Source organism: Rhodospirillales bacterium, assembly GCA_020638175.1.
Lineage (GTDB): Bacteria > Pseudomonadota > Alphaproteobacteria > Micavibrionales > Micavibrionaceae > JACKJA01.
This window is the reverse complement of record JACKJA010000002.1, coordinates 634,388-692,058: the sequence shown is the minus strand read 5'-3', so window position 1 is coordinate 692,058 and position 57,671 is coordinate 634,388. Positions and strand designations below refer to the sequence as shown.

The window sequence follows — 57,671 nt, the reverse complement described above, 5'->3', positions numbered from 1 at the left end:
CCAGCGGGAATCCCAGGTCCGGTTAATACCTACACGCAATCCAATCGGGTTAACTTTTTGTCCCATCTCTTTACTTGCTCCTTATTCTTCGCGTTCGCGGACCACAACGGTCAGGCGGCTAAACTGTTTTTCAATCCGGGACGCACGGCCACGGGCACGGGCACGGAACCGGCGCATCATGACAGATTTCCCGACATGAGCTTCCGCCACATACAGACGGTCAACATCCAGATTGTGGTTGTTCTCTGCGTTGGCTACGGCCGCCTCCAGAACCTTTTTCACGTCCTGCGCTACACGGCGCGGGCAGAAATCCAGATCAATCAAAGCGCGCTCAGCCGCCTTGCCCCGGATGGTCTGCGCCACCAGGTTCAGTTTTTGCGGGCTGGTGCGAATATATTTCGCCATTGCCTTTGCTTCGTTGTCGGCCTGTCTTCTTTCGTTTGCAGACTGTCCCATTTTCAGTTCCTCGTTTTTTCGTTATTCGCCGTTCGTTTTTAGGATCCGAACAAGCGATCTACTTACTTCTTCTTGTCAGCGCCATGGCCACGGTAATTCCGTGTCGGCGCAAATTCACCCAGCTTATGACCGATCATCTGGTCGCTGACCAGAACCGGAATAAACTTTTTACCGTTATGAACGCCAAACGTAATCCCAACCATATTCGGCAAGATTGTCGACCGGCGTGACCAGGTTTGGATAACGCCTTTGATTTTCCCCGTACGATGATCTTCCACCTTCTTCAGAAGGCTTCTTTCAACAAACGGTCCTTTCCATACTGAACGTGCCATGGCTCATCCACTCCTTAAATTTATTTCTTACGACGGCGGACAATGTATTTATCCGTCGCTTTGTTTTTACGCGTTTTGTAACCTTTGGTCGGCTTACCCCAAGGCGTAACCGGGTTACGACCACCGGATGTCCGTCCTTCACCACCACCATGCGGGTGGTCGACCGGGTTCATAACAACCCCACGGACGCTCGGACGACGGCCTTTCCAGCGATTACGGCCGGCTTTCCCGTCATTGGTGTTCATGTGATCCGGGTTGGATACAGCGCCAACCGTTGCCATGCATTCCTGACGAACGATCCGCAGTTCCCCGGATGTCAGCTTGATCTGGGCATAGCCTTGATCCCGGCCGACGATCTGGGCATAAGCCCCGGCAGCACGGCACATCTGACCGCCTTTACCCGGCTTCATTTCCACATTGTGGATGATCGTCCCAACCGGCATGCTTTTCAGCGGCATGGCATTCCCCGGCTTCACGTCGGTTTTTTCACCGGCGATAACCTTGTCACCAACTTGCAGACGCTGCGGCGCCAGAATGTAAGCCTTTTCACCATCTTCATAGGCGATCAGGGCAATAAAAGCCGTCCGGTTCGGGTCGTATTCGATCCGTTCAACCGTTGCCGCCATGTCCCATTTTTGACGCTTCCAGTCGATCAAACGGTAGCGACGCTTGTGCCCGCCCCCGATATGACGCGACGTCACGCGGCCATGGTTGTTCCGACCGCCGGTTTTTTTCAAACCTTCGGTCAATGTTTTTTCCGGCGCGCCTTTCCAAAGATCGCTACGATCAATCGTAACCAGCTGGCGCTGGCCCGGTGTTGTCGGATTGTGTTTTTTCAAAGCCATTTTATTACGTCCTTCTTTTTTTCCGTTATCGGCGGATCACCATAAATTAAAGTCCTGCACCGACATCAATCGTCTGGCCGTCTTCCAACGTAACGATTGCCTTTTTCACATCGCCGCGACGCCCCATAATACCCTTGAAGCGCTTTGTTTTACCTTTCAGGACAGAGGTATTTACACCTTTGACCTTTACACCGAACAGGGTTTCCACAGCCGTTTTTACCTGCGGCTTGGTAGCCGACAGCGGTACGTTAAACGTGACCTGACCATGTGCGGAGCCCATTGTCGATTTTTCGGTTACAACAGGGTTACGGATGATATCGTACATCCATTCCTGTGCATCTGTTTTCTTTGCTTTTGCCATTTTATCTACCTTTTCAATTCTTCAAGAGCGTTTCTGACCCAGCCCATCCTGTATTCTGCCTCTTTTGGGTCACAATCGGATTTCAATGCTGCCTCATAAAGCCAGTTTGAATTTCTCTCAACAGTTTCAGCAAATGCCGCCCGGCGTTGTTCGTCCGTCAATGAAAGACGTTCAGCTTTCGGAATTCCGGGCCCCATCGCCATCATATTAACCTTTCAGACGTTCCGTCAGATCACCAACCGCATCCTTGGTCAGGATCAGCGTGTCACGACGGATAATGTCATATACGTTTGCGCCGACACTCGGCAGAACGTCGATCCGCGGCAGGTTAGCCATCCCGCGGGCAAAGTTCACGTCGATTTCCTTGCCGCCGATAATCAGGGCGGAATCAATCCCGAATCCCTTCATAGCATCGGCCATCGGCTTGGTTTTGTGCGTTTTTGCCGTCGCTTCATCCAGAATAATCAGCTTGCCGTCTTTTGCCTTGCTGGACAGCGCCATTTTCAGCGCCAGCGCCCGGATTTTCTTTGGCAATGCCGTTGCATGGCTGCGTACGACCGGCCCGAATACGGTTGCCCCGCCGCGGTCTTGCGACCGTTTCAGGTCACCGGCCCGTGCCCGGCCTGTACCCTTTTGCTTCCAGGGTTTTTTCCCGGTGCCGGATACTTCGCTGCGTTGCTTTGTTTTGTGGCAACCGCTGCGCGCTTTGGCCCGCTGATAATTCACCATGCGGTGAATGATGTCATTTTTAACATCAACACCAAAGACCGCATCATCCAGCGTAATTTCGCCGGCTGCCTTGTTTTCCAAATTCTTGACCGCGATTTTCATCGTTTCGATCCTTCTCGTTCGCTTTTAAATTATTCTTTGTTTTCTTCTGCAGCCGCATCCGCCGGAGCTTCTGCATTTGCTTCCTCTGCCGGTGCCTCTGCTACCGCTTCTTCAGCCGGCGCTTCCGCTTTGGCATCCTGCTTCAGACCTGCCGGCATCGGCACGCCTTCCGGCAACGGGCGCTTAACCGCATCCGTAATCAGCAACCAGCCGTCCCTCGCGCCGGGGACCGCGCCCCGTACCAGTACCAGATTGTCTTGCTCATCAATCGCCACAACTTCGAGGTTTTGCACGGTAACGCGCTCAGCCCCCATGTGACCGGCCATTTTCTTGCCTTTAAACACTTTGCCCGGCTCCTGACACTGACCGGTCGAACCGTGTGCCCGGTGAGAAATAGACACACCGTGAGAGGCACGCATCCCGCCGAAATTGTGACGCTTCATCGCCCCGGCAAAGCCTTTACCTTTCGAGATACCGGCAACATCAACGTACTGACCGGTGATGAAGTGGTTTGCACCGATCTCTGCGCCAACCTCAACCAGATTTTCCGGTGTTACGCGGAATTCAGCGAGCTTTTTCTTCGGCTCGACTTTGGCTTTGGCAAAGTGGCCGCGCTGGGCTTTCGATACGTTTTTGATTTTCGCCGTTGTCACAGCGCCCAGTTGAACAGCCGTATAGCCGTCTTTATCCTGGGTGCGGTTGGCCACAACCTGGCAACCGTCAATTTTCAAAACCGTAACGGACAGCTGACGACCATCTTCGGTGAAGATACGCGTCATACCCGCTTTTTGTGCAATAACTCCGGTTCTCATTTTTCTTTCCTCTTTATTTTGGCCATCATGTCCTGCGCTACGCGTAAACAGAGGATGACATTTTCAAATTAGGCGGCAGCCGCCTGATCCATCAGTTTAATTTCAACATCCACACCCGCCGGCAAGTCCAGCTTCATCAGCGCATCAATCGTTTGCGGTGTCGGCTCGACAATATCCAGCAAGCGCTTGTGTGTACGCATTTCGAAGTGTTCCTGCGACTTTTTATCGACGTGCGGCGAACGGCAAACCGTAAAACGCTCCAGACGGGTCGGCAGCGGCACCGGGCCACGCAGAGCCGCGCCTGTACGCTTGGCTGTGTTACCGATCTCCGATACCGCTTGATCCAAAATGCGGTGATCGAAGGCTTTCAGTCGAATGCGAATGCTTTGTGTATCCATTGTTCTTACCTTTTCTTTCGCTTATCGCTTACTCAATAATTTTAGCGACGACGCCGGCGCCGACGGTACGGCCGCCTTCGCGGATAGCGAAGCGCAGACCTTCATCCATCGCGATCGGGCAAATCAGCTCGACCGTCATCTTGCAGTTATCGCCCGGCATCACCATCTCGGTGCCTTCCGGCAACTTCACTTCGCCCGTCACGTCCGTCGTACGGAAGTAAAACTGAGGACGGTAGTTCGTGAAGAACGGCGTGTGACGGCCCCCTTCATCTTTCGACAGAATGTAAGCTTCCGCTTCGAACTTCGTGTGCGGCGTAATGCTGCCCGGCTTACACAAAACCTGACCACGCTCTACATCCTCACGCTTCGTGCCACGCAGCAAAATACCAACGTTGTCACCGGCTTCACCCTGATCCAGAAGCTTGCGGAACATCTCAACACCCGTGCAGATCGTTTTCTGCGTGTCTTTGATACCGACAATCTCGATCTCTTCACCAACCTTAACAACGCCTTGCTCAATACGGCCCGTGACAACCGTACCACGACCAGAAATCGAGAACACATCCTCGATCGGCATCAGGAACGGACGGTCCTTCGGACGCTCCGGCTGCGGGATGAAGCTGTCAACAGCTTCCATCAACGCGCGGATCGAGTTCTCGCCAATCTCAGGATCGCGGCCCTCAAGAGCGGCCAGAGCCGAACCCTTAACCACAGGAATGTCATCGCCCGGAAACTCATAAGAAGACAAAAGTTCACGCACTTCCATCTCAACCAGCTCCAGAAGCTCTTCATCGTCAACCTGGTCAACTTTGTTCAGGTACACAACCAGAGCCGGAACACCAACCTGACGCGCCAGCAAAATGTGCTCCCGTGTCTGAGGCATCGGACCGTCAGCAGCATTCACAACCAAAATCGCGCCATCCATCTGCGCCGCACCCGTGATCATGTTCTTCACGTAGTCGGCGTGTCCCGGGCAGTCAACGTGTGCATAGTGACGGTTCGGGGTCTCATATTCAACGTGCGCCGTCGAAATCGTAATCCCGCGCTCGCGCTCTTCCGGCGCACCATCAATCTGGTCGTACGCCTTGAACTCGCCAAAATACTTCGTGATCGCCGCCGTCAGCGTCGTCTTACCATGGTCAACGTGACCAATCGTTCCAATGTTGCAATGCGGCTTATTCCGCTCAAACTTTTCCTTCGACATTTTGCTTCTTCCTTCTTTTCAAAAACTTTTAACTGATCCGGCCTTATGCCATGCTCGCTTTAACTTCTTCGGCCACATTCGCCGGAACCGGCGCATAGTGGTCGAACTGCATCGTGTACTGGGCGCGGCCCTGCGACATCGAACGCAGCGTGTTGATGTAACCAAACATAGAAGACAGCGGCACCATGGCCAGAATGACCTTCGCGTTACCGCGGTCGCTCATCCCGGATACCTGACCCCGACGGGAGTTCAGGTCACCGATAATGTCACCCATGTATTCTTCAGGCGTAACCACTTCAACCTTCATCATCGGCTCAAGCAGTTGCGGACCGGCTTTTTGCATCCCTTCTTTGAAGGCTGCTTTCGCCGCGATTTCAAAGGCCATAACGGAGGAGTCAACATCGTGGTACGCACCGTCAACCAGAGATACTTTGAAGTCGATCACAGGGAAGCCCGCGATAATCCCGGTTTCCTTGGCCATTTCCAGACCTTTTTGAACGCCCGGAATGTATTCCTTCGGCACGTTACCGCCAACAACCTTGCTTTCAAAGGTAAAGCCTTCACCTGCCTCAGCCGGCTCAAATACCAGATCGATTTTAGCGAACTGACCGGAACCACCCGTTTGTTTTTTGTGGGTGTAGCTGATTTCAGCCGTCTTCGTGAGGGTTTCACGGTAAGCCACCTGCGGCGCACCGATGTTAGCCTCTACCTTGAATTCGCGTCTCATGCGGTCAACCAGAATGTCGAGGTGAAGCTCGCCCATCCCTTTGATGATGGTCTGGCCACTTTCGTGATCGACAGACACGCGGAAAGACGGGTCTTCTGCCGCCAGACGCTGCAACGCCTGAGACATTTTTTCCTGGTCAGCCTTGGTTTTCGGCTCAACAGCAATCTCGATAACCGGCTCAGGAAATTCCATGCGCTCCAGAACGATCGGGGATTCTTTAATGCACAGCGTATCCCCGGTCGTGGTGTCTTTCAGACCCACCAACGCAACGATATCACCAGCATGCGCTTCTTTGATTTCTTCCCGGTTGTTCGAGTGCATCAAAAGCATCCGGCCAATCCGTTCCCGCTTGTTTTTCACGGTATTCTCTACGTAAGAACCTGATTCCAGCATCCCGGAGTAAATCCGAACGAATGTCAGAGAACCCACGAACGGGTCGTTCATGATCTTGAACGCCAGCGCCGAGAACGGCGCTTTGTCATCAGGATCACGGGAGTCAGTTTCTTCGGAATCGACTTTGTGACCCTTAACCGCGCCGATATCCAGCGGAGACGGCAAGAAGTCAACAACAGCATCCAGCATCGGTTGCACGCCTTTGTTTTTAAAGGCAGAGCCACAAAGAACAGGAACAAACGTGTTTGTAATCGTACCTTTACGGATACATTTTTTCAGGGTCGCTTCATCCGGCTCATCACCTTCAAGGTAAGATTCCATGGCCGCATCATCTTGCTCGACAGCCAGCTCAATCAGCTTTTCGCGCCATTCAGCAGCTTTGCCCGCCAAATCAGCAGGAATGTCACTTTCCTGGTACGTTGCACCAAGCTGCTCACCATCCCATGTGATTGCTTTCATTTTAATAAGGTCGATAACGCCGGCAAAATCGCTCTCAGAACCAATCGGGAGCTGGATCACGCACGGCGTCGCGCCCAAACGATCAACAATCATATCGACCGTGTTGTAGAAATCTGCGCCGATTTTGTCCATTTTGTTAACAAAACACATACGCGGCACGTGGTATTTATCAGCCTGACGCCAGACTGTTTCTGTTTGCGGTTCAACGCCAGCGTTCGCATCGAATACAGCAACGGCGCCATCAAGAACACGCAAGGAACGCTCAACTTCAATCGTGAAGTCCACGTGCCCCGGCGTGTCGATAATGTTCAAACGGAAACGGCCACCCGGGTCCATGCTGTTCGCCGGACCATTCCAGAACGTCGTCGTGGCAGCAGACGTAATCGTGATCCCACGTTCTTGTTCCTGCTCCATCCAGTCCATCGTTGCGGCACCATCGTGCACTTCACCAATTTTGTGGGACTTCCCGGAATAGTAAAGAATACGCTCGGTCGTCGTGGTCTTGCCCGCATCAATGTGGGCCATGATCCCGAAGTTCCGGTAGTGATCGATAGGATATTCGCGTGCCATAATAGTCGTTTTCCGTTGTTCAGTGTTTTATATTCAGTTCTACCAGCGATAATGAGCGAAGGCTTTGTTAGCCTCGGCCATTTTGTGCGTGTCATCGCGCTTTTTCACAGCCGTACCGCGATCATTCGCCGCATCCAGCAATTCACCGGCTACGCGTTCAATCATGGTGTGTTCGCTGCGCTTGCGGGCCGCATCAATGATCCAGCGCATCGCCAAAGCCAACGCACGGTCCGGGCGAACCTCAACCGGCACCTGATACGTTGCCCCACCAACACGGCGAGAACGCACTTCCAGCTGCGGCTTAACTTTTTTCAGAGCACGACGAAAAACCATCAGACCTTTAGAGCCAGTATCACCAGAGGCTTCATCATCGAAGTTTTCGTTGGCGGCTTTTTTGTCCAGAATCTCCAGCGCGCCGTATACGATGCGCTCGGCGACGGATTTTTTACCATCGACCATGACGTTATTCATGAATTTCGACAGCACAAGATCCCCGAATTTCGGATCGGGAAGAATTTCACGTTTTTCTGCTCTATGACGACGAGACATATTTTATTTCTCCTTACTTAGGCCGTTTGGCGCCGTAACGGGAACGGGCCTGTTTTCTGTCTTTAACGCCTTGCGTATCCAGCGTACCGCGGATGATCGTGTAACGAACCCCCGGCAAGTCTTTCACCCGGCCGCCACGTACCAGAACAACAGAGTGTTCCTGCAAGTTGTGGCCTTCACCAGGGATGTAGCAAATCACTTCGTAACCGGTGGTCAGGCGAACCTTGGCCACTTTCCGCAGAGCGGAGTTCGGTTTTTTTGGCGTCGTTGTGTACACGCGGGTACAAACGCCACGAACCTGCGGCTTATGCTGCAGGGCACGTTTTTTATTCGGCTTCATCGCCTTTTTACCGCCCATTGAGCGGGGCTTACGGATCAACTGTTGTATTGTTGGCATACCAATTCTCGCCTTTTCTGCTTCATCAAAAATTTCCGGATGGAATAGCTCGCTATACAGCTTTCTTCACTGCTTGAAACCCCTTCCTGCATCGCTATGGTGCGATCTGCTTTGCGGGTCTCTTCAAACAAAAAGCGCTTGTACATCGCGTCTTTTTCTCATTTCGCCTTATAAAGAAAGACGAAAACTGAGCCGCGTCTAAGCCGCTTTTTCTTTGAGAAAAACGGCTTACAGCCAGCCCATCCAATTCAAAATTCTGGCGGAATATACAGTTATCCCCATGGTCCGTCAAGCTTTTGTTTAGAGTTTTTTTACTTTTAGCCTAACGCGGGCGCGGCCCTTTATTTCCGAAAGATTCCAAGGCCTGATCCGTTTCTTTAAAACCCCGGATAATAACGTCGGCCCCGGCATCATAAAACCGGCGTGCCTGTTGTTCGCTTTCCTTCCCCACACCAAAACGCGGATCCATGTAAGCGATCACAAAAATCTCGGCCCGTTTTCCGGCCTCCATACCCGGCGGCGTGTCTTCAAACACCAACGTATCCGCTGGTTCCGCCCCGTTCGTTTCCATGGCGTATTCAAATACCGCCGGATCAGGTTTTTTGCGACCGCCAACCAAATCCGGTCCATAGACCCGATCATTGAAATGATCACGCAGACCGGCTTTATCAAGCCCCCTTTTGGAACGGCCAGACGGATTACTGGAGCCAACGCACAATGTGAACCCCTTGTGCCTCAGCGTTTCAAAACTGGTATCCACATCGGATACTACCAGCAAACTTTTAGACGCATCATAGAGCGCCTGTTTCCAGTCTTCGTGGCGCTTTGCCATGTCTTGCAGCTCACGATCATTCGCGATTATCCCGTGCTCGTTGGCGATAGCGGCGAATTTCTCCACCGCGCCCAGACCTGCATATGCCTTAAAAATATGGCGCGCCTGAAGCTGAGGAATATATTCACCTTCTTTTTGCCAACGGGAACGGGCGATAGACTCCGTTATTAAAGACACTTCATATTCTGAATCGAAAATCGTGCCGTCCAGATCAAATATGGCCAGTTTTTTATTATGCATGGCGCCATTAATCACAGACGCCCACCTTATGACAAGAAAAAACTAGACAAAATCCATGACAAGTTTCAGCAACACCAGGGGCAGAACAACCCATGTCATCAGCAAATTCACCTTGAACAGCCCGTCTTTCAGGAACATAAACGTCAGAACATTAATGACCCCGTAGCCCATCAGGGACAGGGAGAAAATCACCAGCACACGCTCGCCCTGTTCATTGTCCCCCAGAAACGGTACGACCAGAAACTTCAGAAGAAACAGCCCTATGCCTATCCCCAGGACAAGGACACTATTGCGCATGATGCGCCCGATTTTCTTTTCTTTTTTGCGTTCGTATTTATCGAGATCGTTCATGATAAAAGCCTGTAAAATATTGTCGCACAGTTTATTCTAGATTGTCAGGTCATAAAAAAACAGCCCCTGATGACAAGGGCTGTTTTTGATTCTCTCAGGAATGAGTTTAACCGTTAGCAGCTTCCTTGCTTTCGCTTTCGCCTTCCACTTCGGCTTCAGCCGGAGCAGCCATGTCCGCACCAGCGTCCGGCATCATACCTTCGCCGGTTTCGGCGTGGGCCAGTGCTTCGGCTTCCTGCTGGGCGGCAATCGCCAACTTGTCACGGTCTGCGGCAATCTTCTTGATCTGATTGACGTAGGCACCGGTACCCGCCGGGATCAGGCGACCAACAATCACGTTCTCCTTCAAGCCAAACAGCTTGTCGACCTTGCCCTGTACGGACGCTTCGGTCAGAACGCGGGTTGTTTCCTGGAACGAGGCCGCAGAAATAAAGGAACGTGTTTGCAGGGAGGCTTTCGTAATCCCCTGCAGAACCGGCTTGCCTTCGGCAGGCTGTTTGCCGTCTTCGATATATTTCTGGTTCGCCAGCTCAAATTCGCTCCGGTCAACTTGTTCGCCGACCAGGAACGTCGTGTCGCCCGGCGCCATAACCTCAACTTTTTGCAGCATTTGACGCACAATGACTTCAATATGCTTGTCGTTGATTTTTACACCTTGCAGGCGGTAAACGTCTTGAATCTCGTTGATAAGGTAGTCGGCCAGAGCCTCAACACCCATCACATCAAGAATGTCGTGAGGCACCATCGCACCATCAAGAAGTGAGTCACCTTTACGAACGTAGTCCCCTTCTGCAACTGCCAAATGGCGACCTTTCGGGATCAAATATTCAGCGGCTTCCTGTGTGGCATCCGTTGGACGAACAACTAGACGGCGTTTGGCTTTGTAGTCTTTACCAAATTCAACCTGACCTTCGATTTCAGAGATGATGGCTGCGTCTTTCGGACGACGGGCTTCAAACAACTCGGCAACACGCGGCAGACCACCGGTAATGTCACGCGTTTTCGACGTTTCGCGTGGAATACGCGCCACAATATCACCCGCTTTGACTTCCTGACCGTTTTCAACGGAGAGAACTGCATCCACCGATAAATAGTAATTGGCAGGCAGGCCGTTTGGCAGAGTAATCACTTCACCTTTTTTGTCCAACAGGGCAATACGAGGTTTCAGATCACCACCTTTTGGCAGAGAACGCCAGTCAATGACCACTTTCGAAGAAATACCGGTTGCTTCATCCATTTTCTCGGAGATCGAAACACCTTCGATCATATCAAAATAATGGGCAACACCGTCTTTTTCGGTGATAATTGGCATAGTGAACGGATCCCATTCAGCCAACTTATCGCCAGGTTTGACCTTGATATTGTCGTCGACCAAAAGCCGCGCCCCGTAAGGCAGGCGATGAACGATCTTATCAATATCCTTGGCATCCTTGATAACGACCTCGGTATTCCGGCCCATGATAATCGCCACGCCGTCGGAGTTTTTCACGACGTTTTTATGGCGGATTTCAATTTTACCGGCCAGCGGCGCTTCAAAGGAGGATTTCTCCGCCCCGCGCTGCGCCGCGCCCCCGATGTGGAATGTCCGCATGGTCAGCTGCGTACCCGGCTCCCCGATCGACTGGGCCGCCATAACACCGACAGCTTCGCCCATGTTAACCTTGGTTCCGCGCGCCAGATCACGGCCATAGCATTTCGCACACAGCCCGGCCGTCGCTTCACATGTCAGCACCGAACGTACTTTGATTTCATCAATCCCGGCCGTTTCGATGGCTTCGGCGATTACTTCGTCGATCAACTCGCCCGACGGAACGATCATTTCGCCCGTCAGCGGGTGAACGATGTCCAGAGCTGCCGTCCGGCCCAATGACCGCTCGGCCAGGGAGACAACAACATCGGCGCCATTCATAACCGCATCGACCTTCACGCCGCCTTCGGTGCCGCAATCGTCCGTGGTAATCACGGCATCTTGAGCAACATCAACCAAGCGGCGTGTCAGGTAACCAGAGTTCGCCGTTTTCAACGCCGTATCCGCCAAACCTTTACGAGCTCCGTGGGTCGAGTTGAAGTATTCAAGAACCGACAGGCCTTCTTTAAAGTTGGAGATAATCGGTGTCTCGATAATTTCACCTGATGGTTTTGCCATCAGACCACGCATACCAGCCAACTGACGGATCTGGGCTGCGGAACCCCGCGCTCCAGAGTGAGCCATCATGTAAACTGCATTCGGCATGCCGGTGGAGAGATTGGAAATTCCTTTCATCATCGCATCAGCAACTTCATCGGTACAGCGTGACCAAATATCAACGACCTTGTTGTATTTTTCACCCTTGGTGATAAGTCCATCCATATATTGCTGTTCGTATTCCTTGACCTTGGTTTCGGCATCCGCCACCAATTTGACCTTGGCTTCAGGAATAATCATGTCATCCTTACCAAAGGAAATGCCAGAGATACAAGCATAACGGAATCCGAGTTTCATCATACGGTCACAGAAAATTACGGTCTCTTTCTGACCGCAGTGGCGGTAAACCACGTCAATCAGATTCGAGATTTCTTTTTTCGTCAGAGTCGTATTCAAAACACTCACTGGAACGTTTTTATTTCTTGGCAACAAGTCCGCCAACATCATACGACCCGGTGTTGATTCAATCAGACGCGTTACTGGTTCACCTTGTTCATCAACCGTGTCGTAACGACATTTGATTTTCGAATGAAGCGACACGACTTTGGCTTGCAAAGCGTGATGAATTTCACCCATATCACGGAAGATCATGCCTTCGCCGATTTGCTTATCCATCGCAATCGACAAATAATACAGACCCAAAACAATATCCTGAGACGGCACGATAATCGGTTTACCCGATGCCGGTGACAGAATGTTGTTGGTCGACATCATCAGAACACGGCTTTCCAACTGCGCTTCGACAGACAATGGTACGTGAACAGCCATCTGGTCACCATCAAAGTCAGCGTTAAACGCGGTACAGACCAATGGGTGCAGCTGAATAGCTTTGCCTTCGATCAGGGTTGGCTCGAACGCCTGAATCCCCAAACGGTGCAATGTCGGCGCACGGTTCAAAAGAACAGGGTGTTCGCGAATCACTTCTTCGAGAATATCCCAAACTTCGGGGCGTTCGCGTTCGACCATTTTCTTGGCGGCCTTCACCGTTGTCGCCAATCCGTAAAGTTCCAATTTGTGATAAATAAACGGTTTAAACAACTCAAGCGCCATTTTCTTCGGCAGACCGCACTGATGCAATTTCAGTTCAGGCCCCACCACGATGACAGACCGACCGGAGTAATCCACGCGTTTTCCGAGCAAGTTCTGACGGAAACGACCTTGCTTCCCTTTGAGCATATCGGACAAGGATTTCAGAGGGCGTTTGTTTGCACCGGTAATCACGCGACCACGACGGCCGTTATCAAACAGAGCATCCACGGCTTCTTGCAACATACGTTTTTCGTTGCGGACAATAATATCCGGCGCGCGCAGTTCCATCAGGCGTTTCAAACGGTTATTCCGATTAATCACGCGGCGATACAGATCGTTCAAATCCGATGTTGCAAAGCGTCCGCCATCCAAAGGTACCAACGGGCGCAATTCAGGAGGAAGAACAGGCACAACGTCCAGAATCATCCATTCAGGGCGTGTTCCAGAAGAAATAAACGCTTCGATCAATTTTAAACGTTTGACCAGTTTTTTACGTTTGGTTTCGGAAGAACAATCACGGAGTTCTTCTTCGGCCTTCTCTTTTCCGGCTTCAAGGTTGATTGCAGAAAGAATTTCCTTGATGGCCTCCGCACCGATGCCAGCACGGAAGTTTTCTTCGCCATATTCCTCCTGCGCGTCCATGTAGTCTTCTTCGGACAACATTTGCAATGGTTTCAGAGCCGTCAAACCAGGATCAATCACAATATAGTTTTCAAAGTATAAAACGCGTTCAAGATCTTTCAATGTAATGTCGATCATCAAGCCAATGCGGGATGGCAATGATTTCAAAAACCAGATATGCGCAACAGGAGAAGCCAGTTGAATATGCCCCATGCGTTCACGGCGCACTTTGGTCAATGTGACTTCAACGCCACATTTTTCACAGACAATCCCTTTGTATTTCATACGTTTGTATTTACCGCACAAGCATTCGTAATCTTTTACAGGTCCAAAAATACGGGCACAGAACAAACCATCACGTTCAGGTTTGAATGTCCGGTAGTTAATGGTTTCCGGTTTTTTGACTTCACCAAAAGACCAAGACAGAATTTGTTCTGGCGATGCCACGGAAATGCGGATCGAGTCAAAATTCTGGAGGCCGGTTGGCTGTCCAAAGAGGTTCATCAGTTCGTTCATTTTATATTGCTCCGTATAACGGGTTTGAATTCTGGTTTCTCTAGCAGCCTATGGGTCGCGATCCGCAACCCATAGTCATTGATTTATTACTCTTCGTCGGTCTGGTTCATTTCAACATTCAGACACAAAGCTTTTAATTCTTTGGTCAAAACGTTGAATGATTCCGGTACGCCGATTTCGAAATTGTCTTCGCCGCGAACAATCGCTTCGTAAACTTTCGAACGGCCAGCCACATCATCCGACTTAATGGTTAAGAGTTCTTGCAGAGTATAAGCTGCACCGTAAGCCTGAAGTGCCCAGACCTCCATCTCTCCGAAACGCTGACCACCGAACTGGGCTTTACCACCCAGAGGTTGCTGCGTAACCAAAGAGTATGGACCAATCGAACGGGCGTGAATCTTGTCATCAACCAAGTGGTGCAATTTCAAGACATACATGTACCCGACCGTTACCGGACGATGGAATGGTTCACCTGTACGACCGTCAATCAGAGTCACCTGACCAGAGGAGTTCAGACCTGCTTTTTCCAGCAATTCCGTAATATCCGCTTCCTCAGCACCGTCAAAGACCGGCGTAGCCATCGGAACACCGCCACGCAGGTTGCCGGCCATTTCGACCATCTGAACGTCATCCAGCTTGGACACACGTTCATCAAAGTCGCGATCGCCGTAAACGTCGCGCAGTTTGTCTTTCAATTTCTTGACTTCAGCCGCCGCCGGCGCTTTCGGATCGTTAAACCCGTCAAGCATTTCACCAATCTGTTGCCCCAGTTCACGGGATGCCCAGCCAAGGTGGGTTTCAAGAATCTGGCCCACGTTCATCCGTGACGGCACCCCAAGCGGGTTCAGCACGATATCAACGGGGGTTCCGTCCTCAAGGTAGGGCATGTCTTCCTGCTTCATAATGCGGGAAACAACCCCTTTGTTACCGTGACGACCGGCCATTTTATCACCGGGCTGCATTTTACGCTTCACAGCCACGAAGACTTTGACCATCTTCATCACGCCCGGCGGCAGTTCATCACCGCGTTGCAGCTTTTCAACCTTGGATTCAAAGCGGTGTTTCAGGTTTTCAACCGCTTCATCGAAGGTTTCGGACATCGCTTCGATCTCCGCCATGCGGGTTTCGTTACCCACGGAAATCTGACGCCACAAACCACGTTTGATCGCATCCAGATCGGCTTTTTTGATTTTTTCGCCTTTCTTGATCTTGATGTCTTTCGCGCCGGACTCAAAGGTCTGACCTTGCAGCATGTCTTTCAAACGAGAATAGAATCCGTCTTCAAGAATTTTACGTTCATCATCACGGTCTTTTGCCAATTGATCGATTTCTTCACGTTCAATCGACAGTGCACGAGAATCTTTATCGATACCACGACGATTAAAGACGCGAACCTCAACAACTGTTCCTTGCGTTCCCGGAGGAAGACGCAAAGAGCTGTCTTTGACATCTGCAGCTTTTTCACCAAAAATTGCGCGCAGCAATTTTTCTTCCGGTGTCATCGGGCTTTCGCCTTTTGGTGTGACTTTACCAATCAGAATATCACCAGGACCAACTTCGGCACCGATGTGAACGATACCGCTTTCATCAAGGTGCTTCAAAGCTTCTTCACCGACGTTCGGAATATCACGTGTGATTTCCTCAGGTCCCAATTTGGTATCACGCGCCATCACTTCGAATTCTTCGAGGTGGATGGATGTAAATACGTCATCGGCCACAATCCGTTCGGACAGCAAAATCGAATCTTCGAAGTTATAACCGTTCCAAGGCATGAACGCGACCAGCACGTTTTTACCAAGAGCCAATTCTCCAAATTCCGTTGATGGGCCATCAGCAATGATGTCTCCCGCCTTCAACATATCGCCCACTTTCACCAGAGGTTTCTGGTTGATGCAAGTCGATTGGTTAGAGCGTTGGAATTTCATCATTTTATAGATGTCAACAACAGGTTCATCAGAACGCAATTCTTCCGTTGCACGAATAACAATACGGTTTGCATCCACTTCAACAACGACACCTGACCGACGCGCCGTAACAGCAGCACCAGAGTCACGCGCCACCGGCAATTCCATACCAGTTCCAACCAATGGTGCATCAGAACGCAACAAAGGAACGGCTTGACGTTGCATGTTCGATCCCATCAGGGCGCGGTTCGCATCATCATTCTCAAGGAATGGAATCAACGCCGCAGCAACAGATACAATCTGTTTCGGCGACACGTCGATATATTCGATAAGTTCTGGTATCGACATCAAGTTTTCACCAGCTTTACGGCAAGATACCAAGTCGTTTGTGAATTCACCAACGTCACTCAGCTCAGCATTCGCCTGTGCAATCGTGTATTTAGCTTCTTCCATAGCGGACATGTAAATGACTTCGTCAGTTACCTTACCATCAACAACCTTGCGGTACGGCCCTTCAATGAAGCCATACTGGTTGACGCGGGCAAAGGTCGCCAGCGAGTTAATCAGACCAATATTCGGACCCTCAGGTGTTTCAATCGGGCAAATCCGTCCGTAGTGGGTCGGGTGCACGTCACGCACTTCAAAGCCCGCACGTTCACGGGTCAAACCGCCAGGACCGAGTGCCGACAAACGACGTTTGTGGGTAATTTCGGACAATGGGTTGGTTTGATCCATAAACTGGGACAATTGTGATGATCCAAAGAACTCACGTACCGCCGCTTGAGCCGGTTTGGAGTTAATCAAATCATGGGGCATGTAATTGTCGATGTCGACAGAAGACATCCGTTCACGAATCGCACGTTCCATCCGCATCAGACCCAAACGAACCTGATTTTCCATCAATTCACCAACCGAACGCACACGACGGTTGCCAAGGTTGTCGATATCGTCAATTTCACCAACGCCGTCCTTCAGACCATGCAGGTATTTCAGGATTGCCAGCATGTCTTCCTTGCGCAGGACACGCAAATCATCCGGCGTATCCAGATCCAGACGCGCGTTCATTTTCACACGCCCGACATCGGACAGGTCATAACGCTCGGCATCGAAGAACAGGGAGTAGAACAAAGCCTGCGCCGATTCAACCGTGGGCGGCTCGCCCGGACGCATAACGCGGTAAATATCGATCAGTGCCTCTTCGCGCGTATCGCATTTATCAACTTCCATCGTATTGCGGATATACGGACCGACATTGGTGTGGTCGATTGCCAGAACCAGAAGTTCGGAAACTTTTTTGTCAGCCAAAGCCGCCAGATCATCTTCGGTCAGCTCATGACCGGCTTCATACAAGACCTGACCCGTTTCTTCATCGAACAGATCAAGCGCCAGATACTGGCCAACCAGCTGTTCTTCCGCGACCAGGATATCTTTCAGGCCATCTTCGATAAGCTTCTTGGCTTTCCGCGGCGTAATTTTCTCGCCCGCTTCCAGAACGACTTTGCCGGTTTTGGCATCAATCAGGTCGTTGAGCAGTTTAACCCCGCGCATACGATCCGCATCGAACGGCGTTTTCCAGCCTTTTTTATCCTTGGCGTAAACAACATGCCCATAGAATGTCGACAGAATTTCCTCATTCGGCATCCCTTGCACCAGCAACGGATCGACTTCCTGATCCTTTTCTTCGCATTCTGCACGGTAAGCTGCCGTTTCAGCGCTATCCAGCGCCCGCAGCAACGTCGTCACCGGCAATTTACGGCGACGGTCGATCCGGACATACATGTGATCTTTGGCATCAAATTCAAAGTCCAGCCAAGACCCGCGATAAGGGATAACGCGTGCAGCAAAAAGGTATTTACCAGACGCGTGCGTTTTGCCGCCGTCATGGTCGAAGAACACACCGGGAGAACGGTGCATCTGGGATACGATAACGCGCTCGGTCCCGTTGACAATGAACGTCCCGTTTTTGGTCATGAGCGGCATGTCTACCATGTAAACATCCTGCTCTTTAATATCGCGGATAGAGCGCAGGCCGGTGTCTTCGTCAACATCGAACACCGACAGACGCAGCGTCACGCGCAGCGGCGCAGCATAGGTCATATCGCGCTGGATACATTCCTCAACGTCGTATTTAGGCTCTTCCAGTTCATAGGACACGTAATCAATCTCGGCACGATCCGAAAAATCCTTGATCGGGAAAACTTCGGTCAGAACCTTGTGCAGGCCCTGCATCTTACGGTCATCCGCCGCGATATTATCCTGAAGGAAGCTCTCATAGGACTGCGATTGTACCGCAATCAGGTTAGGCATATCCACAACTTCGGGAATTTTACCAAATGATCGCCGAACCCGTTTACGACCGGTATAGCTATCGACATCATTAGCCACTTTGAAAGACGTATTTTCTTTTTTTGCAGAATTCTTGGAATTGGAACTGGTTTTTGCTGCGCTCATTTTGACTACCTTTTTCCCGTCTTTTTAAAAACACGTAAAGGCCGCTCTCACCCCTTCTCCTCTTTCGGAAAAGGCCGATGCGGCATAAATAACACGGATCTATCCGTTATGCGGAAATCCTGATCTCAACTCTCACCACGGATGCTTTGCACGGTGTATATGGCCCACCACTCGCCTTGTGTCAAGGGATTTTTACAGAGCAAAACATCCCAGACCATGCGAACCAATCGCAGATCCGGGATGTGCTCTTACTTTTATTGGCCGGGCTTACTTCAGCTCGACGCTTGCACCAGCTGCTTCCAGCTTGGCTTTCATTTCTTCGGCTTCTTCTTTTTTGGCGCCTTCTTTGATGTTACCACCAGCTTCCACCAGGTCTTTGGCTTCTTTCAGGCCCAGACCGGTGATTGCGCGCACTTCTTTAATTACAGAGATTTTGTTACCACCGGCATTGGTCAGAACAACCGTGAAATCGGTTTTCTCTTCCGCTGCTTCAGCAACAGCGCCCGGAGCAGCAGCAACAGCAACAGGTGCTGCGGCAGATACGCCCCATTTTTCTTCCAAGATTTTTGCCAGCTCAGCCGCTTCCATAACGGACAGGGCGGACAGTTCCTCAGCAATTTTATTCAGATCAGCAGCCATTTTCTTTCTCCTTTTCAGTTAATCGGTTGTCTATTGTCTAATGATCGAAATTTTTCTTTCAACGGAAACTAAAGGATAAAATTATATCATCCCAAATTCTGTCAAAAGCAGTCCGACTATCTTTCTCAGCCGCATCAGCCTTAATCGACTTTGATGCGTAGTGAAATTGAAATGCCAGACCAAAACCCATTGTTATCTCCTATGCGCCCTTGGCACCGTAAGCACCGCATACGCGGGCCAGTTGACCGGCGGGAGCCTGCAGCACACCAGCGACTTTCGTTGCCGGCGCCTGAATAAGGCCAACCAGTTTGCCGCGCAGTTCATCAAGGCTCGGCATTTTCGCAAGTTGTTCAACGCCATTGGCATCGAGGATCGTTGACCCCATCGCACCGCCGATAACGATCAGTTTTTCGTTATTCTTGGCGAATTTTTGCAAAACCTTTGCCGGAGCGACAACATCAGCCGATGACAGCATCACAACCGGTCCCTTGAACAGGTCGGACATGCCTTCAAACTTGGTGCCTTCCAGCGCCCGGATTGCCAGTTTGTTCTTTGTTACTTTAACGCGCACATCTTCACCATTACGGCGCAGGGCGGTCATTTGTTCAACCGTTGATCCCTCATAGAGAGCCAGAACAACCGTTTCATCATTCATAAACCGCTCATGATATTCTGCGGTAACATCTTCTTTGCGTGCACGGTTCATAGCCATAGCTTCAAACTCCTCAAAACAATAAAAAAGGATGCATCCATTTCGTTTGCATCCTGCCTAAAAAAACTTTTTGATAGCGAATAAAAGGTGTGCGCACCAAGGCGCAACAAAATATTTTTTACCTTTTACCCTCATCTATGCAGGATTTATAGCGCCAGCGCCAACCCGCAGTCTCCGACAGGGAACGAGGCGGTTTTAACCAAAGCCGGACCACACGTCAAGAAAAAACTTCAGATCGTTGCAAAAATCAGCAAGGCTGCACTGGCCAGCATCAAAAGCCCGGCCAGCGGGCTGGCCTTGTCTTCAACCCCTTCGATCCGGTGTACGATCAAAAGCCAGACCGGCACCAGCATGGCCAGAATACTCGGAAAACCAGGATTAGGGGCATAAACGATGCCGAAAACAAAGGTCGCGTAGGCCAAGGCGGCGGGGATGCCCGCGATAATTCCAGCCTTTGCCGTTTGAGGGGATATCAGGGATTTATTGATCTTTTTGCGCAGGAGCAAAGCCCCGATCAGAACCGCCATCATAGTCAGATAGCTGATAAACAGGAACGCCAGTACAGAGGGCACCACTGCCGTCACAGGGATCACCAGCTTGGTCGCCACCGCCGCCACGGCATACGTTACGCCCAGAGGAACCACCGCCGAAAAGGTTTGCAGCGTCAGATCGGGGGAACGGATCTTAAACAGAGCAATCCCGGCCAGCAAATAAGAGAGAACAACCATTCCGGTCATTTGCAAATCATGCATATGCGCCTGAAACGCCGTCGGCATGACCAAAAGCCATATCACGAAGGCGGCAAAAGCTTCGAGCGGCATATAAATAGCCGCCACACGCGCTTTATTCTGCGCCGCCAGATTGAGGCTCATCAATGTCCCGACCGTCATAATCAGCGATACAATGACCGCCGCGAAATAAAACCGACCATCCTCCGGCCATGCCATAAAGGGAAACAGACAGGCCAGTACAGTAACGGCGCATATCGCATGCCAGAATGCCATGTGCCAGCGATCGGCCTTCAGCACGCGCCCGGCTTCGGATAAACCCGCCCGGAATAAAGAATGAAGCAGCCCGTAAATAATCCATTGCATTTTTGTTTTTTCTCCCCGCACCAACGCACAAAAAAACAGGCCCCCATGGTACTATGGGAGCCTGTTTTGAAAAAGTGTTTTTAAGTAAAGGTCAGCGCTTACGCAGCTTGATCCATTGCCGCAGCAATATCAATCTTGATACCCGGCCCCATCGTAGAAGTCAAAGTGACTTTTCTCATGTAAGTCCCTTTGGCGCCCGACGGACGAACCCGCTGGATTTCCTTGATAAAGGCTTTGACGTTTTCGATCAGTTCTTTTTCGCCAAATTCCAGTTTACCAACACCGGCATGAACGATCCCGGCCTTTTCGGCACGGTATTCGATCGCGCCGCCCTTGGCGGATTCAACAGCCTTTTTGACATCCGGCGTTACCGTACCCAGTTTCGGGTTCGGCATCAGACCTTTCGGACCAAGGATTTTACCCAGACGGCCTACCAGCGGCATCATATCCGGCGTGGCAATGCAGCGATCAAAGTCAATCTCGCCCTTCTGGATTTTTTCCATCAGGTCTTCGGCACCGACGATATCAGCCCCGGCTGCCTTGGCTTCCGCCGCTTTATCGTCCTTGGCAAAAACAGCCACACGCACGGTTGCCCCCGTGCCATTCGGCAGTTCATACATACCGCGGACCATCTGGTCAGCGTGACGCGGGTCGATGTTCAAGTTTACAGCCACTTCGACCGTTTGCTTGAGTTTCCGTGCCTTACCACATTCCTTCAGGATTTTGATCGCTTCCTCTACGGTGTAGAGTTTTTCGCGATCGACCATGTCATTGGCGGCTTTCATTTTTTTAGCTTGTGTCATCTCTTAGTCCTCCACCACTTCGATGCCCATGGAACGTGCAGAACCAGCGATAATCTTCTTCGCGGCTTCAATGTCATTGGCATTGAGATCCTGCATTTTTTCCTTGGCGATACCTTCCAGCTGGCTGAAACGGATCGTCGCGATCGTCTCATGACCAGGTGTCTTGCCACCGCTTTTTTGTTTAATCAGCTGCTTGAGGAAGTAGCTTGCCGGCGGGGTTTTGGTGATGAAGTCGAACGAGCGATCTTCATAGACAGAGATAATAACCGGGATCGGAATGCCTTTTTGGTCTTCTGTCTTGGCGTTAAATGCCTTACAGAAATCCATGATATTCACACCGTGTTGACCCAAAGCCGGACCAACGGGCGGGGATGGGTTGGCAGCGCCCCCCATGATGGTAAGATTGATCTTACCTGTTACTTTTTTAGCCATTATAGCCTCCTAATAATGCGTCATCCCGTTGGCATTTTGCGAAGCAAAATCCGCACGAACGGGATCCATTATGTGCGAAGCGAAGCTTCGCGCTTTTTCTGGATCCCCGCCGTCCAAGCGTTTCTTAACGAAACGCCGCGGGGATGACGGCGGTTAGTGGGTCGTGGTCCGGTTCCGGATGGCAGCGCCGATAATGGCGTTTTACCGGAAAACCTCCCACGTCTCTTTTATTCCTATAAGGAACGCTGGCACAATTACAGGATCGCCGGATAAATGGCAAGCTTTTTTGATGATTTCGATGGCACAAGCCATAAAAAAAAGACCGCCGACAACAAAGCTGACGGCGGCCTGTATCAAGAGCATCGCGCTCGTATCTAGATTTTTTCGACCTGAGAGTATTCCAGCTCGACCGGCGTTGCCCGGCCAAAGATCGAAACGGATACTTTGAGCTTGCCTTTTTCCTCGTCGATTTCCTCGACCATCCCGTTAAAGGATGCAAACGGCCCATCGCAAACCTTAACTTCTTCGCCGATATCAAAGATAACGCTCGGCCGGGGACGTTCGATCCCTTCTTGAATCTGGTTCATCAAGCGCTCGGCTTCTTTCTCGCTGACCGGCGAAGGCTTGTTGCCCGCACCCAGAAAGCCCGTTACCTTCGGGGTATCTTTAATCATGTGCCAGACATCATCGCTGAGGTCCAGTTTCGCCAGAACGTAGCCGGGGAAGAATTTCCGTTCGGCCTGTACACGCTGGCCGCGTTTCACTTCCATGACTTCCTCGGTCGGCACCAGAATTTCTTCGACCTTGTCTTCCATACCCTGTTTGCGGGCTTTTTCCTGAATGGCTTCAGCAACCTTGTTTTCAAAGCCGGAATAAACATGCAGGACATACCAACGTTTTGCCATCTTACTTACTCTCTTTATATTTGAAATTTCGTCTTTACCAATAAACCTTACGCGCCCAGCCCCAGCACCAGCTTGACCAGAAACGACAGAACCTGATCGGCCATAAACAAAAACAGTGAAGCCAACACAACCATAATGAACACGGCAATCGTGCTGACGGTTGTTTCATGGCGTGTCGGCCAGGTAATCTTTTTCATCTCGGATTTGACCTGACGGACATATTCTACGGGACTTATCATTGTCTTTTTCCTTTAGCCTTGTTTTTTGTCTTTGACCACAGGTTCGTGTCTTGGCGGTGTCCGCCGGGCAACAACAAACCAAATTGTCAGGGAATGAGGTTTTTATATAGGCAAATTCCGGCAAAGGCCAGTAAAAAAATTTTAAGATATGGCTGTTTTTACAAACGCGGCGATGATCCTGCCTTTATTGATAGCGGAGGATTGTTTTTCTGGTCGCCCATTCTTTTTCGCTATAGCTGCCCGCCATAACATGATCCGGGCCGAACGATTCCTTCTGCGCCGCCGCCCAGGCCAGCCCGACTTCCAACGGCACGGTTAAAGCGGCTGCATTATCGGCGATGTCTTTGCTTATGAACAAAACACCATTTTCCTTATCCAAAGCCGTTTTGGAACCTGCACACAGACCAAAACCATTAGACAAAGCCCGTTCAGCATCCGCCCAGACAGATGGAGAAGATGACGACAAAACATCCAAGGCGGCTTTACGAATATCAAGCTGTGACAGCCGGGCAGACGCCTTCAGCGCGTTTTGTTCTCGGACGGCGCAATCAGCTGATCTGCTCACCGACAACCGGCTTACCAGATTGTTCAGATGCAAGTCATCCTCTTGTGAGGTATTCATACTCAGGGCTATGAACAAACCTGTAATGGCCAGACCAACGCCAGCGGCACGATAGCGTAGCGCTCTGATAAACGATTTTTCCTGTGGCATTGCTGGCCCCGTTATTCTTGTTTTTCCAGACACCTTTTATTCCCGCCGGGGATATCCTTACAAAATCCCCCCCTCATCGCAAGAATTTTACATGAATATGACCAAAAAAGCTGTGCGGCCTTTAACCCTGATAAAAAAACAAGCCCCTGAAATCAGGGGCTTGTTCATCAATTCAGATATATTCAAATTCCTAGAAGGTCGACTGGCAAGCCGAAGCATCGTTCAGGATTTCATCCATACCGGTCCCGAAGTTGTAGTTCACAACCCCGCCAGCCCCGGCATTGGCTATAGCATCACCCCAGCACGTTTCATTTACGCCTTCACCAGCAGCCGGAGCGATACCCGCCAGCTCTTCCGCCGTCGGTTCACCTTCGCCGCCCGCAGCCGGAGCAATGCCAGCCAGGAAGGCCGCTTCGTTACCCGGGATGATCGGCAGACCACCCACAAGCGCTACGCTGACCTGATTGGCAGCAATGTTGAACGGATCAAAGCTCTTCAGGATATCTTCTTCTTCAATATCCGGAATAACGTTCGCCGGCGTTCCTACGAAAATCTGACCACGGCCATTTTTCAAAGGATCATCAGCGTCCCAGAGACGGTTTTCAATCGCCGCCAGTACACCGGCCGGAATGTGGCCGTCGCCATCCAGATTGTCGGCCGGTACGAAGCCATCCCAACTGACCTGCATGCCATCGATCACAATCGGCTGACCGAAGCAGTCAAGGATCGCACCGTCCTCAAACCGGACATAGTAGGCCGTTCCCACCGGACGGGTGATGAAGCCGCTAAAGAGCGTTGCCCCCAGCGTTTCACCCACGATGGTCAGGCTGTCCGGTTTGTATGATTTGGCCAGATCGAACTGCATGCCGGTGACGTAGTCATAGCCTTCCGGCAGAACATAGTCCGGGTTCACGATGAAGCTGTTCGGGCGTTCCAGATCAGACAGATCAATCTTGCCGCTTTCGAACCGGGCGCCGGTCGGGTTATCGATAAAGGTGTTGCCTTTCAGAACAACGTTTTCATGGCCGTAACCTTTGACGTATAAACCGTTCGATCCGGAATTTTCGACCGTGTTCCCGAAGATGTAAGAGTTGAAGATCCCTTCATACTCGCCACAATCATCGCCACAGCCGTAGTTATACTCTTCGCTGACCAAGGCCAGTGAAACCTTTTCTTCCGGACCGCCGCGACCGTAACGACCAAAGTGACCACCTTCGTTGGCAATCAGCAAGATGCCGTTGTCACTGCTGTCTTGGACGTGGTTAAAGCCAACCATCAAGTCTACGGCTGTTTTCTTGTCTGCTTCGACCTGAATACCATCATCACCTGATTTTTTCACATCGTTACCAATGATCGAGATGAAATTATGGTTTCCGCCAAAGCCGCCATAAGGCTGCGGACCGTAGAGAGACAGAACCGGGCCACCAAATTTCCCTTGGGATTCCGGATTGTCGACTTTAACGACGATCCCGTCATCACGAGAGAACACAACATCATTCCCCATAATGGTGATGAAGTTGTTTACGCTGCCCCCGTTGGAGCCGCCACCGAAGTCCAGCGTATTGAACACAACCGGACCGCCATAGCCGCCTTTGCCGCCTTGGCCACCCTTGTTCTCAACGTTTACATCAATGCCGTCATCACCGGAGAATGCAACTTTATTTCCTGCAATAAAGATGGTGTTGGTTGTTTGATTGTTGCCGCCGCCAAAGCCCGGTCCTTCAAAGCCCAGAGTCCGGACATTAAAGTCATTCGGAATCTGTTGTTGTTGCTGACCGCCCTTGGTTTTCACATCGACGTCAATCCCGTCATCGCCGGAGAATGCTATTTTGTTCCCCAGGATTTTGATGGTGTTCGCCGTGTTTCCACCTTTGCTTTCGACATCAACATCAACGCCGTCATCGCCGGAGAACGCAACATGGTTGTCAGAGATGATAATGGTGTTTTTAGCGCCGTTATCGTTCCCGAAGCCCGGTCCCTCAAAGCCGAAGCCAAGAGTTTTGGTTTCCGGGTAAGGATAGCCTTCGTTGCCGCCGGCATTTTTGCTCTTCACGTCAACCTGAATGCCATCATCGCCAGAGAAGGAAACATAGTTACCGTCAATCTTGATGAGGTTATACAGACCACCTTCAGAGCCGCCTTCGTTGTCAAAGCTGTTCAGGCTCAGGAATTGTTGCGGACCGCCACCAAAGCCATCGCCCTGATGTTCGCCATCTTTCGGTGCAATTTTGACCAGAATACCGTTGTCACCAGAGAAGCTGACATGGTTGTTCAAAATTTCAATGTGGTTGTCAGGCTGGTCAAAGCCACCGCCGAAACCGCCACCAAAGCCTTTCAGGGCAAAAACAGGCGGCATGGATTCACCGCTGGTCCCGGAGGTTTTCAGGTTCACTTCGATCCCGTCATCGCCGGACTTGGTCACGTTGTTGTCAGCAATCTTGATGTACAGTTTTTGGCTGTTATCCTGATTGTTGTTTTGGATCGGTCCACCAAAGAGCTGGATCGACGGCCCACCGAATTTCTCATCTTTATAATGTTTTTCTTCAGCCGTGTTGACGACAATGCCGTCATCGCCTGAATGTTCCACATTATTGTCTACGATGATGATCCGGTTGGTATCATCATAATTACCCAGTGTCTGGATCGAAAGACCGCGGAACTTCACATCATCATTATGATCGTCATGACCGCCGATAACAACCTGGATGCCGTCATCGCCGGCACGGCTGATTTCGTTGCCTTTAATCAGGATATCTTCGGCGCCCGTTACATGGATACCGTCTTCCCCGACAGAGCCGATAGTTTTCTTGAAGTAGCCATAACCGTGGCTGTCGCCCAGAACGTCGTTGTACTTGATAGCGATATCTTTGCCGCCTTCGACGTAGATCCCGTGACGGCCCGCGCCCAGCTTACCATTCGAACCATGGTGTCCCAGAGCTGCCGTGATATCGTTTCCGATGACCAGAAGATCGCTGCCGTTTTCGACATGGATACCGTCGCGTTCAGCCCCCATTACACCATAGTGATGGCCCAGGCTGGCGAAGATATCATTCCAGCCAATCAAAACATGATCGCTGTTTTCGACATTGATGCCATCCTTACCGGCACCGGTAATGTCGTTTTTCTTGATCTCGGCATGATCGCTGTCGGACACTTCGATCCCGTTGTCACCGGTGTTGTGGATATAGTTATCCCAGATTTCAACGCGGTAGTTTCCATCAACATCAATCCCGTCACGACCAACATTACCGATGTGGTTGCCCCAGATGTCAGCATGATGGCCGCTATCGACGTTGATACCGTCCCAGCCAACATTGTGAATCGTGTTGTAAGCCACATCAACGTAATCCGACGGATTAACCTTGATACCGTGTTGTCCAACGCGGTCGATCGTGTTGTGTTCGATATCGGAATAGTCAGAATTCGACAGGTAAATCCCGTTTTCTTTCACATCTTCGATCGTGTTGTGATGAATATCGGCCTTGTCGGAATTCCAGACATAAATCCCGTTGTCAAACGCATCATCAACTGTGTTGTAGTCGATTTCGACTTCACGGCTGTTTCCAACTTCGATGCCGTCACCATGGGTGTTGGCACTGTAGTCGTGTTTGTTGATCTCGTTGTTGGAAATACGGGCCTTGTCACTGTTTTGAACGTTGATCCCGTCACCGTCGGTTTCATCAATATCGTTGAATTTGATCAATGCACGGTAGCTGTCGGATACTTCGATCCCGGTGCCTTCCGTGTTATCAATATTGTTCGACCAGATTTCGACATGATCGTTGTTCTTCACATCAATCCCGTCATCGCCGGTGTTGTAAACGGTGTTGCTCCAGATTTGACCGTGATGGCCGTCATCCAGTTTGATCCCGTCATCTTCGGTGTCATAAACCGTGTTACCGGTGATATCAACGTAATCGGACGGATCGACGTAGATCCCGTTTGCGCCCGTATCATGAACGGTGTTACCCGCGATATAGACACCATCGACATTGGATACTTCAATCCCGTTATCGCCGGTGTGATGCACGTGGTTGTTGGTAATATCAACATCCACGCCGCCCGCGATATAATCATGGACATCAATACCGTCGCCCACGCCGCTGTCGATATCCTTGTTCCCATCAATCAGGATCTTGGCATTGTTGTAGAAGTAACCTTCCAGATGGATACCGTCGAGGTGACCGTAAATCTTGTCGTTGTCGGTAATCCAGAGCTCAGCATCATCAATGTTGCCTGAATGGACGATACCGTGACCGTTTTCACCCTTGATCAGTTTGTTCTGGGTGATCGTGATGTCATGACGGAAACCGGATGCTTTTTCGGTAAAGTTGATCCCGTTTGCACCCCCAACGATTTTGTTCTTCTTGATCAGGATTTCCTGTTCGCTGTACGGAGGAACGGCGTCGCCGTTGCTGGTTTCCGCGTCGAACAGAACGCCGTCATTCCCGGCATCAACATCGTTGTAGCTGATTTCAACCGTGGACTGCCCCATGATGTTGCCCAAGAAGGCAATGCCATTGTCCCATGCGCTGATCTTGTTTTCATCATTCCAGCCCCCAATCAGGATTTTTGCAAAATCACCGATTGTATTAGAGAACTGAATCCCGTCGTCTTTTGCGCGGATGAAGTTGTCAGTGATGGAAATGTCCGCATTACCGGTGATCGGACCGGCAAATTCGATACCATCATCGGCCAGGCGATGATCGCCGCCGAAATTCTCATAAACCGTACCACCAACATTCCAGGCAAAATAGCCCAGACGGTTGCCATCAATGCTGATATCGGAACCATCGCCAATTTCAGCATCGAAGTGAATGCCATCCAGACCAGACGTTCCGCCCGGACCAGCATTACCGGCCACGCGGATGATGTTGGATGCGCCGCTTTGGAAATGAGAGGTACCATCGCCAATATTGACGGTTGAATTGCTGATCGTCCCGTCAAAGAAGATACCGGCACCGACAGCATCGTTGTTTTCGTTGGCGCTGATAATGTTGTCATGAATGTTCAGGACACTGCCGTTGCTGATTGTTCCGCCGAAGAATATCCCGTGGTCGTCCGCATGGATGCCATGGTTATTCCCTACGATCGTAATATTGGAATTGATGATCGACGGATTGAAGTCAGGACCGGAGAAAGAAATCCCGTTCGCTCCCGCAACGATTTCCGGGTTGTTGGCGATATAAACAATCGTGTTTTCCAGCGAACGGTCAAACTCGATCCCGTCATCCAGAGCGTAGATCGTGTTGTTCGTGATCGAAACACCGCGGGTGGAGTTAACGCTGTGAATATCAATGCCGTTATCGTTGTCTTCGATCCCGTCGCCAACCGGATCCAGTTCTTCACCGAACTGGTTGTTGTCGATATTCAGGAATGCTGTGTCGCTCAAAAGGTCATAAATGGCAAACCCATCCTGACGCCCCTGAATCAGATCGTTATTTGTAACATTGATGTCGGCGCTGCCACCGGTTCTGCCGGCCAGAATACCCCACAGACCAGAGATAAAGCCGTTCCCATCAATATTGATCGTGGCGTGCATTGTTGTGTACGGCGAGAACAATTTACCGTTCAGCGCAATACCGTTGCCGTTTGTCCCGTGGATATCCGGGTTGTTGCTGATGTTAATCAGGGTGGCGTCATTCCAGATGTTCGTGAATTCGACCCCGTCATCCATGGCGAAGACGCTGTTGCCGGTGAAGTTAACCGTAGCGTTGTACACATTTCCGAAATGTGCCCCGTCAACCAGCATCTTGTCAACGTCCGTCCCGAACGTGTTATCCGTGATATTCAGCGTATAACCGTTGTTTACCGTGCCTGTCAGCACCCCGGTCGTGGCGGACCCCTCGAAGGTGTTCCCCATGATATTCCCGGTGGACGCGGCGTTACCTTCAAGGTAGATCGCGGCTTTAGCGGAATTTTTGAACGTATTGCCGTCAATCACCAGCCCGTTGGCCCCTACGCCCGTCGCCGTTACAGCGTAATCTGCGCCGCCGGCATCAACCACAAACGGATCGAGGTTGAAATTGTATTCATCAACGGAAATCGTGCCGTTCAGCGTTGCGCCAAAATAGCCATCCAGTTTCAACTGGTGCTGATTGATCGTCAGGTTTTCGTTATAGGTGCCGCCCAGAGCATAAATCGTGTTCTGACCAGACCCGGTATTGGAGATCGCATCAATCGCGTTTTGCAGCGATCCGCCGTTGTACTGATTAATCTCAATCGTCCCGGTACCGGTGGTGTTTACGCTGTCGGCATCGGCGCTGTAGAACACATCGTTATTATTAAATTTGATGTTTCCGCCTTCGGCGTCAATATCGGCCCCGGTATCAAGAAATACGCCATACGTCGCATTTTGACCGCTGAACTCTCCCGTATGAACCAGAATATTATTGCCGTTTGAGTCGATCGAAGACCCGGCATTCATAATGAAGTCACCGGCGCCGCCATTATCGGAATCCGCGTTAAATGTTGCGTTGCCGTTTGTTTCCACGCTGGCGCCCGCCGCGAAGATAATATCGTCTTCGGCATTGGCGCTCAGGGTACCGAACGAGTTGGTTCCCATAAAGGTCAGATCGTAAGGACCGGCCGGAATTTCGGTATTAAAGATTGTCGTACCGAATGCCGTCGCATCCACGTTAGAAACGAACAGGTTGTTGTCCGTGCCGCCACCGGCCAAACCGACAGCCAGCGTTCCCGCGGTGATGTTGTCCAGTTCAGCCTGGCTGATGTGGAAACCGCCATTGTTATCGCCGACCGAAACATCGCCTTCCGAGGTCCGGGTGAACGTTACAGTCCCCGTACCGTTATTGGCGTCAATCATGGTCGTTGCGAAATTATCGGCGTAATCGCTACCGGCAAACAGAATGTTTCCGGCACTGTCAATCGTTGCGCCGCCAACTCCGTCAACAAATTCAATCTGGTTGGTATCGCCCAGACCGACATTCGCATCGGCATCTGCCACGAACTTCATGTCGCCGCCCGTTGTCGTTACACTGACATTCGTCCGGAACACGACATCATCCGCAGCGTTTGCTTCCAGTGAATGGAACACGTTCGTGCCGGCATCAAATTCGACATCCGCGCCGTATGTATTGTTGTTATGCTCATCAACCGAAGCGTTGTTCAAAGCGTTCAGCTGTACCAGACCGGCGATGCTGCCCGTTGTGTCAATATCGGCAACGTTGATCTCGGTCGTTTTGCTGGTGGCTGCGTTGGCATCACCAACGACCAAAGCGCCCGCAACAATCCGGTCAATGGCAGCCTGGCTAATCATCATATCGCCAGCGCCAGCGCCCAGACCAATCGTCCCGCGCGTAGAACGGGCAAAGGAAACTGTTCCGGCCCCGGCATCCAGCGATGCCCCGGCGCCGATGTAGAAATCATTGGCCCGGATCGACACATCACCGCCGCCGGTATTAACGGTGCTGCCATTCTCAAACCATACATAGTAAGGAGAAATCGCACCCGCGCCTGCCAGAGACGTCAGATTCAAATTCAGGCCTGCGCCGCCGACAACCAGATTTGCCGTTTGCGTTCCAAATCCCGTGGCATTGGAGCCATCATCGCCAATAATAACGTCATCATTTGCGATTACATTCCATGTCCCGCGCGATACTGTATCAAATCCGCCGCTGCTCAGATCACCGACAATGATGACATCGCCGTCACCGGCGCCCGCAGCATTCGTCGTGGTGAATGTGCCACCACCGATCAAAACCGGACGGATAGAGGCAATAAAGTCAACCGCGGACATAGAACCACAAGCCCCGCCCACACCGAAGACACAAAGATCAACCGGGTCCACCAGAACTTCGCCGTCCTGACCGACTTTAAATGTACCGTCAACAATTACATGATTGCCCGACACTTCGATAAAGCCGCCCATAGCCGACGCCGCTCCATGGAAAGAAATGCTGTCCTGACCAATCAGTCGGATATCACCCAATGTGCCATCCGCATTAATTTCAGCCGTATCGGCGATATCCACATTCTGGCCGTTGACGCTGATCTCGCCCCCTTCGGTGCCAGATGCGTCCATTTTACCCGCAACAGAAACGGTTCCTTTATTGCCGCCGGACAGGATGATTTTTCCGCCTTTGACTTCAACGGAAGATACGTCAACCACGCCTTCCATATTGATAACATTATCAACAATGTCTTTTGCCGCAGAGACCGTCATCGTGACAACCCCGCCCTCGGCATTGATTTCTCCACTGTTTTGCAACAGCGCATCGGCCAGTTCGCCATCTACGGCCACTTCCATCAGGCCATCGCCATACAGATCAACCGTTACGGTTTCACCGGCTGCAAACGCAACCTTGCCCAGACGCGCGTTGATAACGCCGCGGTTGCTGACCAGCGGTGACACAAAAGCCGCCAGACCTGCTTCGGCGACATTGATCGTCCCTTCATTAATGATAGAGCCTTCACCGAAATTACTGAAGACCGGATCAGAACCCGCCATAAAGGCGCCCGGATTCATCATGTCGCCCGTAGACGTAATGATAGAACCCACATTGATCGTCGCATCTTTCCCGAAGAACACGCCGTTATTATCAATGACAATAACCGTGCCGTTTGCATTCAATTGGCCCAGAAGGTAAGCCGGATCAGCTTCGTTATCGATTGCCGCAAAAATCGAACCGCTGTTTTGCTGATGAATGTTGACCGTTTGGTGTGCCCCGATATCCAAATCCCCCCGACCGATCGCCCGGCTCGTATTCTGGGTGATGTTCGTAACATCCGGTATGGAAATATCCGTGTCAAAGCTACCCGCGACCTGATCGAGAACCCATGCATGATCCTGTGCCTGTGCAGCCGGACCCATTGTCATCATTCCCGCCGCCACAAGCGCCGATGTCGACAAAAGCTTTTTCAGCCTCTTGCTGGTTACGCGAACGGATTGATCTTTTTGCTCTTTTGAAATTTGCGCGGTCATTTGGGCACCTTCCTTCTTTAGTAGTGTCTCTCTAATTGTGTTTTAAAAACTATGTCTTTTACCTTTGAAGTCTCCGGCTCCGGTCACGTCAAAACCTCGCCTTCCCCGAACGGCCCTTATCACTTTCCAGAAGCAAAATGCTCCCCCTTCAATACCGGAAAGTGCATGTGCGACCATCCACTTCAAAATCTTAATGTAAGCAATTGCTATATAATGCTGTTCTCTGGAATGCGCAAGATATGTTAACTATTAATTAAGACTTTATTTGTCACAAATTGTTACATGACACCTGAACCCTGCAGGAACCTTGACGTTTTCATAAATAATAAAAATTTTGCGAGGGGTTGGCTTTTCTTTAAAAATGCAGCAATATATGGAAGAAGATTTTTAACTTGTGTAATTTTCTATAAGTTTTAGTATCCGACTGTTCATCCACGTTACATATTTTACTTTGGGATTAGTATTATGAGACAGACCATTTTGTTTGGACCCGCGACGCGCCGTTTGTTGTTGGCCGCCGTTGCTTCCACCGCACTTGTTACCGGCCTTGCCTCTGTTGCAAAAGCACAAGTGCCTGAATCACAGACAGGCATCGCAGGTGCCGGTCGTGTTCAAGAACAATTCATCGAGCAACCCGCCGCGCCGCGCCTTATGCCGCAAATCGAAGTGCGGGAATTGAAAATTCAGGGCGCACCGGAAGGTTCCGATAAAATCAGCTTCCGTCTGGACAGCATCGCCGTTGAAGGCGTATCGGCCTATTCCGACGCTCAAATCACCAGCGTCTTCGCCAACCGTCTGGGACAAACCATTACGCTGACCGATCTTTACGGTATCGCCGCCGACCTTACACGGAAATACCGTAATGACGGTTATATCCTGACCCAGGTTGTTGTTCCGCCGCAAACTATTGAAGGCGGCGTCGCCCGACTGCAGGTTGTCGAAGGTTATATTAATAAAATCGACGTGCAGGGCGAAGGTGAAGAAGACAGCGCCTTGAAACTGATCCGCGATTACGCCGGACAAATCAATACCAACGGCGCTTTGAATTCGCGTGATCTGGAACGCGCTCTGCTGCTGATTAACGATCTGCCGGGAATGAGCAGCCGGGCAATCCTGAGCCCATCACGGAATCAGGCCGGGGCTGCCGACCTTCTGGTTTTGGTCGAACGTAAAGACTATGATGCACAGATCAGCGCTGACAACTTCGGCAGCCGTTATCTTGGGCCGCTTCAACTGGGCGCGTCCGGGGCTGTGAATTCGCTGTTTGGCATTAACGACAAAATTTCGAGCCAGTTGGTTCTGGCGCCGGATCCAGGTGAAGGTCTGGAACTGGCCTACCTGTCCATGGCATACAAACAGCCCGTCTGGAGATACGGCACCACGTTTGAACTGTTCGGCAGTGCCACCACCACCGATCCGGGGTTTGACCTTGACCCGTTCAATGTCAAAGGGCGGTCACACTATTTCGGGGTTACCGTCGAGCATCCTTTCGTGCGCTCACGCCTGTTCAACGTGAATGGTCACATTACTCTCGACCACCGCAATGTTACCACACGCAACGATTTGGAACCTACACGTGAAGACCGTATCCGGGCTTTACGCGCCGGGGGTGATGTCGAGTTTCTTGACCAGTTACTCGGCGGATTCGGCTACAACATCCTGAGCGTCGAAGTGTCTCGCGGACTGGATATCCTGGGTGCCAACAATTCGGGTGACACCAACGTATCTCGTCCGGCAGCAGATTTCACATTTGAAAAAATGGAAGCTGAAGCCCAGCGTTTGCAAAAAATTACGCCAAAATTGAACTTGCTTATGGGCGTCAAGGGCCAATGGACAGCCGATGCCTTGCTGAGCTCTGAAGAATTCGGCGTTGGCGGGATCAATTATGGCCGGGGCTTTGACCCGTCCGAGATCATCGGGGATAACGGCGTTGTCGGTAAACTTGAGCTGCAATGGAATACGCCTTATGAAATCACAGGGCTGGACACCTATCAGTTATTCGGGTTTTTCGATGCCGGTCGGGTCTGGAACGAAGATGCAACCACCAGCAGTCAAAAACGTGATTCCGCATCATCTGCGGGCTTGGGTGTACGGGCTGAAATGCTTGCCAATACCAAGGCCGGTTTCATGGTTGCCTTCCCGCTGAACCGGGACATCCAGACACAGCGTGACCGGGATCCGCGCTTCTATGTGAACCTGAGTAAATCGTTCTAGGCGACACAGAAGATAACACTTTAAAAAACCGCTTTTCTCCAGAAGAAGGGCGGTTTTTTTATAGTGTCACAGAGATTACAGGGGTTTTGGTTTTCTAAAGCCGACCCTTTAGGTCTTCTCTATCCCGGCTGTTGCCCTCGACAAGATGCCCCAGCCAGCCAACCCGGACAAAAGGGATCCCGCCAAAACACCGATCCGAACCGATTCAGCATTATCAATACGGGTAAAGGCCAGTGTGCCGATAAACAAACTCATCGTAAACCCAATCCCTGTCAGGACCGCCATACCAAAGAACTGCGGCCATGTTACGCCTTGCGGTAAACGACAAAACCCCAAAGCTACGGCGACGGCAGTGAATGTCATTACACCAACAGGCTTGCCTATGAACAATCCGGCCATAATTCCCAATGTAATGGGGTGGCTCAAACTTTCCCAGCCTACACCGGCTAAAGACACTCCGGCATTTACGAAGGCAAAAATAGGTAAAATTGCAAGGTATACCCATGGATAGATCGCCTTCTCCAGAACTTTTAACGGCGGTTTATCCTGTTTGTTTTTTGAATGCAGCGGAATAAACATACCCAGAACGACACCGGCCAGCGTGGCGTGAACACCAGACTTCAGCACACATACCCATATAAATATCCCGACCAACAAGTATGGTCCCAAATTAGTCACTTTCATCCGGTTTAAAACAGCCAAAATAGCAACGCCGGATCCAGCGAGTGTTAAAGATAACAACGACAAATCAGAGGTATAGAAGAGTGCAATAATCAAGATTGCGGCAATATCATCAATGATCGCTATCGCTACGAGGGTTACGCGCAAGGATTTGGGAATGCGATCGCCTAACATCAAAATCACCCCCAGAGCAAATGCAATATCGGTTGCCGCAGGAATAGCCCAGCCCTCTAGGCCTACACCATGATGATAGTTAATCAGAGTATAGACGAGCGCTGGAACAGCCACACCGCCAAACGCTGCCACAGCTGGTAAAATCATTTTTTCAGGACGGGACAGATGCCCTTTGAGCAGCTCATATTTCACCTCTAGCCCCACCAGCAAGAAGAATATTGCCATCAACCCGTCATTAATCCAGAGCAATAACGGTTTGTCGATGGCCAGCGCCCCTATCTGGACAGCGACGGGTGTGTCTTTCAGGGCATCATACAAACCGCGGAAAGGAGAGTTTTCTACGAGCAGGGCTGCGATCGCGGCTAAAACCAACAAAATACCCGGCGCTGTCTTCTTCGTGAAAAATGCTTTTATCTGTGACATCCGATCCCCATTCCCAAAAATAAAAATCCGGGAATTGTCCCCGCGAACTTTTTCATTCCGGAATCATGCAGGGCTATGAAGCGCCGGTCAAGCGCGAAAGAAACCGGAATATCGAGAACAAACCTTAATCCGCTTTGACCAGCATTTCCGCCACCAGATTCTGGACGCCGGTATAATCCGTCTTGCCGGTCCCCAGCAATGGCAGCTTATCGACCACTATAATATTGCCGGGAACGGTCAGTGCCGTAATACCGTGGACACTGGCATAGGACGAAAGATCACCGCGTTCGGCGCCTTGCTGCGTGGTCACAAGAACAAGCTGCTCGCCTTTCCTCTGGTCAGGGATAGCCACAACAGCATGGTCGGCGTCAGGATAAACGGCCTGCGCCATGGTTTCGACACTGGTCAGGGATATCATCTCCCCGGCAATTTTGGCGAAGCGTTTGGCGCGGCCCAGAATTTTGACATAGCCTTCTTCGTCAATGTCGACGATATCGCCGGTATCATGCCAGCCTTCTTCCGGCGGTTGCAGCACGCCGGGATTATCGGCCATATAATAACCCAGCATCACATTGGGACCGCGAACGAACAAACGCCCGCCCTCTTCCACGCCCGGCACCGGATCAAGGCGGTATTCCAAGCCGGGGAGCAAGCGCCCCACCGTTCCGGCCTTCTGATGCATGGGAGAATTGACCGCAATCACCGGCGCCGTTTCGGTTGCGCCATAGCCCTCTAGGACCCGGACACCAAAACGGTCCGCATACAGACGGCGGGTTTCGTCTTTGACTTTTTCAGCCCCGGCAAAGATGTAGCGCATACGGTAGAAATCATACGGATTGGCCATGCGGGCATAGCCATTCAGGAACGTATCGGTACCGAACATAATCGTGGCGTTTGACGAATAAACCAGCTCGGCCACGATCCGGTAATGCAGCGGACTGGGATAGAGGAAGGTTTTCACCCCTGACAACACCGGTAACAGTGTTCCCCCCGTCAGGCCAAAGGAATGGAACATCGGCAGGCAATTAAACACGATATCCTGATTGTTGAAATCAACGCGCGACGAAAGCTGGACAATATTGGTCATCAAGTTCACATGGCTGAGGACCACGCCTTTGGGCTCCCCTTCCGAGCCGGAAGTAAACAGGATCACGGCGGGGTCGTGCGGATCGACATCCTTGCCCCGGTGCAGCCGCGCCGGCGACGTTATAAGTGCCTGCAGCTTGTCCGCCCAGCCGATCTCTTTGCGGATATCCTCCAGATAAACGATGTTCACCTGTTCCGATAGCTGTTCAACCGTTTCGGTCAGCCGCCCCATTTCCACAAAGCGGCGTGATGTAATTACCGTGTTAACCCGCGCTGTGTTACAGGCAGACAAAAGCGCCTTGGTCCCGGCTGAAAAATTCAACATTGCCGGAACGCGGCCATAGACCTGAAGCGCAAAAAAACTGGTCAAGGCCGCGATAGAGTTCGGCAACATCAATCCGACATTTTCACGCCGCTTGGTCAAGGCCGCAAATTTCATTCCCAAAACGACCGATCCGCGCACCAGATTTTTAAATGGCATCGGTTTGCGCTCAACATCCTCGGCAATGATGGCCTTGTCACCATTGATACGCCGGGCCGTCAGAAGCGCCTGATACAGCGTTTGTTCACGGTCGCGGGTCATGAACATCATATGCTCCATGACATCATAAAGGACACGGCCCGCGGCTTCACGCCTTGCTTTGCCCTTGATTTCTTCGGGCAGGGTAAACTGCCACGGCTCCAGGATCGTAATCGTAATTTTGGGAAAACTCTTCAAAGGAACTTTCCCTTTCAGGCGGGCAAAAGGTGTGTGCTGGACGCCGTCCAGACGCACCGGCAAGACTGTTGCTCCAGCCTTGTCGGCGATCATCCCCGGCCCTTCATAGACCTTCATCAGTGCGCCGGTTTCGGTCAGGCGCCCTTCCGGGAAAATCACACATTGCTTGTCTTTTTCGACTTCTTTAATCAGGGATTTCAGCGAAAACGGATTGGTCGGATCAAGCGGGAAAAAATTTACCAGTTTGCTCCATGGCTTAACCCACCACCACTCTGCAACACCGGAATTCACGGCAAACATCGGTTTGCCCGGCAGGAACGCGGCCAGAAGCGGCGCATCGAGGAATGACACATGGTTGCCGACAATCACAACGCGTTTTCCGGCTTTTTCGAAATTCTCAAGACCGCGCACTTCGACCTTGTAAAACAGTTTTAAAACCGCTTGCAGGAAGCTTTTCAGCAAATAATCCGGCAGAAGTTTGCAGATGTACAACGCCACAAAGGCATTGGCGATGGCAAAGGCCAGAAACAGTTCGCGAATTTCCCAGCCGCGCACGATCAGAACCGCGGAAATAGCCGAAGACGCCGCGATAAACAGGGCATTTATGATGGCGCTTCCCGCCAGAACGCGGGCGCGGTGATCTTCGGGGGTATGATGCTGGACCAAGGCGCTGAGCGGCACAACAAACAGCCCACCGCAAAAAGCGATCATGAAAATGTCGACGATAATCCGCCAGTGCGCGGCAACCGCTAGAAATTCCCAAAAACCGGCCAAGGTGCCATCAGCGACTGTCAATCCTCCAGCAAAGTACAAATCAATGGAAAAAACCGTAATACCCAGTGCAGCAAGTGGGGCATAGACGGCTTCGACCCGGCCCCGCAGCAAACGGTTATTTAAAAGCCCCCCGGCGGCCACCCCCACAGAAAACAGCGTAAGGAACAGCGTTAGCACCCGTTCATTCGCCCCCAGCGCTTCCTGCGTATAGTTCGGGAGCTGGGCCAGAAACACACCACCAAGGAAGTAAAACCAGGCAATACCCAAAATGGCCTGCCGGATGAAGAGCTTTTGCTTCACAAGGTAGCGCAAGATATCAAATGTCTCGGTCAGCGGGTTGTAATCAAATTTCAGGTCCGGCGCTTTGGGCGGCGCGGGCGGGATAAAACGGCTGGCGCCGTAGCCCGCCGCCGCGATCGCCAGCAGCATGGCAGAGACAATCCACACACCGCCGTTCAACGTCACCAGCGCCGTCCCGGCGATTGTCCCCATCAAGATTGCCAGAAACGCACCGGTATTGATAAGGGCGTTCCCCCCAATCAGTTCTTCGGTTTCCAGATGCTGCGGCAGGATCGAATACTTGCTCGGCCCGAAGAAGGCCGACTGGGTGCCGAGCGCGAATAACACGGCAAATGAAAGCACGACAGAACCGCTCAGGAGCGCTGCCGCGCCGAGTGTAGCAATTCCAATCTCCGCCAGTTTAACGATGCGGATGACGCGCTCTTTCGGATATTTATCCGCGAGCTGGCCGCCCATCGCGGAAAACAGGATAAAGGGCAAAATGAACAGCCCCGCCGCCAGCGTCACCAGCAGTTTTGGATCGGTATCCGCCTGCATCCCCACGCCGTAAAGCAGCAGAACCACCAGTGCATTTTTGAACAAATTGTCCTGAAACGCGCCGCCGAACTGCGTGATAAACAACGGCAAAAACCGGCGGTCTTTCAAAAGCGTAAACTGGTTATGAGGTTTCATGATTAAACGCCCCCTTCTCCAAGAAACATAATATCTGCCGATGCACAGCAGGATCCCAACCCATAAAGCCGTGCATCACCGGAATTACGATGTGATCTTTCATGCCCTCGATATATGTGCTGCCGACACTGACACAGCCATCATGATCGTCATGAATACAGGCTTTGCCCAACGGATACATCCAGTTTTGCGTGCCCGCAATCATCCCCAGATCGTACCAGAGCTTTACTTTATCTCTGGCCCGCACCTCTGTGGTCAATTCCTGTCCGGCAGGACCAAAAAGCCACTGATAAAGCGGGCTATCCTTCAGAAAATCCGCGACTTCGCTACCGCCATGCGGGGTGCCCAGCATCACCGCCCGGCCCATTTTATCCTGCGGCAGGCTTTCCCGGTTTTCTCCCAGATAAAAGCCCGTCACCAGCCCGCCCATTGAATGCGCTACAAAATGCACTTTATCCGCGCGCTCCCATATCTGTGCCGCCGTCAGTTGTTCCTGCAGCCAGCGCGCCAGCGTTTTTATATCGTATTTACGGGACGGATAGCTGAGATTCAATGTCTCGTAGCCCGCCTTTTGCAAAGCTTTTTCTACGAACATCATGTTCCACAGGCTATGCCCGATCCCGTGCAAAAGGACAACGGTTTCAATGCGCTGGGTACGCTCTGCTTTTTTCATGAGGGTTTGTTCACTCTACCTGAAGAAATGCCGGTTTTATCTATAGCACACGGCTGCGCCCTGTTCACCCGCCAAATGTTCCGAACTTCAGTTTAAAGCCATGTCTTTTGCCCACGAAGAAACAAACCGATCGTCTGTTTTTCTACATTATCTGTCTTGTTCTCTGCCCGCTGTCCCCTTATGATCGCGGGCATGAGTGGATTACACGCACACGATCATCAGGCGGACATCGTCCTCAACCCCCGCATGGCCTTGGTGGCCAGCCGCGCGGCGGTAACCATTGTGACGATTTTGATCGTCATCAAGACACTGGCCTATATTCAAAGCGGATCGGCCAGCGTGCTGGCCTCATTGACGGATTCGGTCGGGGATGCCGCGATCTCCCTGATGTCCTGGTTCGCCGTGCATTTGTCACTGAAACCGGCGGATAAGGAACACCGGCACGGTCATGGTAAAGTGGAAGGACTGGCCGCTTTGTTTCAGGCCGCGTTTTTGTCCGGGGCCGCTGTCTTCCTGTTTTTTGAAGCCCTTGAGCGTTTCACCAACCCGCAAGCGGTTGTCGATCATGCCCTAGCTATCGCCGTTATGGCTCTATCAACCGTGATAACGTTGGCTTTAGTCGCCATCCAAAGATGGGCACTGCGTCAGGCGCCCTCGCTGGCGGTCGAAGCTGATCGTGCGCATTATTCGATGGATATTCTGACCAACCTGGCGACACTGGGCATTTTGCTGGCACTATCCTATGGCGCGCCCCAATGGATCGACCCGCTTTTTGCCTTGCTGATGGTCGTATATTTCCTGTTTACCGCGTGGGAAATTGGCGGCAAAGCCATGGATATGCTGCTGGACCGCGAATTGCCGGAAGATATCCGCAGCAAAATTCTGGCGACAGTCAGGGAACATCCCAAAATTGTTTCCGTTCACGACCTGCGGACCCGCGCCTCGGGCATGAAGATTTATATCTATTTCGATATCGAGGTTGATCCCGATTACTCGCTCCGTAAAGCCCATGGCGTGGCGCTTGATGTCGAACGGCAACTCATGCGCGAATTTTCAAACGCGGAGATCATGATCCACGTCGACCCGGCGGGCATTCCCCATGATGAAAGCCGCCACCGGAATGTGCCGGACGTGCACGAATAAAGCTTGCTTTTTTTCCTTGGGAACGGCTAAGACAGCGCTAAGAGATTTTTCTACAAACAGGGTGTGTTAAATCATGAATACTGATACCAAAATCGTTTACGTCATTGCCGATTACGGCCCGACATCCGATCTGGCGTTTGCCGAGGTCACGCAAAGATTATTTACCGAACTGGGCGATATGTCGGTCCACGTCAAGGAATATTCCGTACCGGCGTTCGACACGATCGCCACCGGATTTGTGCTGGCGCAGACCGCGATGAACAGCACGCTGGGCAGCCGGCACCTGTTCTTTGTCAATACGGCGCCGCGCAAGGATAAGAAAGAAGCCCGCATCAATAACGAGGGCGAAGGTCTGGTTTATGCACGGCTGACAAACGGGATCGAGGTTGTCGCCGTCAATAGCGGTTACTCCCTGACCTTTATCAAGCCGATGGCCGAAGAAATTCGCGCGGTTAAGGTTCCCAACGACGGCACCCAGTTCCGGTCCCGCGATCATTACCCGGCCGCGCTGGGCGCGATGGCCCATGGCCGGATTGAAAGTTTGCTGGGCGCCGATGTGCGTCACACCGTGCCGGACCGCGTACCGGACCCCTGCGTGGTTTACACAGACGGTTACGGCAACCTGAAATGCATTGTCGACGAGGACTTGTTAGCCGATCTGACCGGCAAGGATGTTACGATCGAAATCAACGGGCGCGAGCGTATGGTTCGGGTCGGCACCGGGATTTTCGATGTGATGGACGGCCAGTTCTGTTTTGCCCGCGGTTCGTCAGGCTGGACGCTGCCAAACGGCAAAAGAGTGCGTTTCTGGGAAGTCGTTTTGCGCGGCGGGAATGCGGCCAAAGAATTCGGGCATCCGCCGGGCGGCATAAAACTTTCCTGGCGGTAAAGGGATTGATTTTTATCCGATAACCGATTATTGGTAGCCGGATATCAAGGATGCGGGTGTAGCTCAATGGTAGAGCAGCAGCCTTCCAAGCTGAATACGAGGGTTCGATTCCCTTCACCCGCTCCATTTTCCTGCCCCGCCACCCGCCTTTCGTTCTGGTGCGCCGAAGAATAAGCGCTGGCGTTCTGTCTGCCTTTTCCACTCAATTTCCTGCAAAAAATCCGTTGACACTTAGGCAAAACTTTTTTAAACCACCAACACGCCTTTTCCTTTTGGGACGGGCGGGCTTTGGTATGAATTAACCGCCAAGGCGCGAGGATGCCTGAAACGCAATACATGGAAAGCGTTCTGGCGTCTTGGCGGTTCAGGTTAAAGACAAAACGAGGAGTAAATTATGTCGAAGGAAAAGTTTGAGCGGAATAAGCCGCATTGCAACATTGGAACGATTGGTCACGTTGACCATGGTAAGACGACGCTGACGGCGGCGATCACGAAGTATTTTGGCGAGTTCAAGGCGTACGACCAGATTGATGGTGCGCCGGAAGAGCGCGAGCGCGGGATTACGATTTCGACGGCGCACGTTGAATATGAGACCCCGAACCGTCACTATGCGCACGTTGACTGCCCGGGACACGCCGACTACGTGAAGAACATGATCACGGGTGCGGCGCAGATGGATGGCGCGATTTTGGTTGTGAATGCTGCTGACGGTCCGATGCCTCAGACACGGGAGCACATTTTGCTGGCGCGTCAGGTTGGTGTTCCGGCTCTGGTTGTGTACCTGAACAAAGTTGACCAGGTTGACGATGAAGAGCTTCTGGAGCTGGTTGAGATGGAAGTGCGTGAACTTTTGTCTTCTTATGAGTTTCCGGGCGATGACATTCCTGTGGTTAAGGGTTCGGCTCTGGCCGCTCTTGAGGGCCGCGATCCTGAGATTGGCGAGAACTCGATCCGCGCGTTGATGGAAGCTGTTGACAGCTTCATCCCGCAGCCGGAGCGTCCGAAGGACCGTCCGTTCCTGATGCCGATCGAGGATGTGTTCTCGATTTCTGGTCGTGGTACGGTTGTCACGGGCCGTATTGAGCAAGGCGTTGTTAAGGTTGGTGAAGAGATCGAGATTGTCGGTATCAAAGACACGCAGAAAACGATCTGCACGGGTGTTGAGATGTTCCGCAAGCTTCTGGATCAGGGTGAAGCCGGTGACAACGTTGGTATTTTGCTGCGTGGCACGAAGCGTGAGGATGTAGAGCGTGGTCAGGTTTTGTGTAAGCCGGGCAGCATTACGCCGCACACGAAGTTCGAAGCGGAAGCTTACATTCTGTCGAAAGATGAAGGGGGCCGTCACACGCCGTTCTTCACGAACTACCGTCCTCAGTTTTACTTCCGTACGACGGACGTGACGGGCGAAGTGAAGTTGCCGGAAGGCACCGAGATGGTGATGCCGGGCGATAACTGCAAGATGACGGTCGAGCTGATTTGCCCGATCGCGATGGATGAAGGTCTGCGCTTCGCTATCCGCGAAGGCGGCCGTACCGTCGGCGCCGGCGTCGTCGCTAAAATTATTGAGTAAGCGATAAGCTTATAAAGTATTCAAAAGCCCCTCTACATGAGGGGCTTTTTTATTGCCTCCCTTTCCAAAAAGGTTTATGAAAAAGTTGAAAGAAAGGGAAAGATAACGATAATGATTGCAGAAATTTGGACAACAGAAAAGCCTTCTAAACCTAAAGAATCTTTTCATTTCGTGGCAAATCCTCACCCGGAGGAAGCTGAGCGACAAGCTCTTATGGGATATGGGTCGCGCGCTTCATATCTCACTGTCGACTTTGCACAAAATCCTCACCCGGAGGCAGCAGAACGGGCCGACCAATTGCAATACCGTAAAAAAACAATCTAGCTTTTTGTGAAGAAAGACGCTAAATAGGGACACGTTTGTTTCTAGGGGTGTAGCTCAGTTGGTAGAGCGACGGTCTCCAAAACCTCGGGTCACTTTTTCAGAAAAATTGAATGGTTGTGCACTGTAATCGTTTGTTTTCAATGGTTACGGCGTTTTTATTGCGCCCGTTTTCTGGCCAAAAATTCCGCAATCTTTTTGCTCAAGGTAACGCAGAGGTAACGAATTGGTGTTATTCGCAGTATTATCCGGCAGGACCTTTCTTTTTATTAACCTGTTTTGCTTTGGCATGTAATTTTTTTGCTTTTGGGTCATAGATTTCTGTGAGGACATGCTCTAAAAATTCATATGCATCCATGACATCATCAAAAGTAACTTTGCTATGACTATGACTGCCTGCGTTTCCAAGCCATTTAATGGCCAGTAACAAATCCTTTAGTTCAGCATACTTGGCAGGCAAAAGGTTTACTCGTTGATGAAGGCTGATAAAACGCCGTTTGCCTTTTACCACATCAAATCTTTTAATTTTTAATTCCGTCATTAAATGCTCAACAGCAATACGGATAGAGTTTGCAGCAGCATCGGGAGATGAAAATAAAAGGGAAAAGGATTCGTACACTGGATCGGAAACTGATGAAGGACAGGAATCCGGTATAGAAATGATCCTCAATGGTGGTTGAAAATGAAGCGGTCGGAAAAAATCTTCCCAAACTTGGTCTGGAAATCCTTGGTCATCATAAACTACATCAAAATCAACAAACCCTCGTCCCGATAGAGATACAGCTTCTGCACATTTATCGTTCGTACATCTGAGAATGCATGAAAACACGTATTCTATCCATTCAGGCTCCCATTCTGGGTGAGAGTGATCCCGGGAGCAAGCACTTTCATTCTTTAAAAAAGTGTCATCTTTGATCCGGAGTACCCCTCTCTCACAAGTGGGGCAAAGCCAATCGGGAGTACGATTTATTGTAAATGATTTCTTCAGTTCTTTTCTGTCCAGCATGTTGCTTATTATATCAGATGATGCGTTTGTATACCAAACGCTCGTTTATTAGAAAGCACACCGGCTGAAAATGGCAGGGGCGACAGGATTCGAACCTGCGACTTTCGGTTTTGGAGACCGACGCTCTACCAACTGAGCTACACCCCTACGGGCCTCTTAAGGCGCGGTTATTCTTACTGTTTATTATCTGGAATGGCAAGTGCTTGTTGTATTAAGCAGCGGCTGTTATGCTCCTTTTTAAGCAAATTAACTAGAATTCATCGTATTTGGGGGTAGAATGTCTCTTCTCACAGGAATTATTCCCGTCAATAAAGGCAAAGAAAAATGAGTGAAAACCCTGAACAAGCACCACAACTGTCACCTGAAGAACGCTTGGCGCAACTTAAGCCTCAGCTTGAGCAATTTAGAAATGATGTAGAGGCTATCAGGGCGGGCAAGGCAGAGGTTGATGCTATAAAAACAGCACTCAGCGAAGCACGTGGGAGCGTTGATGCGGATGTTAGAGCTATATCAGATGCCAAAGCTTCATTCCAAGCATTGAAAAGACAAGCGCAAACCCACTCCAATCAGCTCAGTGAAAAACTGGAAGCACTAAATGCTCAAATTCAGGGAACGGAGGGACTTAAGAACAAACTCAGTACTGTTCTGACTGAAATACAAGAAATTAAAAATTTATCAGAAGCTGCACGAAACGGGGTTAATGATGATGTCCAGAATATTAATCAAACAAAGGCAGAGTTTGAGAACTTAAGGGGGCAAGCCCAAACACTACATAATGATTTGCAGGGTCGACAAACAGAGGCTCAGAACAAAATTGATGAGATTCACGACTTTCACAAAAAAACAAAAGAACTATACGATGAATTATTACAAGACGATCGTGATGAAAATGGAAACGTCACAGAAGAATGTGTAAACACCAAAATTCATAGTTTCTTTTCTGAAATGCAAAACTTACTTCAAGAAATGAAGGAAGAGCGTGATACGGCAAAGAAAGAGCTTGTCCAAACAAGGGAGGAACTTGTGACAGAAATTCGCTCGTTGTTGCCAGAAGCAGGGGCTGCTGGTTTGTCAGGGGCATATGTTCAGGCTAAATCAAAATATGGCATAATACCTTATGAGGGAACAGCGTCTGGGTTCAAAGGTTTTGTGCTGAGCTCTTGGCATTGGATAAAGAGTAACGCAACGGCTGCTCTCTATTATACGATGTTTATCGCTCCTCTTATCGTCATGATTGTAATGCTTTTTGATCTCTTCCACGACATTAAGAGTGATGACATTGATGAAAAAGTAATTCTGTTCCGGACGATGATTGCTGTTCCGTTGGCAGCAATTAGTTTTTTTGGCTGGTCTTCAATAAGGCTGAGCCGCCGTCTTTATGAGGAATACAACCACAAGCAACGTGTTATGCAGCTTTATCACAGCTTCAAAGAAGAAGTCGATGAACATGGAACGCAAGAACATAAACATGCGTTGCTTTCAATCATGTTAAAAGCAGTTGATGACAAGCCATCTTTGGCTATGCACAAGTATGACAAAGGTATTGAAGACTTATGGCCTTCGTTGAGTATTGGCAGTATTTTACCATTTCTTAAGGGCAAGACTGATGGCGAGTAGCTTTCATTGACGACAATTTTCTGTGGTCCGGCTACAAACTAATCGCTTCCATCAACTCCGAGGCTGTTATCTCAAACCCTTTGGCTATTTTGCACAGGGTCTCAACGGAGATTTCGCGCTTGCCGTTCTCAATGTGGCTGATATAGGTACGATGCAGGCCTGCACGATCCGCAAGTTCTTCTTGTGACCACTCGCGCTCGTTTCTTAATTTCCTGATTTTTGTCGCCAACTGCTCGTAAACATTCATACGGACAGCAAGCGACACTGTAGACTAACCGTCTACAGACGACCTGTAACAATCATCTTGCAGCGCCCCGGTATAGGCGTGTAGACTACCTGTAACTACACTGTGTCGGGTCATGACAAAATTATCAGCGCAAATGGTCGGTCGGCTTGGGGAGCTTGCAGTAGAACGCGAGCTTTTAAAGCGCGGCTGGATGGTCGGCAATTTCAACGCCAACATTGCCAATGCTGCTGCCTATGACCTGTTCGCTGTGAAGGGACGGCGGCGGGTTTGTCTGCGCGTGAAAACTACGTCAGGGCATATGATCCAGTACACAGTCAAGAGCCATGGGAGCGCTTTTAATGATCTCTCTGCCGATGATGACGGTGACTTCGTGGCTATCGTCCTGATGGAAGGCGAAGAACCGCTGGCGTTTTATCTTGTTCCGAGCACTGTTGTCGATGAAACGCTGCGGACAGCCAATGAGGAGTGGCTCCAACACCCTAAAAAAGACGGAAGCCCGCGCAAAAAGACAAATCACCGCGCTCTTGATTTCAAAGGCGATAAGACGCCATCAGCACCGCACAAGGGCATGGGCAAACGGTGGGAACAATATAAAGATGCATGGAAGATTTTGGAAAAAGGGGCGTGATGATGAATGAAAAAATTATCGAAAACATCAAACAGGATAAATACAGCCGGGAGGAATTGGAAAACCTCTATGCTAATGCCGAGCGCCTTGGGCATGAGGACGTTCTAGCCGCCGCGAAGGAGGCGCTTAAAGAAATTGACTCTCGTTCCTATTCCAAGCGCTTCATAAAGCCGATAAGAGACAAGGTGTTCCAGATCACCACCGAGATTGCCGAAGAAAACGGCTGGAGCAAGTGGGAGGACAATAAGGTTGAGAACGGCGTCAAGGTCGGCGGTCCCATGATGAACGGCGAGGAGCTTGCCGAATATTATTTTTCCTACCGACACCCGTCATGGAAAAGGTCGTCCTATCTGGCCGTGTTCCAGCACGACGAAGAAAGCCCGGTGCAATACAAAATCAAAGCCCACGATGGCGAAGAACAAACCGTCGATACAAGCGGCGAAGCGATTGCGCTTTTTCGTTCCGCAATAACCATGTAGACCTGTGTTCGTTCAGAACCCCCTGATTGCCTTGTGAAAGATTGCTGTGGCTGATGATACTCTGGGCGAGGAGAACAACCCGTCAGTTTTTCTGTCTAGGGGACCCCGTGATACGGGGGGAGGGAGGTTGACGGGTGATGTGCTTCCGGGCTGAAAACGGCCTGTATGGGCTTTATTTTGGTCAAACGAACCCTCTGCGTTACCCGGTCAGCGGAATGGGTGTTGTGGAAACGGTGTGCGGTCTGTGGCCGGTCAACGGTTTGAGCAAAAACAGACCCGCGTTTCGGGTGAACGCGGGTCTGCTTCCAGTGGCCAAAAGTGGCTTTTTTCGAACAACTAAATTATTCTATAGGAAATATTTCCTGAAAAATTTTTCATTCATAAATAACTTTGTGAAAAAAACACCACTTTTCACCACCTACTGACGGGTCAGGAGTTTAGTTCCTGCTCGATGATAGAGCACTCGGGAAGCTCCGAGGCTTCGGCGTCGCTGACCTCATTGACCTCTTCGCAAACATCACCGAACTCTGGGCAGTAAAGCCCGCGCACCACTCTAAGGCCGTTCAGGATCGTCAAGTCATATCCCATATTTTCAAGACGGTTTTTAACGCCCTGACGCGTGGGTATATTGCGGACCCCTGTTTTTTCGCAGTATTCCTTGAACAGGCTGTAGAAATCTGAAATCGCCTGATTTTGTTCAGGGCCTTGAAGACATGCTTCTTCGATAAACGTGACCAGCACATTCGACCGGGTAATCCAAGCCGTTTTTGCGTCAAGGCAATCCTTTGGCTCATCAAAACGCCCGCGTTCTTTCAGTCGCTGGAACGCCGCAATGATTTGATTCAGGATGCCTGACGCCTCTTTTGCCCATATGTCTTCGAATAGCCCCGGAATGATCTCGTCTTTCGTAAACTGGCGCTGAAACGGCACGACCAGCAAGCGCCTTCTCAGGCCCTCGGACAAGTCTTTTATCGAAGGATAGTGGTTAGCTAGCATGACAGGAACAGCCCGGCATTTGAACTCGAACAGCGGTTTATGTTTATGCTGCCCGGTCATGGTTTTTTCCTCGCTGATCTTTTTCAAAAACCCGTCCGGCAGGTAAGCCCCTGCATCGACGTCATCATCGACAAGCATGAGTTTGCCGTCGAGCGCCCCGATTTTAAAAGGCTTGTCTTCGACTTCGTTCAGGCGGTCTGCCATGTAGTGACCTGTGCCGAGAAAGTTTTCCAGAATTTTCACCAAGCTGGTTTTACCGTTGCTTCCACTGCCGTGGAGGAGCAGGATCACGGGAATCTTTCGCCATGGCTGGCAAATGTAGGCCATGATTTCCAGCATATGCCGACACATTTCCTCCGGGTCATAGCTTTTGCTGAATATGTCCCTGATGGCCTTGTCAAATTGGGGTGATGTGGCTTCAGGATCATAGTCAACGTCAAGGCAGTGGCGAAGGAAGCTTTCCGGCGCATGGGGACGGAAGGACGGATTGCCTCCCTCGTCGAACCAGAGCTCGCCATTGCGACAATTCAAAATGGGCAGCGGGGCGCTGTTCAGCCTTAGAGGATCACCGCGTCTGAAAGCCTGCCCTTCTAGCAGGTTGAGGGCGGCGTTGACCATAGCGGAAACGCTTGGGGTGCTGCCCGGCACATATAGTTCGTTGGCAATGGGGATTAGACGCTTTTTAATTGAATCTTCTGTTTCAGTTTCCCAATGCGTCCCATTGTAGAGCCAGAAATTGCCGTCTATGGTCCGCAGGAAAAAGCGCCCGCCGCCATAGTCTTGCTGCATCAGCATGGAAACCAGCAAAACGGCGTGATCCAGCGAGGATTGAAGGGTTTCTTCCCGACGCAGAGCATTGAAAATCCTGTTAATGGCCCCTTTGCTTTGCCCGGTCTGTTTTTTAATCTCTTCGATATAAATTTCCTGTTCAGACACAGGGAGAGGCAAGAGGCCTTTCACTACATTTTCAATTTCCGCGGCTGTGCTGGATTTGGACAAATCGACGATTTTGGCAGCAATGTCAGGTTTGCCGACACCGAGCAGCGCCAGTATTTTTTCCAAATCCTCGATTTCAAATTCATCACGAAGCGTTGGAATACCCTGCGCCGGGCGGTTATTGTCGATGGCGTCACAAATCCTCAGGGCGCTGTCAAACCGGCTCTGGGCTTCTTCATCGCCAGCAGCATCAGCCAGCCTGTAGACAAAATCAGCGGTTTCGTCCGCTGGCCAGCCCCCGCGATATAAAGCCCCGGCTATGGCCCCGGCGAACCGGTCACGCCCTCCTTCATCATAATAGGGCAAAAGCATGTCTATGGCCTTGCTTATGTCGTCTTCAGGAACAGACGGGACTTTATCGACGCGTTCACGGGGTTTTTGCACAGATTCATCAGGGATTGGTGGCACGTGCAGGACGGGCGTGTCTCCTTTCAAGATACCCAGTCGTTTGGGCAAAGGATCATCCATCCCGTTGAAAACCGGGTCTGCTGTGTAGTGGATTTGCACCGGCGAAAAAAGCGCCTGATCGACAGGGCATGGATGGGCTTTAAAAAAGCGCTTCCATTCCTGTTCAGAAACGGCCCTGTCACACCAATACCAAAGATGAACAGAGATTTTTGATGGCGATTTCCCTCCTTTTTTGGGTGGAACGTTCTGGCTGGAAGAAAACTTGAAGATGCAAGCTGTCGTGTTGAAGGGCGGCGGCAACATGCTCCTGACCCATTCAGCGGCTTCTTCCGGGTTTTTCGCCGGGTCGATGTGTGCAGGACAGTTGATCTTGTCCATATCGAGGGTTAGCCAGTATCGATCTTTTTGCTCAAAGGCCGCGCCGTCACCATGTATACGGCGAGCAGCTGCGCTTTGTGCTCCATCCTTTGGTTCGGCACGGATCACAAATTTTTCCTGCGCCAAAGCCAGATTTTTTAGAACATTGTGCGTGTCGTCGAGGGATGAAACTGGTTCTCTCTCTCGCATAAAGATTTTCCCGGCGTTGAACGACACTTTTTCAATCGTGCCGTCCTCTTGCACCGTCCATTCTTTCACAGCCTTCTTGCCCGGCTCTCGGCAGCGCAAAATGGTGATGTGGTCGATGGGTTTGTTTTCAGTTTTATTTTCATCATTTGTCATTTTCATAAGTCCCTTGGTTTAGATAAAAATCCTCCGTGCCGTTTCTCTTTCAAAAAACGGGTTGGTTCGTTTCGAAATTGTTGCTTGAAATAGGAGGGAAGAGTGGATTACCCTTCCCTCCCTTAGTTTTATGGATCAAAAATAATTATGATGTTATTTCATGTATCACCTCCTTCCCATGGTTGGCGAGCAGCAATCCGCTCGTCCCTGTAGGCGGTGATTTCGTGTCTGATCCAACAGGCACGATGTTCACCGATCTTCACGGGCGGTGGAAATTTCCTAGCCTTTATCAAGGCGTATATTCTGGATTTAGACAGAGGGATGATGCTCTGAACGTCGTCAAAGCTGATAAGCTGAATGTTGCTCTGTGAAAAAGAAGGAGCGACAGTTCCCTGTTTTTTCTCTAGCTTTGGTAGTGTTTGATCGTCGTTCATTATTCCCCTCCAATCTGTGGAATGGGGAATTGTTAAGAGAAGGTGATTTCCTTGGCAATAAAAGCGCCTGAGCATATTTCGTCGTAATTTTCTGACGAAATATTTTTGTAAAATTTACTTGACTCTTCTTGAGTCTCTTATCTTGGAAAGCGCTGTCTTGAGGCCCGTGATTTTTTGACCTTTTAGGATGGTCTGAATCATATCGTCGATGAGAGGCGCTGCCCAATTTTCGTCTTTGTTTCCATCATCATAGTAGAATTTATCGTGTCCTAGCACATCGACCCATAGCATTTTCATTTGTTCGGCAACTAATCGCATGGCCTTTTGTTCTTTGTTCCCTTGCGCAGATTTGGGAATTTCCTGTTCTGATTCTTTAAGGTCAATCTGATCGGCAATCTCGTCCAGCCCCTCTGATCTAACTTTCTTGGCCAATTTTCGTAGCCCATCTTTTTTTGATTGCGCGCTCTTTCTTTCCTTAATATGCGCTATCCTAGGAGCGACCAAACGAGAATCATACTGTGTTATTATTTCAATAATATTTACAATTACTGTTTCCAAATCTTCCTTATGTGACTCCAATTCAGGATGGTATTTCGTTAAGACAGAAACAATGTCATCTATTGTTTTAATATTCTGAAAATCTTTATAATGACTCATAGTCTGTTTCATTGCTTTTCAATATGTTTTGAACGTGTCCTGCCCACAGATTAAGCGCTTCACGCTTTTCATTCAAATAAGAATGCCGAGCATAAATCTTGGTCACGCCGCCTTCGGCATGATTCAGGACGCGGCTGATCGTGTGCAATGGCACCCCCATTTCCGCCATCCCTGTGGCGCAGGTCCGTCTTAGATCGTGGTAACGCCAGTCCTCGGCATCAAACAGCCCCTCGAATTTGCTTTTGGCCTTGCCGAAGCCGTCAACCGGCTTTTGACCAAAACAGGTCGTGAAGATGAACGGCCCGGCGAAATGTGGCAAGCTTTTTAAAATATCGACGGCGAGGCCTGACAAAGGCACATGCTGTTCTCGTTTGGCCTTCACGTTGCTGGCCGGGATGCGGATGATTTTGTCGTCGAGGTCAATATAGCTCTTTTTGAGCTTGGCGATTTCGCTGCGGCGCTGGCCGGTGAGCAGCAAAAGCTGGCACAGCGGACCGTATGGATAGCCCAGCCGGTCACAGGCCCGCCAGAACGCCAAAATTTCCTTCCTGTTCAGGACGCGTTCTCGCTCCTGAATGGGCACGGGCTTTTTAATATTGCTGCACGGATTAAATTCCAGCTTCCCCTGTTCGATGGCCCAGCTATACATCCTGCGAAGACCGACCAGCGTTTTGTTTGCCGAGCTTGGGCCTTTGGAATTTTTACGCTCGTCGAGCAGTTTCATCACGTCCCTTCGCCTGATTTTTTGTGCAGACATGTTCCCCATCGCGGGCAGGATGTAGGCTGTGAACACATGTTTCGTTTCTTTCCATTGCCGGTTTTTGCGGGCGTGTTTTTCAAAAAATTCATGATAGATGTCTTCAACAGTGACGCCGAGCGCTTCCTGTTCGAGCTGTTTCATGATCTTTTCTTTTTGCAACACGCACGGATCAAGGCCAATGGCCACTTCCTCCTTGCCCTTCATAACCATCTTGCGGGCCTGAGTCAGGCTGATTTCAGGATAACGGCCCAATGTCATGCGTCGCTGCTGACCGCCGAAGCGATAGGCAAATCGCCATGATTTCACGTCCGTGGCGCTGTGGCGCAGATAAAGCTTCTTCACCACCGTGTCTGCGTATTCCACGGTCCCTGTTTCCGGGGGCTTCAATTTGGTCAGCCCCGTGTCTGTTAGTCTCTTATGTATCGCCATCGTTCTTTTGAACCTGTGGTCCAGGTAACATTTCTAAATTGTTGTTAAGGCGATTCCTTTATCTCGGAATTGCTCAAAAGATCAACAAGTATCTGTAATATCTATATTTTTCAGGAACGTGCGGGACGTGACAGGACAGGGCAAGAAAGCAGCGACCCACGGTTATTGGGCAGGCCGAGGTAACGCAGAGGTAACGATAAACGAGTATTAAGCTGCTATCTTCCGCGTGAAATCAATCCGGGTGAAGGCGGCTTTGGGCTTGTAAATGTCATGTTCCCAGAACGGCAGGATAGAGCCGGGGTAAACATCAGCCGCCGGTTCGATTTTGAACAGCAGATCAAAAACAGCGATTTCTTCTAACAGATAATTGATCCGGTCCTCCGTCATGGCCAGTCCTTTACGGGCGGTGTAGCCAAGTGCTTCATCCTGTAAACTTTGCTGAAAGAGCGGGTTTTCCATTAAGTGATCGAGGGTTCGCTTCATATATTGCATGTAAAGCGGATGTGTCAGTCGTTGATCCCAGCGGATAACAGTGGCATTTTGCAAATGTTCCTGATGACGTTCAATCCATGCCGTCCCCGCATCATAAGAATGTGTATAGGCGGTTTCTTGATCCATACCTTCCGCCATATAGTTATGGCGTTGCAGGGTATCAGCTACCGAAACAATGACATGTTTGAATCGTCGTTGTGCCCATGCCATTGTAGCACTGAATTTACGATCTTCGTGGTTGGGCATGCCAACCGATATATCCAGCCGACCGACCGGGTATTTACGCCAGTTGTTGGGTTTCAGGATTTTGACTTTATATTCGTTCATGCGCTGTGCTTTCTATTTTTAGCTCCGGCAGGATTTCCCAGAGCAGATTGAACCGGTTGCGCATGGCATTGACCATATTTTCATCCTCTATCACCATGCATCTCGTTTCGTTGTTGATGGAAAAAGCCGCCTTATTGCCAAACAGCATCACCACCCAGTTTTTAAAGTAAGCCGCTGGTATGAAGCGATAGCAGGACGACGGGGCCAAAAGAAAAGTTTCGCCTTCCGGGGCCGTCATCTTGAAATTCACGCCACTGTCCCTGATTTTCTTCATTTTTTTGATAACGGCTGGGGGTGATTTCTTGTCATCGACATTCTCGATCAGGATTTCCGGGTGCTCACTGTCAACAACCGTATGATAGGCATCGTCCAGCAAATCCAGATACCATGTGGGGCTGTCATGATAATAAATCGGCGTTCCCTTGAGCTGAACGCCTTTGTCGGTGAACTCAACGCCCTCTTTTTCAAAGCATTGGATAAGCTTTTCGAGGTTGGCTGCATTCAAGGTGCTGCGCCCAACTTCATAGTTGGAAACAGTCTGACCTGTAATGCCACAGGCTGTCTCAACATCCTTTAGTGACCAGTCTATGAGCGCACGGGCCGCCCTTATTTGGTATCCTTTTATCATATCTGACCCCTTATATTTATAAGAACATTATAACTTAAAATGATAAAAATCAATATTTTTATAAAAAAACTTATAAATTTTCTTGACATAAATTGTTCTTATGGAATATAACGTTCCCATAACGAATAGTGTGTGGAGAAAATTATGTACGTTTATACAAACGAGGCAGAGGCCTCGGAGATCAATTTTCTTGATGTGAAAGCTTTAAACGATGCGTGCGCTGAATATCGCACCCGCATTCGTGAGACAATTCGGCTGTATCGCGCTTTTGGCTTGCAGGCTCTGGGTCTGAACAAGCGGCTGCGTTCACAGTGGAAAGAATACCGTGCGCTGAATGCTGAATGTCATGAGATGACGGCGCTGTACATGGCGCAACTGAACAAAAACAAGTTTGTAATATCTTCTAACCCCACACAGAAGAGAGGCCGGGTAGCAGCGTAACAAGCTGCGCCCGGTCTTATTTGTGGGTGATAACGAATACCTCTTTGGGGAACGTCGGCGGCGTTAATAAGAGGGTGTGTGTGCGTAAACATAGATATAAATGGGGAGAACAATGCTTTCTTTCAAAACAGAGCGTGGGGACGCTCATGATCCTATTGCATGTCACAAAGACCACATGCATGACCTGTCCTGCTTTTTCAGGCAGGAAGTAAGGGAAACCATCGAACGCTACCGCGTTTCGCAAACCACCAGCCAGATTTGTCACATCCGGGCGCTTTACCTCGATGCCGAGGGAAAAGTGCTGCGGCACTATTTGCAAAGCCTGTATAGCCTTTATCGCCAATCTCACGGCGATTACATGGCCATGCACAGACGGCTGGCTCAACAAAACAAAGAAAACGGGCAATCATCATGAACACGGAATTGCATGAGCTTCTGGAGCAGGCGCTGGCTGAGGCAGAAATCTCTATGGACATAGAACAAGCCATCACCATGCTGGATCAGCATATGGAAGAGCTGGAATTGTTGGAGGCCAAGATTGGCAAGGCCGTTGTGACTATTGATGATCTGCGGGCGTTGCTTGCGGCCAGACAGAAAAGAATAGCTGGTTAGTTCGTTCAGAAGAATCTCCAGTGGTGAAAACACCCCAGCTTACCGGATATCACACTCTGCATCATTAAATACATCATTTTCATCATAAGGTGGTGTACATACAGAAATTAGTCCGACGAGTTTGTTTGTGTTGTTCATAAACATATGTTTTGTGCCGCAAGGTATAGCAACATAATCGCCTTTTCTTAGAGTGACTTCCTTTCCACCAATTTTGGAAAGGACCGCCCCTTCTGTGATGAATATCATTTCATTAGTTTTTCGGTGTATTATCGTGTGTTCTTCGGAACCGGGTTTCATTTCAATGTAGTCTATGCTTAGAACGCTATTTTTTTCCAGAGCCACCATATCGGTTCCGGGGATGATTTCCTGTTTTTTCTCTTTATCAAGGAATTTTATTACAGCATCAATTAACAATTCTTTATCCTTTGTATGTGTTGATCACAGTGCGTTTAAGGCTGTTCTCATTCTATCCAAAACTTCATCAAGAACATCTTGTGTGTGCATGGAAGAAAGAAATATGGCTCCAATCCAGACACGATCAGGATCTTCAAACCACAAATCGCCTTCTGCAAAGTGAACTTTGAGTTTTTGCATTTCTTTAATGAATTTTCTGAATTGTCGCCAGTCGGTTGACTGGGCGTCTTTGTAGGAGCGAATGCTATCTTTTTCCGTGAAATACATTTGCATGATTCCAGTGCCGGACTGCACGATTCCGGGCATTCCTCTTTCAACAAGAAGGTCTTCAATTCCTTTCCTGAGATAGTTTGTATTCTCTTCAATCCTCGCAATTGTGTCCGTGTCGCGAAGGTGCCTGATTGTTGTTGCCGCAGCTGCTAGCGATAGAGGATTGCTGTCAAATGTGGAGGCATGGAAAACATCCCAGTTGTTCACGCACTTCATAACTCTTTCTATTCCAGCGACAACCCCCATTGGAAAACCTCCGCTTACGGCTTTGGAGTATGTTACAATATCTGCTTTAACTCCGTAATATTGTTGGGCGCCGCCTAGGGCAATTCTGAATCCGGTTACGCATTCATCAAAAATGAGGACGGCATCATTTTTATCTGATTGTTGTCTCAGAAAAGAAAGGAAATCATCAAAAGGCGGGATAAATCCGGAGTGAGATAAAGCCGGTTCGCAGATGATGGCTGCGACTTCTCCTGCATATTTGCTTAATGCTTCCTCAACGGCGGTCTTATCGTTCCATTCTACCGAA

General features: G+C 50.4%; 50 protein-coding genes and 2 tRNA genes (2 of these 52 running past the window's edge). 12 read left to right on the top strand and 40 right to left on the bottom strand.

The window, feature by feature from the left end; all coding sequences use genetic code 11:
- The 26 genes from rpsC to H6868_03235 form a co-directional block, all read right to left on the bottom strand.
- On the bottom strand, window positions 1-66 hold the 5' portion of the coding sequence (gene rpsC, locus H6868_03360) for a 30S ribosomal protein S3 (protein MCB9988355.1). It extends 621 nt beyond the left edge of the window; only the first 66 of its 687 coding nucleotides appear in the window; the start codon lies at window positions 64-66; the stop codon falls past the left edge of the window.
- A gap of 15 nt (window positions 67-81) precedes the next feature.
- Window positions 82-456: a 50S ribosomal protein L22 gene (gene rplV, locus H6868_03355; GenBank protein ID MCB9988354.1), complete on the bottom strand. Its 375-nt coding sequence runs from the start codon at window positions 454-456 to the stop codon at window positions 82-84.
- A gap of 62 nt (window positions 457-518) precedes the next feature.
- Window positions 519-788, bottom strand: a complete 270-nt coding sequence (rpsS, locus tag H6868_03350; GenBank protein ID MCB9988353.1) for a 30S ribosomal protein S19 — start codon at window positions 786-788, stop codon at window positions 519-521.
- Window positions 789-808: 20 nt separating this feature from the next.
- The gene (gene rplB / locus H6868_03345; protein MCB9988352.1) at window positions 809-1,633 is read right to left on the bottom strand and encodes a 50S ribosomal protein L2; all 825 of its coding nucleotides are present in this window, start codon (window positions 1,631-1,633) and stop codon (window positions 809-811) included.
- Between the two features lie 46 nt (window positions 1,634-1,679).
- Entirely contained in the window at window positions 1,680-1,994 is a 315-nt protein-coding gene (locus H6868_03340) for a 50S ribosomal protein L23 (GenBank protein MCB9988351.1), read from the bottom strand.
- A 5-nt stretch (window positions 1,995-1,999) separates the two neighbouring features.
- Window positions 2,000-2,200 carry a hypothetical protein gene (locus H6868_03335; GenBank protein MCB9988350.1) on the bottom strand — a complete coding sequence of 67 codons (201 nt, stop codon included), beginning with the start codon at window positions 2,198-2,200 and terminating at the stop codon, window positions 2,000-2,002.
- A gap of 1 nt (window position 2,201) precedes the next feature.
- Window positions 2,202-2,825, bottom strand: a complete 624-nt coding sequence (gene rplD / locus H6868_03330) for a 50S ribosomal protein L4 (GenBank protein ID MCB9988349.1) — start codon at window positions 2,823-2,825, stop codon at window positions 2,202-2,204.
- Between the two features lie 29 nt (window positions 2,826-2,854).
- Complete coding sequence (gene rplC / locus H6868_03325) at window positions 2,855-3,637, bottom strand: 50S ribosomal protein L3 (GenBank protein ID MCB9988348.1); 783 nt, start codon at window positions 3,635-3,637, stop codon at window positions 2,855-2,857.
- 68 nt (window positions 3,638-3,705) lie between these two features.
- Window positions 3,706-4,035 (bottom strand): 30S ribosomal protein S10, encoded by a 330-nt coding sequence (gene rpsJ, locus H6868_03320; protein ID MCB9988347.1) that lies wholly within the window; start codon window positions 4,033-4,035, stop codon window positions 3,706-3,708.
- 28 nt (window positions 4,036-4,063) lie between these two features.
- Window positions 4,064-5,239, bottom strand: coding sequence for an elongation factor Tu (gene tuf / locus H6868_03315; protein MCB9988346.1), 1,176 nt, complete (start codon window positions 5,237-5,239; stop codon window positions 4,064-4,066).
- Window positions 5,240-5,282: 43 nt separating this feature from the next.
- On the bottom strand, window positions 5,283-7,388 hold the full coding sequence (gene fusA / locus H6868_03310) for an elongation factor G (GenBank protein MCB9988345.1): 2,106 nt from the start codon (window positions 7,386-7,388) through the stop codon (window positions 5,283-5,285).
- A 39-nt stretch (window positions 7,389-7,427) separates the two neighbouring features.
- Window positions 7,428-7,937, bottom strand: coding sequence for a 30S ribosomal protein S7 (rpsG, locus tag H6868_03305; GenBank protein MCB9988344.1), 510 nt, complete (start codon window positions 7,935-7,937; stop codon window positions 7,428-7,430).
- A 13-nt stretch (window positions 7,938-7,950) separates the two neighbouring features.
- Window positions 7,951-8,334, bottom strand: coding sequence for a 30S ribosomal protein S12 (locus H6868_03300; GenBank protein ID MCB9988343.1), 384 nt, complete (start codon window positions 8,332-8,334; stop codon window positions 7,951-7,953).
- A 322-nt stretch (window positions 8,335-8,656) separates the two neighbouring features.
- On the bottom strand, window positions 8,657-9,406 hold the full coding sequence (locus H6868_03295; GenBank protein MCB9988342.1) for an HAD family phosphatase: 750 nt from the start codon (window positions 9,404-9,406) through the stop codon (window positions 8,657-8,659).
- 42 nt (window positions 9,407-9,448) lie between these two features.
- The gene (locus H6868_03290) at window positions 9,449-9,757 is read right to left on the bottom strand and encodes a hypothetical protein (GenBank protein ID MCB9988341.1); all 309 of its coding nucleotides are present in this window, start codon (window positions 9,755-9,757) and stop codon (window positions 9,449-9,451) included.
- A gap of 106 nt (window positions 9,758-9,863) precedes the next feature.
- Window positions 9,864-14,108: a DNA-directed RNA polymerase subunit beta' gene (gene rpoC, locus H6868_03285; protein ID MCB9988340.1), complete on the bottom strand. Its 4,245-nt coding sequence runs from the start codon at window positions 14,106-14,108 to the stop codon at window positions 9,864-9,866.
- Window positions 14,109-14,194: 86 nt separating this feature from the next.
- Entirely contained in the window at window positions 14,195-18,463 is a 4,269-nt protein-coding gene (rpoB, locus tag H6868_03280; GenBank protein ID MCB9988339.1) for a DNA-directed RNA polymerase subunit beta, read from the bottom strand.
- A 267-nt stretch (window positions 18,464-18,730) separates the two neighbouring features.
- The gene (gene rplL / locus H6868_03275) at window positions 18,731-19,102 is read right to left on the bottom strand and encodes a 50S ribosomal protein L7/L12 (GenBank protein MCB9988338.1); all 372 of its coding nucleotides are present in this window, start codon (window positions 19,100-19,102) and stop codon (window positions 18,731-18,733) included.
- Window positions 19,103-19,301: 199 nt separating this feature from the next.
- On the bottom strand, window positions 19,302-19,808 hold the full coding sequence (gene rplJ / locus H6868_03270) for a 50S ribosomal protein L10 (protein MCB9988337.1): 507 nt from the start codon (window positions 19,806-19,808) through the stop codon (window positions 19,302-19,304).
- A gap of 236 nt (window positions 19,809-20,044) precedes the next feature.
- Window positions 20,045-20,908 carry a hypothetical protein gene (locus H6868_03265; protein ID MCB9988336.1) on the bottom strand — a complete coding sequence of 288 codons (864 nt, stop codon included), beginning with the start codon at window positions 20,906-20,908 and terminating at the stop codon, window positions 20,045-20,047.
- 98 nt (window positions 20,909-21,006) lie between these two features.
- Window positions 21,007-21,711, bottom strand: a complete 705-nt coding sequence (gene rplA, locus H6868_03260) for a 50S ribosomal protein L1 (GenBank protein ID MCB9988335.1) — start codon at window positions 21,709-21,711, stop codon at window positions 21,007-21,009.
- Between the two features lie 3 nt (window positions 21,712-21,714).
- Window positions 21,715-22,143, bottom strand: a complete 429-nt coding sequence (gene rplK / locus H6868_03255) for a 50S ribosomal protein L11 (protein MCB9988334.1) — start codon at window positions 22,141-22,143, stop codon at window positions 21,715-21,717.
- Window positions 22,144-22,517: 374 nt separating this feature from the next.
- The gene (nusG, locus tag H6868_03250) at window positions 22,518-23,048 is read right to left on the bottom strand and encodes a transcription termination/antitermination protein NusG (protein MCB9988333.1); all 531 of its coding nucleotides are present in this window, start codon (window positions 23,046-23,048) and stop codon (window positions 22,518-22,520) included.
- Window positions 23,049-23,095: 47 nt separating this feature from the next.
- Window positions 23,096-23,287 (bottom strand): preprotein translocase subunit SecE, encoded by a 192-nt coding sequence (gene secE, locus H6868_03245; GenBank protein ID MCB9988332.1) that lies wholly within the window; start codon window positions 23,285-23,287, stop codon window positions 23,096-23,098.
- Between the two features lie 184 nt (window positions 23,288-23,471).
- Window positions 23,472-23,999, bottom strand: a complete 528-nt coding sequence (locus H6868_03240) for a hypothetical protein (GenBank protein ID MCB9988331.1) — start codon at window positions 23,997-23,999, stop codon at window positions 23,472-23,474.
- 190 nt (window positions 24,000-24,189) lie between these two features.
- A complete protein-coding gene (locus H6868_03235; protein ID MCB9988330.1) occupies window positions 24,190-32,940 on the bottom strand; it encodes a right-handed parallel beta-helix repeat-containing protein in 8,751 nt (2,916 codons plus the stop codon).
- Window positions 32,941-33,405: 465 nt separating this feature from the next.
- Here H6868_03235 and H6868_03230 point away from each other — a divergent pair, with 465 nt between their 5' ends.
- A complete protein-coding gene (locus H6868_03230) occupies window positions 33,406-35,154 on the top strand; it encodes a ShlB/FhaC/HecB family hemolysin secretion/activation protein (GenBank protein ID MCB9988329.1) in 1,749 nt (582 codons plus the stop codon).
- Window positions 35,155-35,262: 108 nt separating this feature from the next.
- Here the strand turns inward: H6868_03230 and nhaA are convergent, their stop codons facing one another.
- From nhaA to H6868_03215, 3 genes are all read right to left on the bottom strand, one after another.
- Complete coding sequence (nhaA, locus tag H6868_03225) at window positions 35,263-36,432, bottom strand: Na+/H+ antiporter NhaA (protein ID MCB9988328.1); 1,170 nt, start codon at window positions 36,430-36,432, stop codon at window positions 35,263-35,265.
- 124 nt (window positions 36,433-36,556) lie between these two features.
- A complete protein-coding gene (locus H6868_03220; GenBank protein MCB9988327.1) occupies window positions 36,557-39,982 on the bottom strand; it encodes an acyl-[ACP]--phospholipid O-acyltransferase in 3,426 nt (1,141 codons plus the stop codon).
- Window positions 39,969-40,655 (bottom strand): alpha/beta fold hydrolase, encoded by a 687-nt coding sequence (locus H6868_03215; protein MCB9988326.1) that lies wholly within the window; start codon window positions 40,653-40,655, stop codon window positions 39,969-39,971. The genes H6868_03220 and H6868_03215 overlap by 14 nt, the downstream gene beginning before the upstream one ends.
- A gap of 192 nt (window positions 40,656-40,847) precedes the next feature.
- Between H6868_03215 and H6868_03210 the strand changes: the two genes are divergently transcribed.
- From H6868_03210 to H6868_03190, 5 genes are all read left to right on the top strand, one after another.
- Window positions 40,848-41,798 (top strand): cation diffusion facilitator family transporter, encoded by a 951-nt coding sequence (locus H6868_03210; protein ID MCB9988325.1) that lies wholly within the window; start codon window positions 40,848-40,850, stop codon window positions 41,796-41,798.
- A 73-nt stretch (window positions 41,799-41,871) separates the two neighbouring features.
- Window positions 41,872-42,687, top strand: coding sequence for an SAM-dependent chlorinase/fluorinase (locus tag H6868_03205; protein MCB9988324.1), 816 nt, complete (start codon window positions 41,872-41,874; stop codon window positions 42,685-42,687).
- A gap of 52 nt (window positions 42,688-42,739) precedes the next feature.
- Window positions 42,740-42,813 (top strand) — tRNA-Gly (locus H6868_03200).
- Window positions 42,814-43,081: 268 nt separating this feature from the next.
- The gene (gene tuf, locus H6868_03195) at window positions 43,082-44,257 is read left to right on the top strand and encodes an elongation factor Tu (GenBank protein MCB9988323.1); all 1,176 of its coding nucleotides are present in this window, start codon (window positions 43,082-43,084) and stop codon (window positions 44,255-44,257) included.
- A gap of 36 nt (window positions 44,258-44,293) precedes the next feature.
- Complete coding sequence (locus H6868_03190; GenBank protein MCB9988322.1) at window positions 44,294-44,581, top strand: hypothetical protein; 288 nt, start codon at window positions 44,294-44,296, stop codon at window positions 44,579-44,581.
- A gap of 241 nt (window positions 44,582-44,822) precedes the next feature.
- On the opposite strand, the gene H6868_03185 is transcribed toward H6868_03190, so the two are convergent.
- Entirely contained in the window at window positions 44,823-45,584 is a 762-nt protein-coding gene (locus H6868_03185; protein MCB9988321.1) for a DUF4145 domain-containing protein, read from the bottom strand.
- A gap of 71 nt (window positions 45,585-45,655) precedes the next feature.
- A tRNA-Trp gene (locus tag H6868_03180) sits at window positions 45,656-45,731 on the bottom strand.
- Window positions 45,732-45,908: 177 nt separating this feature from the next.
- Here H6868_03180 and H6868_03175 point away from each other — a divergent pair.
- Window positions 45,909-47,201, top strand: coding sequence for a hypothetical protein (locus H6868_03175; GenBank protein MCB9988320.1), 1,293 nt, complete (start codon window positions 45,909-45,911; stop codon window positions 47,199-47,201).
- Window positions 47,202-47,232: 31 nt separating this feature from the next.
- Here H6868_03175 and H6868_03170 read toward each other — a convergent pair whose 3' ends face one another.
- A complete protein-coding gene (locus H6868_03170) occupies window positions 47,233-47,448 on the bottom strand; it encodes a helix-turn-helix transcriptional regulator (protein ID MCB9988319.1) in 216 nt (71 codons plus the stop codon).
- Window positions 47,449-47,560: 112 nt separating this feature from the next.
- Between H6868_03170 and H6868_03165 the strand changes: the two genes are divergently transcribed.
- Window positions 47,561-48,076: a hypothetical protein gene (locus H6868_03165; protein ID MCB9988318.1), complete on the top strand. Its 516-nt coding sequence runs from the start codon at window positions 47,561-47,563 to the stop codon at window positions 48,074-48,076.
- Window positions 48,076-48,555 (top strand): hypothetical protein, encoded by a 480-nt coding sequence (locus tag H6868_03160; protein ID MCB9988317.1) that lies wholly within the window; start codon window positions 48,076-48,078, stop codon window positions 48,553-48,555. The genes H6868_03165 and H6868_03160 overlap by 1 nt, the downstream gene beginning before the upstream one ends.
- 429 nt (window positions 48,556-48,984) lie before the next feature.
- On the opposite strand, the gene H6868_03155 is transcribed toward H6868_03160, so the two are convergent.
- The 6 genes from H6868_03155 to H6868_03130 form a co-directional block, all read right to left on the bottom strand.
- Window positions 48,985-51,675, bottom strand: coding sequence for a hypothetical protein (locus tag H6868_03155; GenBank protein MCB9988316.1), 2,691 nt, complete (start codon window positions 51,673-51,675; stop codon window positions 48,985-48,987).
- Window positions 51,676-51,833: 158 nt separating this feature from the next.
- Window positions 51,834-52,109, bottom strand: coding sequence for an AlpA family phage regulatory protein (locus tag H6868_03150; GenBank protein MCB9988315.1), 276 nt, complete (start codon window positions 52,107-52,109; stop codon window positions 51,834-51,836).
- 114 nt (window positions 52,110-52,223) lie between these two features.
- Entirely contained in the window at window positions 52,224-52,766 is a 543-nt protein-coding gene (locus tag H6868_03145; GenBank protein ID MCB9988314.1) for a hypothetical protein, read from the bottom strand.
- The gene (locus tag H6868_03140) at window positions 52,753-53,955 is read right to left on the bottom strand and encodes a tyrosine-type recombinase/integrase (protein ID MCB9988313.1); all 1,203 of its coding nucleotides are present in this window, start codon (window positions 53,953-53,955) and stop codon (window positions 52,753-52,755) included. Before H6868_03140 ends, H6868_03145 begins: the two co-directional genes overlap by 14 nt.
- A gap of 207 nt (window positions 53,956-54,162) precedes the next feature.
- Window positions 54,163-54,774, bottom strand: a complete 612-nt coding sequence (locus H6868_03135; GenBank protein ID MCB9988312.1) for a tRNA-dependent cyclodipeptide synthase — start codon at window positions 54,772-54,774, stop codon at window positions 54,163-54,165.
- The gene (locus H6868_03130; GenBank protein ID MCB9988311.1) at window positions 54,761-55,402 is read right to left on the bottom strand and encodes a helix-turn-helix transcriptional regulator; all 642 of its coding nucleotides are present in this window, start codon (window positions 55,400-55,402) and stop codon (window positions 54,761-54,763) included. Before H6868_03130 ends, H6868_03135 begins: the two co-directional genes overlap by 14 nt.
- Window positions 55,403-55,546: 144 nt before the next feature.
- On the opposite strand from H6868_03130, the gene H6868_03125 reads away from it, so the two are divergent.
- From H6868_03125 to H6868_03115, 3 genes are all read left to right on the top strand, one after another.
- Entirely contained in the window at window positions 55,547-55,843 is a 297-nt protein-coding gene (locus H6868_03125) for a hypothetical protein (GenBank protein ID MCB9988310.1), read from the top strand.
- 112 nt (window positions 55,844-55,955) lie between these two features.
- On the top strand, window positions 55,956-56,258 hold the full coding sequence (locus H6868_03120) for a hypothetical protein (GenBank protein ID MCB9988309.1): 303 nt from the start codon (window positions 55,956-55,958) through the stop codon (window positions 56,256-56,258).
- The gene (locus tag H6868_03115) at window positions 56,255-56,455 is read left to right on the top strand and encodes a hypothetical protein (protein ID MCB9988308.1); all 201 of its coding nucleotides are present in this window, start codon (window positions 56,255-56,257) and stop codon (window positions 56,453-56,455) included. Before H6868_03120 ends, H6868_03115 begins: the two co-directional genes overlap by 4 nt.
- Window positions 56,456-56,494: 39 nt before the next feature.
- Here H6868_03115 and H6868_03110 read toward each other — a convergent pair whose 3' ends face one another.
- Window positions 56,495-56,869 (bottom strand): cupin domain-containing protein, encoded by a 375-nt coding sequence (locus H6868_03110; GenBank protein MCB9988307.1) that lies wholly within the window; start codon window positions 56,867-56,869, stop codon window positions 56,495-56,497.
- A 24-nt stretch (window positions 56,870-56,893) separates the two neighbouring features.
- Window positions 56,894-57,671, bottom strand: partial view of an aminotransferase class III-fold pyridoxal phosphate-dependent enzyme gene (locus H6868_03105; GenBank protein ID MCB9988306.1) — the 3' portion only. Its footprint extends 458 nt past the window's final position; the window shows 778 of its 1,236 coding nt (coding positions 459-1,236); its start codon lies beyond the right edge, outside the window — the gene reads right to left on this strand; it ends in the stop codon at window positions 56,894-56,896.

Bases quoted from the DNA above. Each gene is read 5' to 3' on its own strand.
- rplV (MCB9988354.1), bottom strand. From the start codon at position 456: ATGGGACAGTCTGCAAACGAAAGAAGACAGGCCGACAACGAAGCAAAG.
- rpsS (MCB9988353.1), bottom strand. From the start codon at position 788: ATGGCACGTTCAGTATGGAAAGGACCGTTTGTTGAAAGAAGCCTTCTG.
- rplB (MCB9988352.1), bottom strand. From the start codon at position 1,633: ATGGCTTTGAAAAAACACAATCCGACAACACCGGGCCAGCGCCAGCTG.
- H6868_03340 (MCB9988351.1), bottom strand. From the start codon at position 1,994: ATGGCAAAAGCAAAGAAAACAGATGCACAGGAATGGATGTACGATATC.
- H6868_03335 (MCB9988350.1), bottom strand. From the start codon at position 2,200: ATGATGGCGATGGGGCCCGGAATTCCGAAAGCTGAACGTCTTTCATTG.
- rplD (MCB9988349.1), bottom strand. From the start codon at position 2,825: ATGAAAATCGCGGTCAAGAATTTGGAAAACAAGGCAGCCGGCGAAATT.
- rplC (MCB9988348.1), bottom strand. From the start codon at position 3,637: ATGAGAACCGGAGTTATTGCACAAAAAGCGGGTATGACGCGTATCTTC.
- rpsJ (MCB9988347.1), bottom strand. From the start codon at position 4,035: ATGGATACACAAAGCATTCGCATTCGACTGAAAGCCTTCGATCACCGC.
- tuf (MCB9988346.1), bottom strand. From the start codon at position 5,239: ATGTCGAAGGAAAAGTTTGAGCGGAATAAGCCGCATTGCAACATTGGA.
- fusA (MCB9988345.1), bottom strand. From the start codon at position 7,388: ATGGCACGCGAATATCCTATCGATCACTACCGGAACTTCGGGATCATG.
- rpsG (MCB9988344.1), bottom strand. From the start codon at position 7,937: ATGTCTCGTCGTCATAGAGCAGAAAAACGTGAAATTCTTCCCGATCCG.
- H6868_03300 (MCB9988343.1), bottom strand. From the start codon at position 8,334: ATGCCAACAATACAACAGTTGATCCGTAAGCCCCGCTCAATGGGCGGT.
- H6868_03295 (MCB9988342.1), bottom strand. From the start codon at position 9,406: ATGCATAATAAAAAACTGGCCATATTTGATCTGGACGGCACGATTTTC.
- H6868_03290 (MCB9988341.1), bottom strand. From the start codon at position 9,757: ATGAACGATCTCGATAAATACGAACGCAAAAAAGAAAAGAAAATCGGG.
- rpoC (MCB9988340.1), bottom strand. From the start codon at position 14,108: ATGAACGAACTGATGAACCTCTTTGGACAGCCAACCGGCCTCCAGAAT.
- rpoB (MCB9988339.1), bottom strand. From the start codon at position 18,463: ATGAGCGCAGCAAAAACCAGTTCCAATTCCAAGAATTCTGCAAAAAAA.
- rplL (MCB9988338.1), bottom strand. From the start codon at position 19,102: ATGGCTGCTGATCTGAATAAAATTGCTGAGGAACTGTCCGCCCTGTCC.
- rplJ (MCB9988337.1), bottom strand. From the start codon at position 19,808: ATGAACCGTGCACGCAAAGAAGATGTTACCGCAGAATATCATGAGCGG.
- H6868_03265 (MCB9988336.1), bottom strand. From the start codon at position 20,908: ATGCAATGGATTATTTACGGGCTGCTTCATTCTTTATTCCGGGCGGGT.
- rplA (MCB9988335.1), bottom strand. From the start codon at position 21,711: ATGACACAAGCTAAAAAAATGAAAGCCGCCAATGACATGGTCGATCGC.
- rplK (MCB9988334.1), bottom strand. From the start codon at position 22,143: ATGGCTAAAAAAGTAACAGGTAAGATCAATCTTACCATCATGGGGGGC.
- nusG (MCB9988333.1), bottom strand. From the start codon at position 23,048: ATGGCAAAACGTTGGTATGTCCTGCATGTTTATTCCGGCTTTGAAAAC.
- secE (MCB9988332.1), bottom strand. From the start codon at position 23,287: ATGATAAGTCCCGTAGAATATGTCCGTCAGGTCAAATCCGAGATGAAA.
- H6868_03240 (MCB9988331.1), bottom strand. From the start codon at position 23,999: ATGCCACAGGAAAAATCGTTTATCAGAGCGCTACGCTATCGTGCCGCT.
- H6868_03235 (MCB9988330.1), bottom strand. From the start codon at position 32,940: ATGACCGCGCAAATTTCAAAAGAGCAAAAAGATCAATCCGTTCGCGTA.
- H6868_03230 (MCB9988329.1), top strand. From the start codon at position 33,406: ATGAGACAGACCATTTTGTTTGGACCCGCGACGCGCCGTTTGTTGTTG.
- nhaA (MCB9988328.1), bottom strand. From the start codon at position 36,432: ATGTCACAGATAAAAGCATTTTTCACGAAGAAGACAGCGCCGGGTATT.
- H6868_03220 (MCB9988327.1), bottom strand. From the start codon at position 39,982: ATGAAACCTCATAACCAGTTTACGCTTTTGAAAGACCGCCGGTTTTTG.
- H6868_03215 (MCB9988326.1), bottom strand. From the start codon at position 40,655: ATGAAAAAAGCAGAGCGTACCCAGCGCATTGAAACCGTTGTCCTTTTG.
- H6868_03210 (MCB9988325.1), top strand. From the start codon at position 40,848: ATGAGTGGATTACACGCACACGATCATCAGGCGGACATCGTCCTCAAC.
- H6868_03205 (MCB9988324.1), top strand. From the start codon at position 41,872: ATGAATACTGATACCAAAATCGTTTACGTCATTGCCGATTACGGCCCG.
- tuf (MCB9988323.1), top strand. From the start codon at position 43,082: ATGTCGAAGGAAAAGTTTGAGCGGAATAAGCCGCATTGCAACATTGGA.
- H6868_03190 (MCB9988322.1), top strand. From the start codon at position 44,294: ATGAGGGGCTTTTTTATTGCCTCCCTTTCCAAAAAGGTTTATGAAAAA.
- H6868_03185 (MCB9988321.1), bottom strand. From the start codon at position 45,584: ATGCTGGACAGAAAAGAACTGAAGAAATCATTTACAATAAATCGTACT.
- H6868_03175 (MCB9988320.1), top strand. From the start codon at position 45,909: ATGAGTGAAAACCCTGAACAAGCACCACAACTGTCACCTGAAGAACGC.
- H6868_03170 (MCB9988319.1), bottom strand. From the start codon at position 47,448: ATGAATGTTTACGAGCAGTTGGCGACAAAAATCAGGAAATTAAGAAAC.
- H6868_03165 (MCB9988318.1), top strand. From the start codon at position 47,561: ATGACAAAATTATCAGCGCAAATGGTCGGTCGGCTTGGGGAGCTTGCA.
- H6868_03160 (MCB9988317.1), top strand. From the start codon at position 48,076: ATGATGAATGAAAAAATTATCGAAAACATCAAACAGGATAAATACAGC.
- H6868_03155 (MCB9988316.1), bottom strand. From the start codon at position 51,675: ATGACAAATGATGAAAATAAAACTGAAAACAAACCCATCGACCACATC.
- H6868_03150 (MCB9988315.1), bottom strand. From the start codon at position 52,109: ATGAACGACGATCAAACACTACCAAAGCTAGAGAAAAAACAGGGAACT.
- H6868_03145 (MCB9988314.1), bottom strand. From the start codon at position 52,766: ATGAGTCATTATAAAGATTTTCAGAATATTAAAACAATAGATGACATT.
- H6868_03140 (MCB9988313.1), bottom strand. From the start codon at position 53,955: ATGGCGATACATAAGAGACTAACAGACACGGGGCTGACCAAATTGAAG.
- H6868_03135 (MCB9988312.1), bottom strand. From the start codon at position 54,774: ATGAACGAATATAAAGTCAAAATCCTGAAACCCAACAACTGGCGTAAA.
- H6868_03130 (MCB9988311.1), bottom strand. From the start codon at position 55,402: ATGATAAAAGGATACCAAATAAGGGCGGCCCGTGCGCTCATAGACTGG.
- H6868_03125 (MCB9988310.1), top strand. From the start codon at position 55,547: ATGTACGTTTATACAAACGAGGCAGAGGCCTCGGAGATCAATTTTCTT.
- H6868_03120 (MCB9988309.1), top strand. From the start codon at position 55,956: ATGCTTTCTTTCAAAACAGAGCGTGGGGACGCTCATGATCCTATTGCA.
- H6868_03115 (MCB9988308.1), top strand. From the start codon at position 56,255: ATGAACACGGAATTGCATGAGCTTCTGGAGCAGGCGCTGGCTGAGGCA.